Source organism: Vibrio sp. M250220 (assembly GCF_036533795.1).
Classification (GTDB): domain Bacteria; phylum Pseudomonadota; class Gammaproteobacteria; order Enterobacterales; family Vibrionaceae; genus Vibrio.
On sequence record NZ_JATABI010000019.1, the window covers coordinates 1 to 54,189 of the forward strand.

A 54,189-nucleotide genomic window follows, 5' to 3' on the forward strand; every position below is an offset into this window, starting at 1 on the left:
CAGCTTTCCAGATTAAAGAATTTGCTTGGCGACCATAGCGATTTGGACCCACCTGATTTCCATTCCGAACTCAGAAGTGAAACGAATTAGCGCCGATGGTAGTGTGGGGTTTCCCCATGTGAGAGTAGGACATCGCCAGGCTTTAAATTACTAAGAGCCCGTTTGTAAGAACGGGCTTTTTTAGTCCCTCAGGGATATCTTGATGCTGATATAGCTCAGGTGGTAGAGCGCATCCTTGGTAAGGATGAGGTCCCCAGTTCGAGTCTGGGTATCAGCACCAGTTACTGTTTGTTATAAACTTTATACATAGAGTTTAAAGCAAAACGTAAAGAATTTTACTTGGCGACCATAGCGATTTGGACCCACCTGATTCCATTCCGAACTCAGAAGTGAAACGAATTAGCGCCGATGGTAGTGTGGGGTTTCCCCATGTGAGAGTAGGACATCGCCAGGTTCCCTTTCTGTTTTTGGATTTCAGAAAAATCCAAAGGCAAAAAACTTAGACTTAAGAGTCTAACCAGTGCGGAGCGGTAGTTCAGTTGGTTAGAATACCGGCCTGTCACGCCGGGGGTCGCGGGTTCGAGTCCCGTCCGCTCCGCCACTTATTCCAGACCTCAGCAGAAATGCTGGGGTCTTTTTGTTTTATCCGCGTATTGTGTACTTCGACTACAGGTTGCCTGCGACGCCGTCTGTCTAGCACCTTCACCGTTTTAAAAGCCCGCTACCTAGGCTTTTATCTCTTCACATTTAAATCCCAATCATACTCATAGCTCGCTCCTTTAACCGATATGATCGGTTGCTTGCGATACCGATTGATATGACTAACTAGCTGCTGTTGATCGCTAAAATCAGCGATAAACCAATCATAGATAGATGAGAGGCGGATACTGTCACCATTTACTAACACACCCTTATCGCTATTGATAAACTGCTTTGCAGCGAGTTCCAATAACTGTTCTGTGTTCGCGGCGGTGAAGGCTTGGCTCTGTAAGTTAGGGCAACCTAAGCTTGCACAGTTAACTGCGTAGTGTGTTCTAGGATCGTTCCAGATAGGGCGTAAGATACGATGCTCAATGTCATTTAGAGAAAGCGGTTGTCCAGCCACAGTAATCACTTCATCTCCCCATGGCCCAAAGCTAAAAAGGCCACCTAACTTGGTAATCGACTTAATTGGATAGGCATCGACAATGAGTTGAACTGTGATTGCATTGTATAGGTTAACCCAGTAGGCATACTGTTCATCCAGTGAGTATGTTCGAGGATCGATCTTGGCAAGAGTAGAGATGTACAGGTCTAGTTGTTGCTTGTCTTGTTGGGAAACGTCGTCATATTTGACGAGCGTGTAGTTACTGTCTGTAACTAGATAGCTATCAAGGAAAGTTTGCCATGCTTGGTGTGAAATGCTGGCTTGGTTACTCTGATTGGCTTGTTGCCAATAAGGCCAAAGATCTGACTTGGGGGCGGCAAAAACATTGAGAGAGATCAGTGTGACTAGCAGAGCAATAATACGTGTCATAGGCTAAATTCCAGTGGTGATAGGCTTTTATTACTAGACCAAGCTTATTGGGTGTTTGTTTCAGCTACAAACAAAAAAGGCTAGCTTAAGCTAACCTTTGTTATTTATTGGCAGATTGAATTACTTCAAGAAGCTAGGGATGTTGGCTTCGTAACTCGCGATCTTATCTTCGTGTTGTAGAGTAAGACCGATGTTATCTAAACCGTTTAGTAGACAGTGACGGCGGAATTCATCGATTTCAAATGAGTACTCTTTGCCATTTGCTCGTACTTTGTTTGCTTCGAGATCAACTTCGACTTCAGCACCTTCGTTGGCTTCAACAAACTTGAAGATTTCATCAACTTCTTGCTCAGTTAAGCGGACCGGAACCATTTGGTTGTTGATAGAGTTACCGTAGAAAATATCTGCGAAGCTTGGAGCTATCATTGCTCGAATGCCGTAATCGGCAAGCGCCCATGGAGCGTGTTCACGTGATGAACCGCAGCCAAAGTTTTCACGAGCAAGTAGGATAGATGCCCCTTTATAACGCGGCGCATTCATCACAAACTCTGGATTTGGCTGTTTGCCAGCGTCATCAAGAAAACGCCAATCATGGAAAAGGTGCTTACCAAAACCTAAACGAGATACCTTCTGTAGGAATTGTTTAGGGATAATTGCATCGGTGTCGACGTTTGCTGCGTCTAGAGGAACAACTAAGCCTTTATGCTGTTTAAAACCTGACATGTTGTTTCTCCTTAATCCAAGTTACGAATGTCGACAAAATGGCCAGCAATTGCTGCTGCTGCTGCCATTGCTGGGCTGACTAAGTGTGTACGTCCATCACGACCTTGACGGCCTTCGAAGTTACGGTTTGATGTAGATGCACAACGCTCTTGAGGACCCAATCGGTCATTGTTCATTGCTAAGCACATCGAACAACCTGGTAAGCGCCACTCAAACCCAGCTTCTTTGAAGATAACATCCAGACCTTCCGCTTCTGCTTGCACTTTCACTTGCTCTGAACCTGGAACGATCAAAGCCTGAACATGAGCGGCCACTTTACGGCCTTTAGCGACTTGCGCAGCAGCGCGCATATCTTCGATACGAGAGTTAGTACAAGAGCCGACAAACACTTTGTCTACTGAGTATTCTGAAAGTGATTTGCCCGCCTCTAATCCCATGTAAGCAAGTGCTTTTTCCGCTGAAGCTTTTTCTACTGGGTCTGTAAAACTTTCTGGCGCAGGGATAGGTTGGTCAACAGCGATAACTTGACCTGGGTTCGTTCCCCAAGTGACCTGAGGTTTAATATCTGCGGCTTCTAGTGTAACGACAGCGTCGAACTCGGCGTCATCATCGGTTTTTAAGGTCTTCCAGTACTCTACTGCTGCATCGAAATCTGCACCTTGAGGAGAGAACTTACGACCTTTAACGTAGTTGAATGTGGTTTCATCTGGTGCAATTAAGCCAGCTTTAGCACCTAGTTCAATCGCCATGTTGCAGACTGTCATTCGACCTTCCATTGTAAGGTCAGTGATGGCTTCACCACAGAACTCAACAACGTAACCTGTACCGCCAGCGGCGGTAGTTTTACCGATGATTGCCAATACGATATCTTTGGCTGTGATGCCCGGTGCTACTTTGCCTTTAACTTCGATCTTCATGGTTTTAGCGCGAGCTTGTTTTAGAGTCTGAGTTGCTAAAACATGCTCAACTTCTGAAGTGCCGATACCAAACGCTAGTGAACCAAAAGCTCCGTGTGTTGCCGTATGTGAGTCACCACAAACGATAGTCATACCAGGTAGAGTGATACCAAGTTCTGGCCCCATGACATGCACGATACCTTGGTATTTGTGGTTGATATCGTAAAGGGTGACACCAAACTCTTCACAGTTCTTCGATAGCGTTTCCATCTGGATACGTGCCATTTCACCTGACGCATTGATGTCTTTGGTCGTGGTCGATACGTTGTGATCCATCGTAGCGAAGGTTTTACTCACCTGACGTACTTTACGCCCTTTTTCGCGCAGGCCATCAAAGGCTTGAGGTGATGTTACTTCATGAACTAAATGGCGGTCGATGTACAAAATTGGGTTCTCACCCTCTGCGGCTACGGCGACGTGAGCGTCGTAGACTTTTTCATATAGTGTTTTGCCCATTATTACTTTCCTGTGTATAGCAGCAGGTAACGGCTTACCTACTGCTAAGTCATTATTATTAAATTGGTTTACTACGAATTAAGAATGTACTCTGCAATCTTGTCGCCCATCTCAGAGGTGGATAGCGCCGGCTTGTCACCTGAAAGATCTGCGGTTAATTCCCCTGCTGATAGTGCTTTTGATACCGCTGTTTCGATGTCCTGAGCCGCCGCTTCTTCACCTAGGCTGTAACGTAACATCAGAGCTGCTGACAGGATTTGCGCCACTGGGTTAGCGATATTTTTGCCCGCGATGTCTGGTGCGCTTCCGCCCGCTGGTTCGTATAGGCCAAATTTGCTTTCATTAAGAGAGGCTGAAGGCAGCATTCCCATTGAACCTGTGATCATTGCACACTCATCAGAGATGATGTCACCGAAGATGTTCGAACATAGCATGACGTCAAATTGCGATGGGTCTTTGATGAGTTGCATTGTGGCGTTGTCGATGTACATATGCGACAACTCAACATCAGGATAGTCTTTCGCGATCTCTTCAACCACTTCACGCCAAAGGATAGAGCTTTGCAGCACGTTCGCTTTATCAATCGAGCATACTTTGTTGTTACGAAGGCGGGCTGACTCGAACGCAATCTTAGCAATACGTTCGATCTCGTAACGGTGATAAACCTCGGTATCAAATGCTTTCTCATTTGCGCCTTCACCTTCACGTCCCTTTGGCTGGCCAAAGTAGATACCACCAGTTAGCTCACGCACAACAACAATGTCGAATCCGCGCTCTGAGATATCTGCACGAAGAGGAGAGAATGCTTCTAAACCTTTATGGATTTGCGCCGGGCGAAGGTTACAAAATAGCTGGAAGTGTTTACGTAGTGGAAGTAGGGCACCACGTTCTGGTTGATCGTTAGGCGGAAGATGTTCCCACTTAGGGCCACCAACAGAACCAAAAAGTACGGCATCAGATTCTTCACAAGCTTTCACTGTGTTGTCTGGTAGTGGGCAACCGTGGTTATCGATCGCAATGCCACCAACATCGTGTTCTTCACGCACAAATTCGATCGCGTATTTTTTCTCGATAGCGTCTAGCACTTTGTGTGCTTGTGACATTACTTCTGGGCCAATGCCGTCACCGGGTAGTACAGCAATTTTGTATGATTTGTCTGTCATGGTAATCCTTTAATTTTTATTTTCCTCCAAGGCGACTCGCGTCCTTGGAGTCTCACTTATACTGTTGCGATTTTTTTCTGTTTGATTTCTTCGATTTTGTTGGCGCGATGGATGCTGTTAATCACATGCAATAGCGCTTGACCAGAAGCTTCTACGATATCAGTTGAAACACCTGTGCCGTGATATTTGCGACCTTTGTAGTTAGCGATGATGTCAGCTTGACCTAAGCCATCCTCACCTTCGCCTTTCGCGGTTAAATCAAACTTATCTAGAACAATATCATAACCAGTTACACGATAGATACACTGGTAAAGAGCATCAACAGGACCGTTACCGACTGCGGCTTCACAAGTTTCCTCATTACCACACTGTATCTTGATGCTTGTGGTTGCCATTACGCTTCCTGACTGAACGCTTAGATAGTTCAATTTATAAAAGTCATCTTCTTCACGTAGATTAGAGAAATGCATCAAGGCTTCTAAATCATAATCAAACACTTGGCCTTTACGGTCAGCCAACTTTAAGAAGTCTTCATAAAGTGCATCTAGGTTGTACTCATCTTCTTTGTAGCCCATTGCATCCATATGGCTTTTCACTGCTGCACGTCCACTTCGGCTAGTTAGGTTCAACGCTTGATTCTTAAGACCTATCGACTCAGGTGTCATGATCTCGTAGGTATTCTTGTTCTTTAACATGCCATCTTGGTGAATGCCTGATGAGTGGCTAAATGCATTCGCACCTACTATTGCTTTGTTGCTTTGAATCGGCATGTTGCACAATTGACTAACCAATTTACTGGTGCGATGGATTTCATCATGCTTTAAACCAGTGTGAACACCAAGTAGCTCCTGTCTGGTCTTGATGATCATTGCGATTTCTTCAAGTGAGCAGTTGCCAGCACGTTCGCCAATACCATTAATGGTGCCTTCAATCTGACGAGCACCTGCTTGTACAGCGGCAATGGAGTTTGCTACTGACATGCCTAAGTCGTCATGACAGTGTACCGAAATGATCGCTTTGTCGATATTTGGCACTCGGTTGAACAGGGTTTGAATAATGCCACCAAATTCATTTGGCACTGTGTAGCCAACTGTATCTGGGATATTGATCGTGCTTGCACCTGCGTTGATAGCGGCTTCAACCATGCGACATAAGTTATCAATAGGTGTGCGCCCCGCATCTTCACAAGAAAACTCGACATCATCGGTGTAATTACGAGCATGTTTGACTGCTTTTACACCCATTTCGACGACGTCATCGTAACTGCGACGAAGTTTGTCTTGAACGTGAACGGTGGAAGTAGAAATAAAGGTATGGATTCGGAACTGGTCTGCAACTTTTAAAGCTTCGGCTGCGGCATCAATATCTTTCGCAACGGCTCGCGAAAGGGCACAAATTCGACTGTTCTTAATGTTGCGAGCGATGGTTTGTACCGACTCAAAATCACCAGGAGAAGAAACAGGAAAACCCGCTTCAATAACATCAACGCCGAGCCTTTCAAGCGCATAGGCAATCTGCAGTTTTTCTTTAACCGTCAAGCTTGCTGACAACGCTTGTTCGCCATCACGCAAGGTGGTGTCGAAAATAATGACTTGATCATTCATGTTTACTTCCTTAGTGATTATGTGCATCTGCACGAGTTAATCGTTTACTTCCGGTATTTAGATATAAAAAAACCCGCATCTGAGTGCGGGTTTGTTGTAATTCTGTGTGGTTGTTTTTCTTCCACAGCCTACCCGCGCGATTATGTCACGATAAGGAGGAGGCTCAGCAGGATAGAAAAACGGTTCATCATTGTTAACGATTCCTTTAGGGCGTTAAATAATCCACATATTTAAGTTAACAAATTAGTACCGCACTCAACGGACAACGTCAACCCTAAAGTGTGTTTTTTATTCATCTTAGATCAGTTCCAGCGGCAAACTGCCAGTTTAAGAGATGAATCGTCGGTTGGTATTTCAATAATGTGTTCTGGAAGAATAGGTTGAACCAATGACCACTCGTCCATGCTGGTGAGCTTGTCATCGAAACTCAGTCAAAGTTTCACCTGCCTGTCACCAACTCGAATTAAGTTTAAGCAAGATAGGTAATAAAAGGAGCTGGAAATGCGTTCAATGGAGCCCATTGCTAAGTTTGATTTAGCGTTTTCCCTATTCTGTTCACAACATAAATTTTGTTATCCAGTGTCGCGTTTAAGTAAGGTGATTTCTCACACGGGAGATGGCCATCTATACGCTTTGCTCGGACTTTTCGCTTTTGTTTATGGTGGTGTGGAAGGGCGAACATTTCTTGCTGTTGGTTTGTGCGCTTTTGTTATAGAACTGCCGATCTATTGGTTGGCTAAAAACCTATTTAAACGTCGTCGCCCAGAAGAGCTTTCCGATTTAGTCACTTCTTTTATTACACCTTCAGAGGCGCTGATTCTAGGAAAAAACTGTTGCTTAAACCTTTAAGTGGCCAGTTTGATCAGATAAGTAATGTCGCGACATTGGAAGGACTTAGCTTGGCATCGTGTATGGATGATTTAGATGCATCCGCAGTGAGGCGATGGCTTGATGAAGACTCGGCTGAAAGTGTCCAATATCCTGATGTGGCCGCAGCGATCGTGAGCTGGATTAAACAAGGCAATTGGCACGACCAATCTCTATTGACTGAGAGCCTGTGGGAAAAAGTCGATTTCCCGAGTTATGCGATTAACGTATAGATCTTCTTTCTTAGCGTAAAATGGCCTCAAACTATTGATGCCATTTTTACGTTGTTATTGTCATTGATAAGTCCCATCCATAAATCACTTTCTAAAAATAAGTTAGAAATTAATATCAAATAGATCTAATAATCACTATAAAAACGGCCTTGATATTTTTTATGATCTTTTTAAGTAATTGTTTTTGAAGGGAGCAGTGTCGAGTTAAGTAAAAAATACTGATTAATTGTCAATCTTATTGCTAATTGCTGAATTATTCGTTGATAGTAGTGATTCGCCATAAAGCATCTAACAACTAAATATAATGGATGCGGCGAACCTTTGGTTTTCTATTCCCAACTCATTTTGAAGTTAGTAACCATTTACGTTGATGAATTAAAGAGGCTTGCCCAATGATTGACAAAAAAGAGTCTATGAGTGCTATCGCTAGCTACCGCATGGAAAGTACTTTACGTGGAGTAGATTTAAACCTTTTAACTGTGTTCGATGCGGTCATGCAAGAACAAAACATCACTCGCGCTGCGCATAATCTGGGTATGTCACAGCCAGCAGTAAGTAACGCTGTAGCGCGTCTTAAAGTGATGTTTAATGATGAGCTATTTATGCGTCAGGGACGCGGTATTCAACCGACTCAACGAGCTCGTCAGCTGTTTGGTCCTGTTCGTCAGGCTCTGCAACTTATTCGTAATGAATTACCAAGCTCAGTTTTCTCTCCAGAGACATCTACTCGTCTATTCAAACTGGCAATTTGCAGCCCATGTGACATGCGTTTTGCGCCAAAGATAATGTCAACGATTCACGAGCTTGCACCTAATGTACAGCTCCACCTAGATGCTGAATTCGATCGCCAACTTGCAGAGAGAATGCGTTACCAAGAGATCGACTTTGTTATCGATTATGCTCGTTTTGATGAGCAAGGCTTTTCAAGCACAGAAATCTTCCAAGATGAGTTGGTTGTAGTGGCATCTAAAGCACACCCACGTATTCAAGGGTCAGTAAGCCCAGCACAATTGTTTGGTGAACGTCATGCTAAGTTATCTAAAGTTCACGGTCAGCGTAGCTTCTCTGAGCAAGCGTACCGAGATCTGGATGTTCAGGCATACTATGAGGGTACGAGCCTAAGCAACGTTCTCTACGTTGTAGGTCAATCTGAGCTAGTGACAATCGCGCCACGCTGGATGGTCGAAAATGCAGCAAACAAAGAGCAGTTGCAAGTCATCGAGCTCCCGTATGAAAACGGTCAAATCAGTGGCTTCTTAAGCTGGCATGAATCAAGCGAAAAAGACAAGGGTCATATCTGGCTGCGCGATCAACTGATGATGATCTGCGGCGAAGTGGTTGCCCTAAAGTAATTGTCAGTATTCACTGACAGGAAAAGTCTTGGATGGTTCGCGCCATTCAAGGTTTTTTACTATTTTAATTGATAACTTTGATGCTCATCAGTTGCCTTTTCTAACCCGAAATGTACACTTGTGCGCTTAATAAAGCTTACAGGTGTAAGCTAAAGGTAGTAAAGATGGCCAACCTAGATTTTCACATTGTAAAACGAATTCGAGAACAGATTGCGAAAGGCAGCGACCGCATTGCGCTCAAACATAAAGTGGGCAACATGTGGAATGGTATTAGCTGGAAGCAGTTTGGTCAGCAAGTTGATTCTCTTTCACTTGCACTATTGGCTCAGGGAATACGAGTCCAAGACAAGATTGGTATCTTCTCCAACAACATGCCACAGTGGACAGTGGCAGATTTCGCAGCATTACAACTGCGTGCCGTCACAGTACCTATTTATCCAACCAACACTGCCGCTCAGTCAGCTTACATCCTGCAGAATGCGGATGTCCGAGTATTATTTGTCGGTGAGCAAGCTCAATTTGACGCAGCTGTATCCATCTTTGACCAATGCGAACAATTAGAACTGATTGTGGCTATGTCCGATGACGTACAAGTTGGCGAACATAGTTTTGCTATTGGTTGGCAAAAATTCATTGCTCAGTCGAACGAAATGCATCAACCAGAATTGAATGCCCGATTAGAGCAGGTATGCTTCGATGACCTACTAACACTTATCTACACATCGGGTACAACTGGGCAGCCTAAGGGCGTAATGTTGGATTACGCGAATATTGCTGCACAGTTGGAAGGTCACGACCAGAGATTAAGTTTGAGTGAATCTGATGTGTCGCTCTGTTTCTTACCTCTTTCGCATGTATTTGAGCGCGCTTGGACGTTCTACGTGCTGTACAAAGGGGCGACGAACTGTTACCTACAAGACACTATGCAAGTTCGTGAAGCCTTGAGTGAAGTGCGCCCGACAGTGATGTGTGCGGTGCCTCGCTTCTACGAAAAGATCTTTTCAGCGATTCATGAAAAAGTGGCTAAAGCACCATTTATTCGCAAAGTTTTATTTACTTGGGCAGTAAATATGGGTGCCAAAATGGCATTGTGCCATCAAGAAGGGCGCAAACCTTCCGTTGCTCTGAAGAAAGCGCATGTATTGGCAGACAAGCTGGTCTTGTCAAAGCTACGTGCTTTGCTTGGCGGTCAAATCAATTTCATGCCGTGTGGTGGCGCTAAGCTCGATGAAACCATCGGTCGCTTCTTCCATGCGATTGGTATCAACGTAAAGTTGGGTTACGGCATGACAGAGACCACAGCGACCGTATCGTGCTGGGATGATAAATGTTTCAATCCTGACTCTATAGGTATGTCGATGCCGGGCGCTCAGGTCAAGATTGGTGAGAACAACGAGATTCTTGTTCGTGGTCCAATGGTCATGCGTGGTTACTACAAAATGCCGGAAGAGACAGCGAAAACCTTTGACGAACATAGCTTTCTGAAAACAGGTGATGCTGGTCATATCGATGAGAATGGCAATTTGTTCATTACAGACCGAATCAAAGAGCTAATGAAGACGTCGAATGGTAAGTATATCGCTCCACAAATAATTGAAGGCGCAATCGGCAAAGATCACTTTATCGAGCAGATTGCTGTTATTGCGGATACGCGCAAATTTGTCTCTGCTCTGATAGTGCCGTGTTATGACTCGTTAGAAGAATACGCTAAAGAGCTCAACATCAAATATCATGATCGGGTCGAGTTGATTAAGCACCATCAGATAGTCGAAATGCTAGAAAAGCGCGTCAATGACTTACAAAAAGAGTTGGCGAAGTTTGAGCAAGTGAAGAAGTTCAAGTTATTGCCGAAAGCCTTCTCTATGGACGATGGTGAACTGACACCGACACAAAAACTGCGTCGTAAGGTGATTAACGACAAGTATCAAGATGAAATCGAAGAAATGTACAAGGACAAGTCGGATAAAAACTAATATTTCCGATAGTTAATTTTCTGAGTGATTAAAAACCCCCCAACAAGCTAGTTCGCTTGCTGGGGGATTTTTTATTGTGCTTATATGATGGTTTTGATGTTGCTTATTCATGTGGCTTGAAAAAAAAGAACAGAATTTATTACTTAATTTCTAGTTTTTGCAGGTGATTGAATCTGTTTGAAAGGGTTGTTTTAGACTCATCTTGCTATAAATAATTACTTTCCAGTGCAATCTTCAAAGTGGGAGATAAATCGCATTAGACCCGTTGATAATAAAACGTTACATTTGTTGCGTTACTTTGCTTTATGTTACCTATGAGCAAGACATAGCCGAAAAAGTGGAAATATTTCGAATTAGGCTACGAATAAGACCTAGACTATGGAAAACCAGCTCATCAGATTGACCTTATCCGATGACAAACTGGTTTAAGGAGAAAAATATGGCAGCAATGTTGTCCGGAGCAGAGATGGTTGTTCAATCTCTGATCGAAGAAGGCGTAGAACAGATCTTTGGCTACCCAGGCGGTTCTGTTTTAGATATCTACGATGCGCTTCACGCAAAAACTGATCAAATTAAGCATGTACTCGTTCGTCATGAACAAGCAGCAACTCATATGGCTGATGGCTATGCACGAGCCACTGGCAACCCAGGTGTAGTGCTTGTCTGTTCTGGCCCTGGTGCTACCAACACCATTACCGGTATTGCGACGGCGTATATGGACTCTATTCCAATGATCGTAATTTCGGGCAACGTACCGAATAACATGATTGGTAATGACGCATTCCAAGAGTGTGATATCGTGGGTGTATCTCGCCCAGTTGTTAAACACAGTTTCTTAGTAAAGAAAGCTGAAGACATTCCTGAAACGGTTAAGAAAGCCTTCTATATTGCAACCACCGGTCGCCCTGGCCCTGTACTTATTGATTTACCTAAAGATGTAATGAATCCTCAGGTTAAGCTGCCGTATGAGTACCCTCAAGCTATTTCAATGCGCTCTTACAAACCGACAACGACTGGTCACAAAGGTCAAATCAAGAAAGGTCTGAAGACCCTTCTAGAAGCAAAACGACCTGTGCTGTATGTAGGTGGTGGCGCCGTTATTTCTGGTGCAGAAGAGCACCTAACTAAATTGGCTGAAGCGCTAAATCTACCTGTAGTCAGTACTTTGATGGGGCTTGGTGCATTCCCCGGCACTCATAAAAATTCCTTAGGCATGTTGGGTATGCATGGTGTGTATGAAGCCAATATGGCGATGCATAGAGCGGATCTCATTTTTGGTGTCGGCGTTCGCTTTGATGACCGAACCACAAATAATCTAGAGAAGTACTGCCCAGACGCTAAAGTAATGCATATCGATATTGATCCTTCATCAATCTCGAAAAACGTGAAAGCGGATCTGCCTATTGTAGGCTCTGCAGAAAAAGTTCTCGAAAGCATGGTTAAACTGCTTGAAGAGCAGGGTAGCACGAACGATCAAGATGCTTTAAATCGCTGGTGGGATGAGATCCAAGTGTGGCGTGATCGTGAGTGTTTGTCTTATGAGACATCATCTGAGCGTATTAAGCCTCAGCAAGTTATTGAAACCTTGCACAAGCTGACAAATGGCGACGCTTATGTTGCTTCTGATGTAGGTCAGCACCAAATGTTTGCAGCCCTTTACTACCCATTCAATAAACCTCGCCGCTGGATCAACTCTGGTGGTCTTGGCACGATGGGCTTCGGTCTACCAGCAGGTATGGGTGTTAAGTTCGCCAAGCCTGAAGAAGAAGTGGTGGTAGTGACTGGTGACGGCAGTATCCAAATGAATATTCAGGAACTATCGACAGCAATGCAATACGATATCCCTGTTAAAATCATTAACTTGAATAACCGATTCTTAGGCATGGTAAAACAATGGCAAGACATTATTTACCAAGGCCGCCATTCAAACTCATATATGAGTTCTGTTCCTGATTTTGCCGCCATTGCTGAAGCTTATGGCCATGTTGGTATCCGAATTGAGTCTCCAGATCAGTTGGAATCTGGTCTAAAACAAGCACTTGATATGAAAGATCGCTTAGTGTTTGTTGATATCAATGTGGACGAGACTGAGCATGTATACCCAATGCAGATCAAAGGTGAGGGTATGGACAAAATGTGGTTAAGCAAGACGGAGAGAACGTAATTATGAGACACATTATTTCACTACTAATGGAAAACCAACCGGGGGCTTTATCGCGTGTTGTTGGTCTGTTTTCTCAACGTGCTTACAACATCGAATCTCTAACGGTTTCACCGACAGATGATGAAACATTATCGCGTTTAAACATTACAACCATCTCTGATGACATGGAACTGGAGCAGATCCAGAAGCAACTTAACAAACTGATTGATGTCCTTAAAGTGCAGGAAGTGACAGAGCTTGACCATATCGAACGTGAACTTATGATGGTGAAAGTGAAAGCCAGCGGTTTTTCACGTGCGGAAGTTAAACGTACTGCTGATATCTTCCGTGGTCAGATTGTTGATGTCACGGCTTCCCAGTACACGGTACAGATGGCAGGAACCAGCGAGAAACTTGATGCCTTTATTCAGGCCATTTCTGAAGTAACAGAAGTGATCGAAGTTGCGCGCAGTGGTGTAGTTGGAATCGCTCGTGGTGAACGCGCTTTAAAACCTTAAAAGTCGCTGTTTAGCCAATAAAAAAAACCACCGTATAACGGTGGTTTTTTGCATTTATGAATTGATTAGTGAAGGATACGAGCGCGAATAGTACCTTCGATGCTTTTGAGCTTCTTCAGTGCTTCTTCAGAGCGTTCCGTTTCTACATCAATAACCACATAACCGAAGTCTGCTGCTGTCTGTAGGTATTGACCTGCGATGTTAATCCCCTCTTCAGCGAAGATGGTGTTAATTTGAGTCAGAATACCTGGACGGTTTTCGTGAATGTGCAGCAGTCGTGAACAATCGCGATGCTCTGGTAGAGAAACTTCAGGGAAGTTAACGCTTGATAGCGTTGAACCATTGTCTGAGTACTTAGCCAACTTTCCTGCTACTTCTACGCCAATGTTTTCTTGAGCTTCTTGAGTTGAGCCGCCTACGTGAGGAGTTAGGATCACGTTATCGAATTTTTGCAGTGGAGACTCAAATGGATCTGCGTTGGTTTTTGGCTCGGTCGGGAATACGTCAATTGCCGCACCAGCAAGGTGACCTGCTTCCAGACTATGGCAGAGTGCTTCGATATCAACCACGGTACCACGAGCAGCGTTGATAAAGATTGAACCTGGCTTCATGCGAGCGAACTCTTCGGCACCCATCATGTTCTTTGTATCAGCGGTTTCAGGAACGTGAAGTGAGATGACATCACATTTATTCAGAAGCTCACTCATAGTGTGGACTTGAGTCGCGTTACCTAGTGAAAGCTTGTTCTCAATATCGTAGAAGTAGACACGCATACCCAGGTTTTCAGCAATAATACCTAACTGTGTACCAATGTGACCATAACCGATAATACCTAAACGTTTACCGCGTGCTTCGTATGAATTGTCAGCACTCTTCTTCCAAATACCACGGTGAGCTAGCGCGTTCTTTTCTGGAATACCGCGTAGTAGCAATAAGATCTGACCTAGTACCAATTCCGCAACACTACGTGTATTTGAGAAAGGTGCGTTAAATACTGGAATACCGCGAGATGCGGCTGCTTTAAGATCAACTTGGTTGGTACCAATACAGAAACAGCCAATGGCGACTAACTTTTCGGCAGCGTTGATCACTTCTTCTGTCAAATTAGTGCGCGAACGGATACCAATAAAATGGACATCCTTAACGGCTTCTAGAAGCTCATCTTCTGGAAGTGAACCTTTGTGATACTCAATGTTGGTGTAGCCGGCAGCCTGAAGAACTTCTACTGTTGATGGATGTAGACCTTCAAGCAAGAGAATTTTTATTTTGTCTTTTTCCAGTGAAACTTTGGCCATTGTCTTCTTCCTTAAAGTGGGGAAATTGGGCTTAAGTGGCGCACATTAGACTAAAGCAGATAAAGCAAACGTTTTTATCAGCGTTATGTAGCACGCAAACGTTTTCCTTGTGCGTCTTCTGACCATTAACTTAACAAAAAAAATACAGTTTGGGTAAGAAAATTACGGAATAAGGCAGAATATTTATTGATTAAAATGAAAAAAACGGCGCCAAATGGCGCCGCTTGTAATGAAATAACCAAAATTGATGGGTTACTCTTCGATTTTTGCCCCTTCCGGCGTGCCAGTGATGACAACATCAGCACCACGGTGTGCGAATAGACCAACAGTGACGACACCAGCAATAGAGTTGATTTTATCTTCTAGATCTTTTGGATCAGTAATCTTCATGCCATGCACATCAAGAATAACGTTGCCATTGTCAGTGACTACACCTTCACGGTAAGCAGGATCACCACCTAATTTAACCAACTGGCGAGCGACGTAAGAGCGTGCCATTGGGATAACTTCTACTGGTAGTGGGAATTGGCCAAGTACGTCGACTGCTTTAGTATTGTCAACGATACAGACGAACTTCTCAGAAATAGCAGCAACAATTTTCTCACGAGTCAGTGCTGCGCCACCGCCTTTGATCATGTCACGAGATGCGTTGATCTCATCAGCACCATCAACATAGATGTCTAGCATCGCAACATCGTTGCAGTCGAAGACTTCAATGCCGAGACCTTTTAGCTTTTCAGTTGATGCTTCAGAGCTTGAAACAGCACCTTTGATGTCATCTTTCATTGTTGCAAGTGCATCGATGAAGTGATTCACAGTAGAGCCTGTACCAACACCAACAATGCTGCCTTTTTCAACATACTTAAGTGCTGCCCAACCAGCTTCTTTCTTCATTTCATCTTGAGTCATGCTCATCTCCTAGAGGCGGTAGTAAAATCGTTTGCGGCGGCGATTATAGCTGCAAATTGGTTTTATTCCCAATCCCAGATCTGGCTTGGCGTCACTATTTTAGGTAGAGGTACATCCCAAGACTCAATAGGCAGTGAGTCGACTTGCTGGCAGTCATGGGCTAATCCAATCGGTTTAGGCCCGAGGCGTGTGTTGAACCAAGGCTCTAGCGTTCGATCGTAGTAGCCCCCTCCCATTCCTAGGCGATGTCCAGTCGAGTCAAAAGCGACTAAAGGGGTGCAGATGAGATCAAGCTGAGCGACAGGAATAATCTGAGTCTGGTTTAATTTGGGTTCTGCAATTGCATAGCGGTTTAGCACCATAGGTGTCGTGCTTGAGTATCGAAGAAACAGTAGATGACCGTGGGAGAAGGGATGAATTACAGGCAAGTAGACATCCTTTCCCTGATGCCATAGCCATTCAATGAGTGGTTTAGTATCGATCTCGCCATCTGCGGTGATGTACAAAGCGATGTGTTGTGCTGAGGCGCTCTCAGGCAATTGCTTGAATTGTGTCACTAAGTCTAATCCTGCCAGATATTGCGTGTCGCTACTGAGCGCATTGCGTTTCTGTCGAATGACTTTGCGTAAGTCTTGGCGTGAAAGAGTCATGACATTACCCATGGTTGCTGGGTATCGAGATAGGGATACCCCAGAGTGCCGTTGGAGATATGGACCCTTGAACCAGCTGGTTCAAGGCGGATCAGCAGAGATAACCGTAGGCTTCTCGGTACAAGCCGAGCTTGCTCAATAGCTATCAAGTACTAACCCTTGGGTATTGCTTATCGGCTCAGGGACTTAATCTCCTCACGAACACTCCAGGGTAAATTCTTGATGGTGTAAAGGTTACTGCTGTCCTGGCTTAACTTTACTAATTGCATCATCCAAAGACGCAGAGAGCAGTTCCATACGCTCAACCATTGCATCTTGTTCCTGCTTTGAATCGTTGTCGCGGACTTCGAGTTCGTGACAAAAGTTTAAGGCAACAAAGGTCAGCAGCTGTACTTCGTTGGTCATCTTGGTTTTAGCCGCTAACTCTTTAAGGCGATCATCTAAACGTGCTGCTGCATTGATCAAAGACTCTTCTTGTCCTGCTGGACAGTTAACACGAGTTAGTTTGCCTAAGATTTCGACTTCTACCGCTTGATTACTCATACCGACTCTATATCTGTTGTCTAAGGTGATAAAGCAGATAATCACCGAGGGAGAAACTATAGAAAAAGCCTTATTAAGATTCAAGCTTTTCAGTTAGACCTAACCAAAATCAGTGTGTAACAACACAGTAATTGGGCAATTTGTGTAAAAGCTCCCCACAATTGCGCAATCACGCGTTTTCGCCTGCTTTGGTAAGTGATACGATTGAGGATATTTACTTTATTTTAGGTCATAGCAATGAGCGACACCAAATTACCTGATTATCTGACATTTGCCAGTGAGTTACAGTCGGCAGGCTTAGCGGTTAACCCAGCAGAACTTCACGGCTTGCTCACTGGAATGCTTTGTGGCGGTTTTAGCCTAATAGATAAAAGTTGGCAGCCACTTGTTTATGACTATGTGAGTGAAGGTATGGGGTGGCCTACAAAATCTTTGCAGTTAGCCGAAGGCACTTTAGATGCAACTATTCAGGAGCTAACAGGTTCTGGAATGGATCTTGAGCTACTCCTTCCCGATGATGAAGCGAGTGCAACACTGTTTGACGTCGCAGATGGTTTGGCTGAATGGGTTAACCACTTTATTTCTGGTCTTGGTTTAATCAATGCTGCGCTCAATAAGGCATCAAGTGACGTTAAAGAGGCATTGGCTGATTTAGAAGAAATAGCCAAACTGGGTATTGACGAAGAGGATGATCTCGAAGAACAAGCTCAGTTATTAGAGCACGTGATCGAACATGTTAAGGCATGTGTGTTGACCATTCATGCAGAATTTGGCCAAAAACCGGTCGAGAAACAGGCTCCAACGATTCATTAATAGGTAACGCGATGAAGCAGTTTGATGTGGTGATTGCTGGTGGTGCTATGGCAGGAATGACCTTAGCATTAGCGATAAATAAGCTTTCCAAACAACCTTTGTCTATTGCGGTGATAGAACCTTTTCCTGTTGACGATCAGGCTCATCCTGGCTTTGATTCACGTTCGATTGCACTTTCCTATGGTAGCGCGGCGATCCTGAGGAAGTTTGGTTTATGGGAAGAAATTGCAAAAATTGCCACGCCAATTGAACACATTCATGTCTCCGACCGAACCCATGCAGGTCTGACTGATATCGCAACTCAGGAAGTGGGTCTAGAAGCCTTGGGGTATGTTATCGAATTGGCTGATGTTGGTCGTATTTACAATAGTCAGGCTCAGTTAGACGGCAATATTGAACTGATCCAAGCTTCTGTAAGTCAAGTTACTCGTCATGAGAAAAAAGTGCAGATAAGGCTCACCAATGAAACGGTGGTTGAAGGTAAATTGTTGGTTGCGGCAGATGGCGCGATGTCTACCTGTTGCCAGCAGTTGGGGCATGAACTGACTGAGCATAACTTCGATCAAGTTGCAGTGATAGCGAATGTTACCACAGAGCTTGCTCATAAGGGGCAAGCATTTGAGCGTTTCACCGAGTCCGGACCTGTTGCCCTGTTACCTATGTCGGAAGGGCGTATGTCCTTAGTTTGGTGTTTGCGTCCAGAACATGCGACAGAAGTCATGGACTATGATGACAAACAGTTCTTGTCAGAGCTTCAAACGGCATTTGGTTGGCGGTTAGGTAAGTTAAAAAAAGTCGGACAGCGAGCGAGCTACCCGTTACTACTTAGATACCGAAAAGAAAATGTTTCGCACCGCTTTGCTGTTGTCGGGAATGCGGCACAAACGCTTCACCCTATCGCTGGACAGGGATTTAACTTAGGTATCAGAGACGTCGCTACCTTGGCTGAAAGTATTGCAAATTCGACACATGATGTGGGTTGTTATCAGGTTTTAAAACGCTTTAAGCAGTCTCGATGTGATGATCGTGATGCGACAATTGAGATGACCTCTGCGTTAGTACATCTGTTTTCAAATGATTACTTAGCGACGCGGATCGGGCGAAATGTGGGTCTGTTTGCGATGGATAATTTGCCGATACTCAAAACACCACTATTGAGAAGAACATTAGGTTTGGTGTCTCGTTAGAGATATCAGCAAGGACACAAAGATATGATGCAAAGTGTAGATATCGCCATTGTTGGTGGTGGAATGGTTGGCTTAGCGCTCGCCGCTGCGTTCAAAGATACAGAACTACGTATCGCGGTGATCGAAAGTCGTGAACCAGAAAGTGAGCTTGGTGAGCTTCCTGATGTGCGTGTTTCAGCATTAAGTCGTTCTAGTGAGACAATTTTGCGAAACCTAGGGGCATGGCAAGGAATCGTTCAGCGTCGAGCGGCCCCTTATCGTGCAATGGAAGTCTGGGAACAAGACAGTTTTGCTCGAATTGAGTTCGAAGCACAGCAGCTAGCGCAACCGGACCTCGGTCATATTGTTGAGAACCGAGTTATTCAACTTGCGTTACTTGATCAAGTTAAGCAGCAAAGTAATGTCACTCTATTTATGCCGGCGAAATGTGCTTCGATGGCGATTGGAGAGAGTGAAGCATGGATCAACTTAGATAGCGGGCAATCATTGACGGCCAAGCTAGTTGTTGGTGCTGATGGCGCCAACTCTTGGGTACGCAAGCAGCAAGATATTCCTTTGACACATTGGGATTACGGTCACAGCGCGATTGTTGCTAACGTTCGTACTCAAGAATCTCACCAAAGTGTTGCGCGTCAAACCTTTACACCTCAAGGTCCAGTGGCTTTTCTTCCTTTAGGTGAAGATAATTTGAGTTCTATTGTGTGGTCGATGGAACCGAATCGTGCTGAACGTTTACTTGGTATGTCAGCCAATGAGTTTAGTAAAGTGCTTACTGCTGAGTTTGATAATAGACTTGGCTTGTGTGAAGTGCTTGGTGAGCGATTCGCCTTCCCATTAAAAATGCGCTATGCACGCGACTTTGTGACAGAGCGAGTTGCATTAGTTGGAGATGCGGCACATACCATTCACCCACTCGCAGGGCAGGGGGTAAACTTAGGTTTGCTTGATGCGGCGAGTCTTGCCCAACACGTACTAGAAATGTGGCAGCAAGGTGAAGACTTTGGGACTAAACGAAATCTACGGGGTTATGAACGTTGGCGTAAAGCTGAGGCCGCTAAGATGATTGCGGCAATGCAAGGATTTAAAGATCTCTTCGAAGGCAATAATCCAGCGAAAAAACTGCTCCGCGGTATAGGTATGAAGCTAGCAGGCCAACTTCCTGGTGCAAAAGATGAGATTATGAAGCGCGCATTGGGTTTGAAAGGTGATTTGCCGAAACTGGCACAGAACAGAGGAATAAAATCTCAAACCCACTAAAGTGGAAAGGGTTGGCATTGCCAACCCTTTTTAAATTCTGTTATGCGTATGCACAGCGGAGTTTCATGATTTCTTTATTGATCTCTTTTACCGCTTGAAAATGCCTGCGCTCTGCCTTTTCTGGCAGAATAAGCTTACCATTATCAAACTCAAATTTACCTACTCCGTAGATATAAATCCTTCCTTTAAATAGTCGACTAATGTGTTTAGCAATCATACCTGGTGTATAGCGCTTAAACAGTCTCATACATTTGTCCTTATGTTTAGCAAGCACCGCAATTATACTGAGTTCCCACCATTAATAGTGTGATTGTCATGGGGGAATATGCAGTCAAAACTGTGTTATTTGGATATTTGTGTTGCTGTAGGCAAATTCGCGGATAAATATCCAAATTATTGTGATAATTACCTCATTTATGTTCTGAGTTAGAAACTTATAGAAGGTCTTAATCGTGAAGTATTAAGCCTCAACTATGTGACAGTTTTAAGAATAGTTTAACTTTTTAATTAGGTGTTAATTTGGTGTTAAATTTGCAAAAAAAAGCCCGCTTCAAGGCGGGCGAATAGTCACAGATGCATTACACAAAAAGTGGATGTCCTGAAACAATCAGTGGATTCACTTTTTTTGTTGGAGAAGGAGTGCACTCGCATTGCAAGTTATGTACAGACTCTTCAGCTAGTGTCGAACGGGGCACATGACCTTTGTTCGAACTTTAACCAACAAAAACAGAATACTTCAAAAAACACGCCATGACTACTTATGCTTTTAAATTGAATAAAAATTTAACAACCAATACTTAGGCGTGAGACGCTAATCACCAATTGATGCAATCGATTGCAAAAAAATATCTGAATGTTATCCAACTTGGGTAGGTTTCGTTTCAGTCGCGGCAGATATTGGCGACTCTAGGTTGGCAAAGGCGAATCAAATCATCACATTGGAGGGCAATGCCCGCCATATTGGAGCCACTGCTGATGGTGACTTCAGGTTCACTCAGAAGTTGTTGATCGAAGATCACGGTCATTGGCGTTTTTAAAAGAAGGGGAACGACGGTACCAATCTGGTAGCCCGTTAAACTCGCTACCTGCTCCATAGATACGCAGGTCATACGTCGCCACTCTAGTAAAGCTCTGACTTTCTTGGGATCGATAGATTGATCTCCGGGTGCACAAGCGATGGCGTAACGATTGCTCATATCTCTCAGTACAATCGACTTCACCATCTGACTTGGGCGAATACCTCTTTGCATCGCCGCATCTTCAATTGTGACGGCTGGACGTTGATGAGGCAGCAGGCGAAAATTGACCTGCTGCGATTCAAGGTATTGGGTAATATGAGTAGAAAACGGACTAGTCATTGTCTTCAAGTGAGTAAGGAAGGGACGCGAAAGTCCACTGACTTTGAGTCTGGTCTTTAAGGCGTAGCTGAGTGTCCTCTTCCAAGTTGTTTGGTAATACAACAAGAGCCAAGGCATGGTTATCACTATAGCGATAGTGTGCGAGCAGTTGACCCGCGCTACGCCAGTTTTCTCCAACAGCACGCTCTAGTTCTGCGTTAGCAGCAATCTCCTGCTGTGCTTCCCCTTTAATAATGAATAGCGCACGTTTGTTAATCCCGCGATATTTAGCTCGTGCTACCGTTTCCTGTCCGGTGTAACAGCCTTTAGTGAAGCTAATACCCGCTAAAGCTTGAACATTGAGTGCTTGTGGTATGTGCTCATTTTGCTGTTCAGCTGTTAAGATCGGCAAACCCGCTTGGATATCGAGGAGTGTCCAAAGTGTCTCATCAACCTTGTCAGCTTGGCTTGAAGCCACAATGTGCTGTGCCGCCTCTTGTGTTACCAGCAGTAACCAGCGCTGGTGGTCTATTTTAACGGCTGTTCCGCCATCTATTGGGCGCACATCTCCAGATAGAGTAGAGAGAGTATCAACCAGTTCGGTTGCCTTTTCACCCATCACACCCAGAGCGATCTCGTCGGCTTGCTTGATTTCTACCTTTGAAAAAACGGCATATTTTTTAATTTCTGCCAGCTCTTTTTCGATCACTGCTGACGGTTGAAACATGGCATAACCATCATTGTGATGGAAGAGTCGGAATACACTCCAGACTTTACCTTTGGCATCGCAGTGTGCGCCAAATGTGGATAAATGTGGTTCTAGCTTAACCACATCGCAGGTAACTTGGCCTTGTAAGTAAGACTTCTTATCTTCACCAACCATGGTGATTGCAGCCCATGAGTTGAGAGGGGCAATCGCCAGTTGGGGAAGAACATCATTCGACGCGAGTTGTAAGGGTGCAAAGTCGTTGTGCCAATCCATGATAGTTACCTAATAAGTAGTTGATGGCCGTATGTTATCGCCTATTCCTAGTGATAAACAACCTTTTGAATTGTGTGCCATTCATAATCTAGATAGTGAACGAAAATAGTGACCTTAGTCGGGAGTGTGACTGACGTACTAGTTGTAAGCTTATTTGCTTGTTACACTCGGCGCAAACAACCGATAAGGTGAGGAAGTAGAATGTATACCGCAGAACAAAAAGCGCGTATTAAATGGGCGTGTCGCCGTGGAATGTTAGAACTCGACGTAGTGATCATGCCATTTTTTGAAGAATGCTTTGATGGCCTACAAGAAAATGAACAACGTGACTTTGTCTCACTGCTGGAGTGTGATGATCCAGATTTGTTTACCTGGATTATGGGACATGGTCGAAGCGAGAACTTAGGCCATGCAGCAATGGTAGATAAGATTGTCGCGCATAACCTCAGCAAAGTGCGTTAATCTCACTTTAACCCCATCAGCTATTGCGCTAAAGGCCAATACCTTGCTACTGGTTTTGGCCTTCTCAATAATTACCCTCTCTACATTACCGTTAGCCCCAACCTTTTTGCTTTTGTTTGTGCTTTTTAAACACGTCAAGGCAGAACCGTTACTTATTAAGTCATTGCGAGATGAAGTGAGCTTTTTTTCTGCAACGCAATATCAATCAACTCGTGGTCGGCATAAGATCAAAAAAGTGATGTTCACGTTTCTACCGATCGGCTTGGTGATCATTCATCGCAATGAGGAAAGAGTGATGCTGTGGCGAGATAGTGTCACAGAAGCAAAATATCGTGAGTTAGTGGTGATGTTAAAAAGGGAGCCATAGGCTCCCTCAAGTGAGATTATTTTAGCTTCTCTGGTACTAAAATTGTTGGACCACTGTCTTCGGCAAGTTCAGGGTAGTCTAGAGTGTAGTGTAGGCCGCGGCTCTCTTTGCGTTCCATTGCACAACGTACCATAAGCTCAGCAACCTGTAGTAGATTACGCAGTTCAAGTAAGTTGTTAGATACTCTGAAGTTACTGTAGTACTCGTGTGTTTCCTGCTGAAGTAGCTGGATTCGGCGCAATGCACGCTCCAAACGCTTATCGGTTCTAACGATCCCCATGTAGTCCCACATAAAGAGACGTAACTCATGCCAGTTATGCTGAATGACGACCTCTTCATCTGAGCAGCTAACCTGACTTTCATCCCAAGCAGGAAGACTTGGTGGCAACGTTGCTTGATCGAGATTTGTGATGATGTCATTGGCAGCAGCCCACGCGTAGACCACACACTCAAGCAAAGAATTTGATGCCATGCGGTTTGCACCGTGTAGACCGGTATAGCTGACTTCACCGATTGCATAGAGTTGAGAGAGATCCGTTTGGCCTGTCTGCTCAACCATAACGCCACCACAGGTGTAGTGTGCCGCAGGAACCACTGGGATTGGTTCTTTGGTCATATCTATGCCAAGCTCGAGCAGGCGCGTATTGATGGTTGGGAAGTGTTTCTCAATAAAATCTGCTGGCTTATGACTAATGTCTAGGTACATACAGTCTGCACCCAGTCGTTTCATTTCAAAGTCGATAGCACGAGCGACCACATCACGTGGTGCAAGCTCTTCACGTGGATCGAAATCAGGCATAAAGCGAGAGCCGTCAGGACGACGTAAATAGGCGCCTTCACCGCGCAAAGCTTCTGTGAGCAAGAAGTTTCGAGCTTCCGGATGATATAAACAGGTTGGATGGAATTGATTGAACTCTAGGTTTGCCACTCGACAGCCTGCGCGCCAAGCCATCGCGATACCATCACCGGATGAAACGTCAGGGTTAGACGTGTATTGGTATACTTTTGATGCTCCACCTGTCGCAAGAACGACGAACTTTGAACGTACAGTTTCGACGTGCTCCTGATTACGGTTCCAGATGTATGCACCGACAACCTTTTTGCTGTCTCCACCGACTTTGTCTTCGGTAATTAAGTCTAGGGCGTTATGACGCTCTAAAACCGTAATGTTTGGGTGATTATGAACATTGTCTTGCAGAGAGGTTTGCATTGCCATGCCTGTAGCATCGGCGGCATGTAAAATGCGACGATGGCTGTGGCCACCCTCTCTGGTTAAGTGGTAACGAGGGGCCTCATCACTATCGTTTTCTTCACGATCAAATGGAACGCCACCATCGATTAGCCATTGCACACACTCTTTGGCGTTTCGGGCAATAAACTCAACCGTCTCTTTTTCGCAAATGCCTGCACCTGCGATTAGGGTGTCTTGAACGTGTGATTCAATACTGTCTGACTCATCGAAAACTGCGGCGATACCACCTTGCGCGTAATAGGTCGCTCCTTCGCTACGAGCTCCTTTACTCAGCACGATGACTTTGCCGTATTCAGCGACACGCAACGCCAACGATAGACCTGCTGCGCCACTACCCACCACCAACACATCACACTGATGTTCACAGTTTGCGTTCATAAAACTTTATCATTCCCGAGTTAAGTTGTATCTGTGCGCATTCCTTCCCGAAAAAACGCATAGACAACAGAGCGATCCCGCTCTTAAATCTGTCATTGAATTGCATACTTGACTCACAAAACAAAAGAGTCAATCCGCTATAGTACCACTCCAAGAATGGCTTTGCATAAATGCAATTGTTCGTAAATAGCATTGCTTTTCTTTACCTACATCCCCACAATTTGGAACATAGGTAGTTTGGTTCATCATTGCGTAAAAATAGTTTGAAGAATTTTTGAACTTATCTTTATTAGCTAGGTCACAATAGTGCTCAAGTAAGCAGTGGTGTCAAGACTACATTTTGCATAATTAATGTCCATGTCAGAGAAGATAGGGGCGAATAACAATAGGAGTACCCGCTCGAATGAACGAGCAGCTGACCGATCAAGTATTAATTGAGCGAGTTCAGAATGGGGATAAGCAAGCATTCAACTTGTTGGTGACTAAGTACCAGAACAAAGTTTGCAATCTTATTTCTCGCTATGTGAATAATCCTGGTGATGTTCCCGATGTAGCACAAGAAGCATTTATTAAGGCGTACCGAGCGATACCAAGCTTTCGTGGTGAAAGTGCCTTCTATACTTGGTTATATCGGATTGCCGTTAATACTGCAAAAAACCACCTTGTCGCACAGGGCAGAAGACCCCCTGCACAAGATGTGGATACTGAAGATGCTGAATATTACGAAACGGGTAATGCATTAAAAGAAATTTCGAACCCTGAGAACTTAACGTTGTCCAATGAATTGAAACGTGTTGTTTTCAGTGCGATTGATGCACTGCCTGATGATTTAAAAACCGCAATGACGTTGCGCGAGCTCGATGGCTTAAGCTACGAAGAAATAGCAGCGGTTATGGATTGCCCTGTAGGAACGGTACGTTCGCGTATCTTCCGTGCTCGTGAAGCGGTTGAAAAGAAAATTCAACCCCTTTTGCAACGCTAGACCAGTAACATTAATGGTGAAAATAATGGCTGACAAAGAGAAACTTTCAGCACTCATGGATGGAGAGTTGGTTGATAAAGCTCTGATAAGTGAACTAGAGCAAGACCAAGAAAGCCTGCAATCATGGCACAATTATCATTTAATTGGTGACGTGATGCGTGGTGAGGCTCCGGAAAAACCGGAGTGGAACATTGCTGAAAGCGTAGCGCTAGCACTTGAAAGTGAACCAGCGCACTCAACAGTAACTCAGTTAGCGCAGCACCGTCGTGTTGAGTCTCAACCGACGCCGTCACAAGCTCGTCGTCAAATGCCTGCTTGGTTAAGCCAATTTGGTCAGGTCGCTATGGCTGCCTGTGTCTCGTTGGTTGTTATTCTTGGCGTGCAACAATATGGCGGCTCGGATGCTAGCGTTCCAGAAGCGGAAACTTTACCTGTTCTGCAAACCATTCCTTTCTCTGGAAGTGCTGAACCAGTGAGCTTAACCCGCTCTTCGCTTGAACAATCGAATACCAATGAATTAAATGTTCAGGAACAACGTCGTCGCATTAATGCGATGCTACAAGACTACGAATTACAGCTACGCTTGAATAGTGACAACGGCCTTGAGCACAGTGATAATCCTGAAACGGTAGTTGAATGAAAAAAATTCTGATCAGTGTGCTGACACTGCTCAGTTTGAATACAACATTGGCCTTTGCAGATGATGATTCTGCAGAGGCTTTGTTGCATCAAATGAACGAGGCAAGTCAGCATTTAAATTACGAACTGTCTTATATTTTAATTAAGAAAAATAGCATTGAACCACTGCTGTACCGACACGCTCGCGCAGAGGGTAAGCAACTTGCCCATCTACTTTACTTGAGTGGCCCAGTAAGAGAGGTTATTCGACGTGGTGATGAAGTGAGTTACATCGAACCTGGCGTCGAACCTTTTACGATTGAATCCGGTAACTTGGTTGCACCAACCATCCCTATGCTCAATGCCAATGTTGATAAGTTGAAAGGGTTTTACGACTTTATTCCTGTCGGACGCGCGCGCGAAGCGGGTACCGCATGTCAGGTGTTACGTGTTGTGCCTAAAGATGGGCAGCGTTACTCGTATGTGCTGTGGGTAGATGAAAAAAGCAAATTACCTTTACGGGCTGATCTGGTTGATCGAGACGGTGAAGTGTTAGAGCAGTACCGAACCATCTCATTTAGTGTTAACGATCAGATTGGACAGGCGATGAGTGGACTGAATCAGGTCAAATTGCCAGAAGTTCTCTCTTTGCCTAAAGGTCAGGTGAGCAGTTCATATTGGACGGTTGGTTGGATCCCTAATGGTTTCGAGCCGAAAGAGCTCAATCGTTATCGAATGAACAATACCGACCGCATGGTCGAAAGCCAAATGTACAGTGATGGCTTATTTAATTTTTCTATCTATATCTCGGATAGTGATGACTTGTCGCTTAAAGGACAGCTAGTGAGACAAGGTCGCAGAACGCTGCATAGCTTTGTTCGCGGCGAGTACGAAATCTCTGTTATCGGTGATATCCCCCCTGCTACTGCCAAACGTATTGCTCTGTCAGTGACGTTTGTAAAGAGTGAGAGTACCACCCAATGATGACCGCATTGGCAACAGTTTCTGAGGTGACAGAGCTGGCATCGGGATTTGATGTCGAGCTAAGTTGCGAACAGCAGACGAGCTGCAGTAGCTGTTCATCTCAGAAGAGCTGTGGGACGGGCATTGTATCTAAAGCCGTGGGGAAAAAATCGCTCCACTGGCATCTAGTGACAGATAAGCGAGTTGAGAAAGGGCAAGTGGTGGAAATCGGTTTGCCTGAAAAAAGCGTATTGCAGTCCGCAGCGCTGGTTTATCTCTTGCCACTGTTTGCGATGATCATTGGCGCGTTGGTCGCTCAATGGTGGATTGCCCCTGCGTTTTCTCTCGGAGAGGGGGTAGTCATCCTCACTTCGGCTCTTGCAACGGTTGGAGGGATTTATCTAGCAAAAAGATTATCTTTCAGATTAGAGCAGCAATCTTCGCAGCAAGTCATATTATTAAGGGTATTAGGTGAGCCAATTAGCTAGTGCGAAGCGGCTAGAAATTGGGTAGAATCTGCCAACTTGATTGAAATGCCGTCACAAGACGGCTTTCTTGTCCCCATTTATAAGAGTTTAGTCACCCCAAATCATGAAGCACATTCGTAACTTTTCGATTATCGCCCACATCGACCATGGTAAGTCGACCCTATCAGACCGTTTAATCCAAGTATGTGGTGGTTTAAGCGACCGTGAAATGGCCGCACAGGTTCTGGACTCCATGGATCTAGAGCGTGAGCGTGGTATCACCATCAAATCACAGAGTGTGACGCTAAACTACACCGCTAAAGATGGTGAAACGTATCAGTTGAACTTCATCGATACTCCGGGACACGTTGACTTCGCTTACGAAGTATCCCGTTCTTTAGCCGCTTGTGAAGGTGCGCTACTGGTTGTTGATGCGGGTCAGGGTGTAGAAGCTCAAACTCTTGCTAACTGTTATACGGCGATCGAGATGGATCTTGAGGTTGTGCCAATCTTAAACAAGATCGACCTTCCTGCTGCCGATCCTGAGCGTGTTGCTGAAGAGATCGAAGAAATCGTAGGCATTGATGCGATGGAAGCGACGCGTTGTAGTGCAAAAACAGGCCTTGGTGTGGATGATGTGCTTGAAAACATTGTCTCTGCGATTCCTGCTCCAGAAGGTAACCCAGATGGGCCACTTCAAGCTCTAATCATTGACTCTTGGTTTGACAACTACCTTGGTGTTGTTTCTTTGGTTCGTATTAAGAATGGCCAGTTGAAGAAAAACGAAAAAATTAAGGTAATGAGTACAGGCCAAGTGTGGGGGGTTGATCGTCTAGGCATCTTCACACCAAAACAGGTTGATACAAATTCACTAAGTACGGGTGAAGTGGGCTGGGTGGTTTGTGGCATCAAAGATATTCTAGGTGCTCCTGTAGGTGATACGCTCACACTGGCTAAACATGGTTGTGATACACCGCTACCGGGCTTTAAGAAAGTAAAACCTCAGGTTTATGCCGGTCTATTCCCTGTATCATCTGATGATTATGAAAACTTCCGTGATGCACTAGGCAAGTTAAGTCTAAATGACGCCTCTCTGTTCTATGAACCAGAGAACTCTGCTGCTCTTGGCTTTGGTTTCCGTTGTGGCTTCCTCGGCATGCTGCACATGGAGATCATTCAAGAGCGTCTAGAGCGCGAATACGATCTAGACCTTATTACTACAGCACCAACCGTAGTTTATGAAGTAGAACAGACGGATGGGACGATTATATACGTAGATAGCCCTGCAAAATTGCCTGCGGTAAATGATATCGAGGAAATTCGTGAGCCAATCGCACGTTGTAATATTCTTGTTCCAGCAGACTACCTAGGCAACGTGATCACACTATGTGTTGAGAAACGTGGTATTCAGGTTGATATGGTTTACCACGGTAACCAAGTTGCTGTGACTTACGATATCCCGATGGCGGAAGTTGTTCTTGATTTCTTTGACCGTCTGAAGTCTACATCACGTGGCTATGCGTCACTTGATTACAACTTCCAGCGTTTTGAATTGTCTAACATGGTTCGTGTAGACGTACTTCTTAACGGTGATAAGGTGGATGCTTTAGCATTGATCACACATAAAGAGCAGGCGCAGACTCGCGGTCGTCAGCTTGTTGAAAAGATGAAAGAGTTTATCCCTCGTCAGATGTTCGATATTGCGATTCAAGCAGCGATCGGCAACCACATCATCGCCCGTTCAACAGTGAAACAGCTACGTAAGAACGTTATCGCAAAATGTTACGGTGGTGACGTGAGCCGTAAGAAGAAGCTACTGAAGAAGCAGAAAGAAGGTAAGAAGCGTATGAAGCAGATTGGTAACGTAGAGTTGCCTCAAGAAGCTTTCCTAGCGATCTTACACGTAGGTAAAGACTAAGTATCCTTGATATTTTCTGACCCACTGCATGTCATCGGATAATCACTGATTTCCTTATCGCGTAATGTGTAGAGAACTCAGTGATTTATCCAGTGTCATAGATACCGAGTAAAGCATTCTATTGAGTGGAAGAGTTATGCTCTTTCACTTTCGTATTTTTGAGAGAAGGGAAGTTAATGGCGAATACATTTTCACTCATCCTAGTGATCGTTACTTTAGTAACGGGCGTTGTCTGGGTTCTGGAAAAGCTCGTTTTTGCTAAAAAGCGTCAAGAAAAACTGGCTGAAGTTGAAGCTCAAACCAATGGTTTGGATGCAGCCGTTCTAGCAAAAGTGCAGACTCAGCCTTGGTGGGTAGAGAATAGCGTCTCTATTTTCCCAGTTATTGCTGCTGTCCTTGTATTGCGCTCATTTATCTATGAACCTTTTCAAATTCCATCAGGCTCGATGATGCCAACCCTGCTGGTGGGCGATTTTATCCTGGTTGAAAAGTACGCCTATGGTCTGAAAGATCCAGTATGGCGCACTCAGTTAGTCGAAACAGGCAAGCCTGAGCGTGGTGACATTGTGGTATTTAAGTACCCACCTCAGCCAAATATCGATTACATCAAGCGTGTTGTAGGCCTTCCGGGAGATACGGTTCGCTACAACAGCAAGAAAGAAATCTGCATTCAGTCTTCAGGTGAGACCAGTTGTCAGCCAGTCAAACTGTCTAATGTAGAAGAGAGCCAGTTCATTCAAAATGGCATCCCATTGATTCAATTGGATGAAAAGTTGGGTGAAGTGGGTCATCAGATTTTGGTTAACCCACTACGTCGTGACCGAGTTGAATTGTATCAACCTCGCAACGGTGTGAATGAGTGGGTGGTTCCAGAAGGTCAGTACTTTGTAATGGGGGATAACCGTGACAACAGTGCTGATAGCCGCTACTGGGGCTTTGTCCCAGAAGCCAACCTAGTGGGTAAAGCTGTTGCTATTTGGATTAGCTTCGAATTCGAACGCGATGCAGATAGTGTCTTACCCTCTTGGATTCCAACTGGTGTTAGGTTTAACCGCATCGGTGGTATTAACTAAATTATGAATGAGAGAGCATGAATTCTCCTATTGCAAAACTAGAGAAAAAGCTCGGCTATCAATTTAATGATGCCGAGCTAATCAGCTTAGCACTGACACATCGCAGTGCTAATGGAAAACACAATGAGCGTCTTGAGTTTCTGGGCGATTCAATTTTAAGTTTTGTCATTGCTGATGATCTTTACCATCGTTTCCCAAAAGTGAATGAAGGGGACATGAGCCGCATGCGTGCCACCTTAGTGCGTGGCAATACACTCGCGGAGCTAGGTCGTGAATTCGAACTAGGAGATCACTTAAAATTAGGTCCAGGTGAATTAAAGAGCGGCGGCTTTCGTCGTGATTCAATCCTTGCTGACGCTGTAGAAGCGATCATTGGTGGTATCTACTTAGATAGTGATATCGAAGTCGTGCGTGGCATCATATTGAGTTGGTACAAAACTCGCCTTGATGCGATTAAGCCAGGGGTTTCACAAAAAGATCCTAAAACTCGTCTACAAGAGTTTCTTCAGGGTCGAAGAAAACCTCTACCTGCTTACACAGTGACTAATATTAAAGGTGAAGCACATAACCAAGAGTTTACGGTTTCGTGTGATGTAGCAGGTATTGGACAACCTGTTATTGGTAAAGGCACCAGCCGCCGCAAGGCAGAACAAGCGGCTGCTGAATTAGCACTAGAGCAACTGACCAATGACTGATTCAACAGACAACAACGAATTTGATATCGATGCGTTTTTCTCATCGAGCAATGAACAGACAAGTTCGCCAGACAATCAACACTGTGGCTTTGTGGCGATTGTAGGTCGTCCAAACGTGGGTAAATCAACACTTCTTAACCGTATCCTAGGTCAGAAGATTTCGATTACTTCACGTAAACCTCAGACGACTCGTCACCGTATTATGGGCGTTGATACCGAAGGCGACTACCAAGCTATTTATGTCGATACTCCGGGTCTGCATATTGAAGAGAAGCGTGCGATTAACCGTTTGATGAACCGTGCAGCTAACTCTTCACTCAGTGATGTTAACCTAGTCTTTTTCTTGGTTGATGGCACGCACTGGACCAGTGACGATGAAATGGTGTTGACCAAACTGCAAAAGTCTAACTTCCCAGTGGTACTGTGTGTCAACAAAGTTGACAATGTACAAGACCGCAATGACGTAATGCTGCATATGATGGAAATGTCTAAGCGCATGGACTTTGTTGATGTGGTGCCTATCTCGGCGAAGCATGGCAAAAACATTGATGTGTTGCGTAAACATGTTCGTGAGCACTTGCCGAAGGCGACACACCACTTTCCTGAAGAGTATGTCACTGACCGTTCTCAACGCTTTATGGCGTCAGAGATTGTTCGCGAAAAGTTGATGCGTTTTACGGGTGAAGAGCTTCCTTACTCTGTTACCGTTGAAATTGAACGCTTTGACTACAACCCAGAAACAGACGGATTCCACATTAACGCTTTGATTTTGGTTGAACGCAGCGGCCAGAAGAAAATGGTAATTGGTAAAGGCGGCGAAAAGATCAAAACGATCGGCCGTGAAGCGCGTCTGGATATGGAAGAGTTATTTGGTCGCAAGGTTTACCTTGAAACTTGGGTTAAGGTGAAATCGGGCTGGGCGGATGATGAGCGAGCTCTTCGTTCACTCGGCTACATCGATGACCTTTAACGAGTGCGAGGCTTGAGCTTCGCTCCGTAGAATACGAAATAAGGAGCCACTGGCTCCTTCTTTTTTATGTAACACTAATCTGGCAGATTCTATGTCTTCTGATGGCTTACAGCGTTGCTTTGTTTTACACCGTCGCCCTTACAGCGAATCAAGTTTAATCCTTGATGTCTTTAGTGAGGAATATGGCCGTATTACCTTGATGTCTAAAGGTGCACGTAGTAAACGTTCTAACCTGAAAGGGGCTTTGCAGCCATTTACGCCTTTATTGCTCAAGTGGTCAGGCAATGGTTCGATGAAAACGTTACGTCAGGCTGAGCCAATTAGTCTCGGATTACCACTGTCGGGGATCTCCCTTTATTCGGCTATGTATGTCAATGAGCTTGTCGGTCGAATTTTGATGGCGGAAGTTCCAATGCCTGCGCTGTTTCACGATTATTTACATGCCCTGACGGAATTGGCGCAGTGTGAAAATCCAGAGCCGGCCCTGAGACGATTTGAACTCGCTATGTTGTCAGCAATGGGTTATGGCGTCGATTTTATGCACTGCGCGGGTACGGGTGAACCCGTTGAACCGGCAATGACTTACCGTTACCGAGAGCAGAAAGGTTTCATCGCTTCGGTACGCAAAGATAACCTAACGTTTTACGGCAGTGAGCTTATCGCGATTAGTGAGCGTAGATTCACCACAAAAGAACAACTTAAAGCGGCAAAACGCTTTACACGCATAGCCTTAAGGCCGTATCTTGGCGGCAAACCATTAAAAAGCCGGGAACTGTTTTTATCCAGAGCAAAGGTTCCCTATACCAAGAACATTAATTGATAGACGATTGATGGGCTGGGTATTAAGCACGGAGTATTGGAAAATGAGCTCAATCTATCTAGGTGTTAATATCGATCATATTGCGACTTTGCGTAACGCGCGAGGTACAAAGTATCCAGATCCTGTACATGCTGCGGAAGTCGCGGAGCGAGCTGGCGCTGATGGTATTACCATCCACCTACGTGAAGACCGTCGTCATATCAATGATCGTGATGTACGTATCCTACGTGAAACGCTTCAAACGCGTATGAACCTAGAGATGGCTGTGACTGACGAAATGGTAGAGATCGCGCTAAAAACTAAGCCTGAATACGTGTGTCTGGTACCTGAAAAACGTGAAGAATTGACCACTGAAGGCGGTCTAGATGTTGTTGGTCAGCTAGAGAAAGTTAAAAACGCGACACAAAAACTGACTGAAGCGGGTATTAAGGTATCGCTATTTATCGATGCAGACCGTGAACAGATCGATGCAGCAAAAGCATGTGGAGCGCCATTCATTGAGCTTCATACTGGTCACTACGCTGATGCAGAGAGTGAAGAAGATCAGCAAGATGAGCTGAAAAAAATCGCTGCTGGCGCAAGCTACGCGAACGATCTTGGTATTACAGTGAATGCTGGACATGGCCTGACTTACCACAACGTCGCACCGATTGCTGCTATCCCTGAAATTTATGAGCTGAACATTGGCCATTCAATTATTGGTCGTGCGGTGTTTGATGGTCTTCATAAAGCCGTTGCTGATATGAAAGCGCTAATGGTTGCAGCGCGTCGTTAAGTTATGGCAATTGTTGGCTTAGGGACGGATATTGCTGAAATAGAACGAGTAGAGAATGCGCTCACCCGTAGCGGTGAGCCCTTTGCTAAACGCATTCTCACCGCCAATGAACTCGCAAAGTTTACAGGACTGAAGCAGCAAGGACGTTTTTTAGCTAAGCGTTTTGCGGCTAAAGAAGCAGCTTCAAAGGCGTTAGGAACCGGCATCGCGTTGGGGGTTAGCTTTCAAGACTTTGAAATTACCAACGATGCGTTAGGTAAACCAGTGCTGACATTAAGTGGCAAAGCTTTAGAAATGGCACAAAAAAAACAGGTGGAGCATATCCACTTGTCCATCTCCGATGAGCGCCACTATGCCGTGGCGACAGTGATATTAGAAAGCTAGCTGCCTAAGTAGGGCTGAGCACTTGCCACTACTTTTTCCATTTCATCCTGCAATTCAAATAACTCAGGCTCAATGTCCTCGATACTCGAGCCTGAACGAAGCTCCTTCTCAATCGTTGCACAGATATTCTTGAGTCGTGGTACGCCACAATAAGAGCTACTGCCATGCAGTTTGTGCACATGATGAATCAACTGTTTAGTGTCAAAGTGATCATCTTCAAGGGCGCCCTCAACAATCGCACTCACTTCAGGCACATAGTCAACAAGCATCTGTAGCATGTCGCGTGCGAGATCTTCTTTATTCGCAGACTGTTTAAGTGCCGCTTGCCAATCGATGATCATATTGCTGTGCTCTGAATGAGCAGCTTGTTCGACCGCTTCCTCAATCACGGCTGAAGTGCTGATATCGAGTTTTTCGAGCTCTTCTTGGTTGGTATGTGGATTCCAGTGCATTAGAACCTGTTGAAGCACATGTTCTTCGATCGGTTTGGTTAGGTAGTCGTCCATGCCTGCTTTCAATAGTCGATCACGTTCGCCACTCATAGCGTGAGCAGTAACTGCGATCACTGGCGTGTTGGCATTCAACTCTGTTTGTTTAATCTTCTTACACGCGGTCACCCCATCCATATGCGGCATTTGAATGTCCATCAGGATAATATCGAAATGCTGAGCTTCTGCTTGTTTGACGGCATCGATACCATTGGTACAGGTAATGACCTGGTCAACACGCTCTTGCAGAAGGGCACTGATGAGCTTCAAGTTGGCAGGGTTGTCGTCGACAGCCATGACGGTCAGTGGCAGCGTTTTTCTATTCTCTGTAACACTTTCCAGCAACGGCTCGCTTTCTTGATTCGCCGCCAGAGTCTGTAGCAATTTGCGTCTAGAGAGTGGCTTGGTGATACAGTGAATATGATACTTTTGGATCAGGTGATCTGATAGCGCGAGGCTGGTACTAGGTGTACCAACGATGACGTGTGGAGCACAGCGCATCGCTTGTTCCACCCAGCTCTGTACTGTCGCCACTTCGTTATCGCCGCTCGGCGATAGGTTGAGTAGAACGTAGTCATATTTCTCCACTTCCTCTGGTAATGAGGAGCGATAAGTCACGACTAAGCCTTCTTGAACCAGTGTCTGCTGAATGACAGATGCTGCTTGCATGTTTGGCTCAACCAGTAGCAATGAGCGTTGACGTAGTACTTGAGTTTCTAGCAACTCACTGACTGGCATATCGGTTGACGATAGACGTAAAGTAAACCAGAAGGTAGATCCTTGGTGGAGGCGGCTGGTAAGACTGATTTCACCGCCCATCTGGCTAACCAGTTTTTGCGTAATAACCAAGCCTAGACCTGTACCGCCATAACGTCTGGAGATACTGGCATCAGCTTGGCTGAACGCTTGGAATAGTTGCGATTGCTGACGCTCTGAAATACCGATACCAGTATCTCGCACCATAAATTGCAATTCGACAAAGTCATCTTTCTGAGAGCGCATCTCAACACTGATATCGATGTTGCCACGTTCTGTAAACTTGATCGAGTTACCGACTAAGTTAGTCAGAACCTGTTGAATACGCAGAGGATCCCCCACCAACCCAGCTGGAATTTTAGGATCGATCTTTAATGTTAATTCGAGCCCTTTCTCATGGGCGCTGGTGGCCTGTAGATTGACCACTTCTTCCAGCGAGCCTTGGAAATCAAACGGGATGTTCTCCAGTGCCAGTTTACCCGCTTCCAATTTAGAAAAATCTAAAATGTCATTGATGATATTGAGTAAGTTGTTTGCCGACTTTTCTATCGTTTGTAAGTAGTCGGCTTGGCTATTGGTTAGAGTTGTCTTGAGCATTTGTCGAGTAAAGCCGATGACACCATTAAGAGGGGTACGCAGTTCGTGGGACATGTTGGCCAAAAACTCGGATTTGACCCGAGCGGCTTCTTGAGCGCGTTTTTTGGCGATGTCGAGCTCGACGTTTTGAATTTCTAGCTGTTCAAGCGTTTCTCGTAAATCGGAGGTTGCTTGGTCAATGCTGTGTTGCATTTCTACGTGATATTCCGACAGTGACACCGCCATCGAGTTGATACCGTTTTTCAGGGAGTCTAACTCGCCATGCATCTTACCTTCGATACGGACATCAAGATGACCGCGACGAATTCGGTCGACCATGTTTTTCATATGGGAGATAGGGCGTGTCACGTCATACATCAATCGGTAAGCGAAGACGGCGGATAGACCTAACCCGATCAAGAGTACTAAGCAAGCCGAAAATATTTCCTGATACTGCTGCAAACGAAGTGAGGATAAATCGAGTTCAATCGCGACATAACCCAGAGCGGGGTTATTTCCCTGATCTTTCATTGTCGCCATGAGGCCTGATTCAGCGATCACAGGCGCTCTAAGTACCAAGGTGTTGTCTGTTAAATCAGAACTGACTAATAGTGGAATCGGTTCCGTGCGCGGGAAAGTAAGCAGCTCGAAATTGGGGTGAAAGTTTGAGGTAACAAAGAGGTCATGATTGTAATCGAACACTGCAATGCTTCGAACAAACTTAGAATTTTTTCGATGTGCATAACTAATGATTCGGCGGACTGACTCGCGGCTATTATTTTTTAACCCCTCTTCACTCGCGATCGCTAATGGTTCGATAATACTTAAACCTGAATTGATCACTTGCTTTTCAAGATCGTGATAGCGATTGAAAGAGAAAAATGCGCTCAAAAGCAGGCCGATAATCAGCGTAGGTGCTAACGTGAGTGTAATAACGCGGGCGCGCAAGCCATATCTTGTCATTATTATCTAAACATCGTGGTGTGGATATGGGAAAATGACTTCCAAAATTAATCGAAGTCGTCGAGTCCTTAAGCATAATCAACTCAGTCGGCTCAGACAATGATTCAGGCGTAAAAGCTTGGGACGTATACCTAAATAACCGCTAGATGAGGTTTGTCTTACGGGTATTTTAAGCAATTCGAGCACAAGGTCGTTAGACCATAGAAATAGGCACACAGCATGGCGCGTTTTTTCCAACCGAAGAAGAAAACTCAACTCAATACTAAGCATCAATCGCTAACCATTGAAAAACTCGATCATCACGGCGCAGGCATAGCTTATCAAAATAACAAACCTATCTTTATTGAAGGTGCTCTGCCCGGTGAGCAAGTGTTGGCGCAGCTGACAGAAAGTAAGAGTAAGTTTGCACGAGCCAAACTCATCAAAATTCAGCAACCCAGCCAGCAACGTATTGAACCTTTCTGTGCACATTATCATGAGTGTGGGGGCTGTAATATGCAGCACCTATCGAGTGCAGCGCAGCAAGAGTATAAGCAACAGACGTTGAGTCAGTTAATGAGTAAGTTTGCTGGGCAAAGTATTGAATTGGACGCGCCAATTTTAGGGGACTCTCAGAGTTATCGCCGTCGTGCCCGAGTGAGTATCAAGCTAAACAAAAAAACACGTCAGCTTGAATTTGGTTTCAGAAAAAAGAACAGTCAGGATATTGTCAACGTGACCCACTGTCCTGTGCTGGATACAGAACTGGATGCTTTGCTTGCTCCGCTGTATTCACTGCTACGCGGTTTCTCCAATCAAGAGAACATCGGTCATTTAGAATTGGTAAAAGGCGACAACACCAACGTGATTGTGTTGCGCCACTTAAAGCCTCTAAAAGCACAAGATCAGCAGGCGCTTGAAGATTTTGCACAGCAGCAGGGAGCGGCGCTTTACCTCATGCCAGAGAGTGATCAGCTAAATCGAGTTGTTGGTGAGTCGGCACACTATCGAGAAGCGGGAGTGACGATTCCATTTGAGCCGAATAACTTTATTCAGGTAAACCAGAAGGTCAACCAAGCTATGGTGCAGCAAGCTATCACTTGGCTAGAATTGACGGCTCAAGATAGAGTGTTGGATCTGTTCTGCGGTCTGGGCAATTTCAGTTTACCTATCGCTAAGCAGGTGATGAGTGTCGTTGGGGTTGAAGGTGTTGACGTTATGGTTGAAAAAGCCGCATCCAATGCCCAGTTTAACCAAATAGACAATGCGTCATTTTATCAGGCGAATTTGGAACAAGACGTTTCTGGTCAGCTCTGGGCCGCTGAAAAATTTGATAAAATACTGCTCGACCCAGCCAGAGCGGGGGCTAGTGGTATTATTGAGCAAATATCTGCGTTGGGTGCAAGTCGAGTAGTTTATGTTTCTTGCAATCCTGCTACCCTAGCCAGAGATTCGCAAAGCTTGCTAAGTCAGGGCTACAGATTACAAAAATTGGGTATGCTTGACATGTTTCCGCATACCAGCCATTTAGAGTCGATGGCACTCTTTGTAAAGGATTAAACGAACTTCCTCAGCGGCTGGTAGTCTCAATGCTGAGGATATCGAAGATAAAAAATATAACAGGACGAAGATAATGGTTGCGGTAAGAAGCGCACATTTAAATCAAGACGAACAGTTTGAGCTAGATAAGTGGATTGCTAGCTTAGGGCAAGACCCTAAAATTGCTAAGCGCTTAAAAGAAGTTTACCGTCGTGGCGAAGAAATCTTAGAGGGGAACGATCAAGGCCCACTGCTTTTGTGGCGTGGTCGGGAAATGATCGAGATCTTGATTACTTTGTCGATGGACAAAGCGACGTTAGTCGCTGCATTGCTATTTCCGCTGGTGACCAGTGGGGCTTACGATAGACAGCAATTTGAAGAAGATTTTGGTAAAGAGACCATCAAGCTGATTGATGGCGTTGAAGAGATGGCCGCGCTTGGTCAATTGAACGTCACAATGGAAGGCGGTGCTGCCTCAACGCAAGTGGACAATGTTCGTCGCATGTTACTCGCGATGGTCGATGATTTCCGTTGTGTGGTTATCAAGCTTGCAGAGCGAATTGCCAACCTAGTCGAAGTTAAAAAGGCGCCAGAAGAAGTTCGTCAAGCGGCAGCAAAAGAGTGTGCCAATATCTATGCGCCTTTGGCTAACCGCCTTGGCATTGGTCAGTTGAAATGGGAAATGGAAGACTACGCGTTCCGTTATCAGCAACCAGAAACCTACAAACAGATAGCTAAGCAACTTTCTGAACGCCGTATCGTGCGTGAAAAATATATCCAAGACTTTGTCGATGACCTGATGGCAGAGATGAAGGCCTCGTCGATCAATGCAGAGGTCAGTGGTCGTCCTAAGCATATCTACAGTATTTGGCGAAAAATGCAGAAAAAAGGTCTCGCATTTGATGAGCTATTTGACGTGCGAGCGGTACGTATCATTGCTGATAAGCTTCAAGATTGTTATGCCGCGTTAGGTGCTGTCCATACCAAATACAAGCATCTCCCAAGCGAGTTTGACGACTACGTCGCGAACCCGAAACCGAATGGATACCAATCGATCCATACCGTGATACTTGGCCCTGAAGGTAAGACGATAGAAATTCAGATTCGTACTAAAGATATGCACGAAGATTCTGAGTTAGGCGTGGCCGCGCACTGGAAATACAAAGAAGGTGGCGGTGGCCGTAGCGGTTACGACGAGAAGATTACTTGGCTTCGTAAGCTGCTGGATTGGCAAGAAGAAATGTCAGATTCAGGCGAGATGCTTGATGAACTGCGCAGCCAGGTGTTTGATGATCGCGTTTATGCCTTTACACCACGTGGTGATGTCGTCGACTTACCTATGGGCGCGACGCCTTTGGACTTCGCTTACCATATTCACTCAGAAGTCGGACATCGCTGTATCGGTGCGAAAGTCGCGGGACGTATCGTACCGTTCACTCACAAGCTGGCGATGGGTGATCAGGTCGAAATCATCACATCCAAAGAGCCGAATCCATCACGCGACTGGCTAAACCCTTCAATGGGCTTCGTCACTTCAGGTCGTGCTCGCGCTAAGATTAATGCTTGGTTCCGCAAACAGAGCCGTGAGAAGAACCTAGAAGCTGGACGTGAAATTCTCGAAACGGAACTGGCGAAAATCGGCGCGACGCTAAAAAATGCAGAGCACTATGCCATTAAGCGTTTTAACGTCAACAGTGCAGATGAGCTCTATGTTGGTGTCGGTAGTGGTGATTTGCGAATAAACCAAATCATTAACCATATCAACGCCTTGGTGAATAAGCCGACGGCAGAAGAGGAAGATAAGCAAGCCCTCGAAAAACTGCAAGAAGCAGAAAGCCGAGCTCCGGCTCAGAGCCGACCAAAGAAAGATGCCGTTGTCGTTGAAGGGGTTGATAACCTGATGACTCATCTCGCGCGTTGCTGTCAGCCAATCCCTGGGGATGAAATCGCAGGTTACATTACTCAAGGTCGAGGTATTTCTGTTCACCGAGCTGACTGTGAGCAGCTAGAAGAGCTAAGACATCACGCCGCAGAACGTATCATCGATACGGTGTGGGGCAGTGGCTTTGTTGGTTCATACATTTTGACGGTGCGCGTAGAAGCAATGGAGCGTAGTGGCTTGCTAAAAGACATTACCACCTTGTTTGCCAACGAAAAAATCAAAGTCACCAGCATGAAGAGTCGTGTCGACTATCGCAAGCAGTTGTCGATTATGGACTTTGACCTAGAGGTAACGAACGTTGAAGTACTGTCTCGTGTATCAAAGCGCGTAGAACAGATCAAAGATGTGATGTCGGTAAAACGCCTAGGCTAATTTTTACGTCGTATTTGGCTCCCTAACATCGTTAGCTGCACTTATTTAGAAAACTGATCAACATATATAATCAAGGTGAGTGGTTTTGGCTACTCGCCTTTTTGTTTAAAGGAAGAGATTAAAGATGAGTCACCCAATTGAACAGTTAGAACAGATCATGGCAACGCTGCGTGATCCTGAAAAGGGTTGTCCATGGGATCTGAAACAGAGCTTCGACACCATAGTCCCTCACACCATCGAAGAGACATATGAAGTGGTTGATGCGATTCAAAACCGTGATTGGCCAAATCTCAAAGAAGAGTTGGGTGACTTGTTATTTCAGGTTATTTTCTATAGCCAGTTGGCTAAAGAGCAGGGCTTGTTCGACTTTTCGCAGGTCGTTGATACGGTCAATGAGAAGCTCACACGTCGCCATCCACACGTGTTTTCGGATATCGAATTTGAGAATGAAGAGCAAATTAATGCCAACTGGGAGGCTGAAAAAGCCAAAGAGAAAGCGCAAGTAGGCAAAACTGAGCAAAGTATTCTAGACTCAATACCAGTCTCTCTGCCGGCTCTTTCGCGTGCTACAAAAATACAGAAGAAATGCGCGAAATTCGGTTTTGACTGGGATTCAATCGGGCCTGTTGTTGACAAGGTTCATGAAGAAATTGAAGAGGTTATGGACGAAGCACTGCAGGTGACACCTAGCGATGAAAAGATAGAGCTAGAGCTTGGTGACTTGTTGTTTGCGACGGTAAATTTAGCTCGTCATTTAGGAGCTAATCCGGAAGTGGCTTTGAGCAAAGCTAACCTCAAGTTTATGCGCCGCTTTAAAGGTGTAGAAGGTTTGGTCGCAGAACAAGGCAAGCAACTGACTGATTTTACTTTAGAACAGTTGGATGCTTTCTGGGATGAAGTGAAAAGGCAAGAGGTCGGTGTTGATTAAACCGTCACTCGAATTTGATTTGAAGCAAAAAATAAAAAATTGCAGTGTGATAGATTTCACGTTGTAGCGGAAAAGGGCTTCTGGTATATTTATATCCCGTCCAGAAGAAATCCATTTTCCCTCATTCAACCAATTTCAGGTTAAACATGACGACAAATTACATTTTTGTTACTGGCGGGGTTGTATCCTCTCTAGGTAAAGGTATTGCAGCAGCATCTCTTGCGGCTATTTTAGAAGCTCGTGGTCTTAAAGTGACTATGATGAAGCTTGACCCTTACATCAACGTTGATCCAGGCACAATGAGCCCGACTCAGCACGGTGAGGTGTTCGTCACTGAAGATGGCGCTGAAACTGACCTTGACCTTGGTCACTACGAGCGTTTCATCCGTACTAAAATGACCAAGCGCAACAACTTCACAGCAGGTCGTGTTTACGCTGACGTACTACGTAAAGAGCGTCGTGGCGACTACCTAGGTGCAACGATTCAGGTAATCCCTCACATCACTAACGCTATCAAAGACCGCGTAATCGCTGGTTCTGAAGGACATGATGTTGCTATCGTTGAAGTGGGTGGTACGGTTGGTGATATCGAATCACTACCATTTATGGAAGCTATTCGTCAGCTAGCGGTAGAACTAGGCCGTGAGCGCGCAATGTTCATGCACCTAACTCTTGTTCCTTACTTAGCAGCAGCGGGCGAAGTGAAAACTAAACCGACTCAGCACTCTGTAAAAGAGCTACTGTCGATCGGTATCCAGCCAGATATTCTTGTTTGTCGTTCAGATCGTATGATCCCTGCGAACGAACGTAAGAAGATTGCTCTTTTCTGTAACGTTCCAGAGAAAGCAGTTATCTCTATGAAGGACGTAGATTCAATCTACAAGATCCCTCAACTAATCAAGTCTCAAGGTCTAGACGATCTTGTTTGTGCTCGTTTCGGTATTTCTGCACCTGAAGCTGACCTTTCTGAATGGGAACAGGTTATCTATGAAGAAGCGAACCCAACCGCTGAAGTGACTATTGGTATGGTTGGTAAGTACATCGAACTGCCAGATGCATACAAGTCAGTGAACGAAGCACTGAAACACGCAGGTCTTAAGAACCGCCTAAGCGTGAAAATTAAGTACGTTGATTCTCAAGATGTCGAAACTAAAGGTGAAGAAGCTCTGCACGGTCTTGATGCGATTCTTGTTCCTGGTGGTTTCGGCGATCGTGGTATTGAAGGTAAGATTCTTGCTGCAAAATACGCTCGTGAGAACAAAGTACCTTACCTAGGCATTTGTTTGGGTATGCAAGTGGCACTGATCGAATACGCACGTAATGTGGCGGGCATGGCAGGTGCACACTCAACAGAATTTAACAAAGAGACTAAGTACCCAGTTGTTGGTCTAATCACTGAGTGGGTTGACGGCGAAGGTAACGTAGAAGAGCGTACTGAGAAATCAGATCTTGGTGGTACTATGCGTCTAGGCTCACAACTGTGTCACCTAGAGAAAGGGACTAAAGCTTACGAACTTTACGGTAGCGCGACGATCCATGAACGTCACCGTCACCGTTACGAAGTGAACAACAATCTTCGTCCAAAAATTGAAAAGGCAGGCCTGAAAGTATCGGGTCTATCAGCGGACAAGAAACTGGTAGAAGTTATTGAGAACCCAGCTCACCCATGGTTTGTAGCGGCTCAGTTCCACCCAGAGTTCACTTCTACACCTCGCGATGGTCACCCACTATTTGCAGGTTTCGTTAAAGCAGCTGGTGAATTCCAGCGTGGCGAATTAGAGAAGTAAAGGATACAGGCAGTAGCGTTAGTAGTGCTGCTGCCTTTAATTTTGACATTATATATTCAACGAGAAGGAAACATTCAATGTCTAAGATCGTTAAAGTTCTAGGTCGTGAAATCATCGATTCACGTGGTAACCCAACTGTAGAAGCTGAAGTACACCTAGAAGGCGGTTTCGTAGGTATGGCTGCTGCTCCATCTGGCGCATCAACTGGTTCACGCGAAGCTCTTGAGCTACGTGACGGCGACAAAGCTCGTTTCCTAGGTAAAGGTGTTCTTAAAGCTGTTGAAGCTGTAAACGGTGCAATCGCTGAAGCTCTAGTTGGTAAAGATGCTAAAGACCAAGCTGCAATCGACGCTATCATGATCGAGCTAGACGGTACTGAAAACAAATCTAAGTTCGGTGCTAACGCAATTCTAGCTGTATCTCTAGCGAACGCTAAAGCTGCTGCAGCGGCTAAAGGCATGCCTCTATACGAGCACATCGCTGAGCTAAACGGTACTGCTGGTCAGTTCTCTATGCCTCTACCAATGATGAACATCATCAACGGTGGTGAGCATGCAGACAACAACGTTGACATCCAAGAGTTCATGATCCAACCAGTTGGTGCTAAGACTCTTAAAGAAGGTCTACGTATCGGTGCAGAAGTATTCCACAACCTAGCTAAAGTTCTTAAGTCTAAAGGCTACAGCACTGCAGTTGGTGACGAAGGTGGTTTCGCTCCTAACCTTAAGTCTAACGCTGAAGCTCTAGAAGTTATCGCAGAAGCTGTTGCAGCTGCGGGTTACGAACTAGGTAAAGACGTTACTCTAGCTATGGACTGTGCAGCATCTGAGTTCTTCGACAAAGAAGCTGGCATCTACAACATGAAAGGCGAAGGTAAAACGTTCACTTCTGAAGAGTTCAACCACTACCTAGCTGAGCTAGCTAACCAATTCCCAATCGTTTCTATCGAAGATGGTCTAGACGAGTCTGATTGGGCTGGCTTCAAGCACCAAACTGAACTACTAGGTGACAAGCTGCAACTAGTAGGTGACGATCTATTCGTTACTAACACTAAGATCCTTGCTGAAGGTATCGAGAAAGGCGTAGCTAACTCTATCCTTATCAAGTTCAACCAAATCGGTTCTCTAACTGAGACTCTAGCTGCAATCAAGATGGCTAAAGACGCAGGTTACACAGCTGTAATCTCTCACCGTTCTGGCGAAACTGAAGATGCAACTATCGCTGACCTAGCGGTAGGTACTGCTGCAGGTCAAATCAAAACTGGTTCAATGAGCCGTTCTGACCGTGTTGCTAAGTACAACCAACTAATCCGTATCGAGGAAGCTCTAGGTGAGCGCGCTCCTTTCAACGGTCTAAAAGAAGTTAAAGGTCAATAATTCATAGTTTGAATTATTAGCTTAAAGCTCTAATAAATGCCTCACTTTTTAGTGGGGCATTTTGCATTTAAGGCTCTAAGAACAATGAGCCGTTCTGACCGTGTTGCTGCTATACCTAAAAGAAAGCAACCAACTAATCCGTATCGAGGAAGCTCTAGGTGAGCGCGCTCCTTTCAACGGTCTAAAAGAAGTTAAAGGTCAATAATTCATAGTTTGAATTATTAGCTTAAAGCTCTAATAAATGCCTCACTTTTTAGTGAGGCATTTTGCGTTTAAGGCTCTAAGAACAATGAGCCGTTCTGACCGTGTTGCTGTCGAAAGGGTTGGTAAGAGTTATTGCCTAAAAGAGCTCATATTCTAGTTAGCGGCTAGTTCTTTAATTGCCGTAACTCTGCGTTTTTCCATCTCTTCTCGAATATCCGCACCTTTGAAGCCATCCTGAATGATTGATTGGACGTCGACAGATAATGCCGCTTGGTAGGCTTGCTCAAAAACCGCTTTTTGCGGGTAATCAATCTCTTCATGGCCTGTTCTGCCACGGCTATCGGCCATACAGCACAGTAGAATGTCTTGTAGGCGCTCTGGCTTGCGCCATACATCGAACTTATTAAGCACTTTGAGTTTGGTTTCAGGGCGAAGCTCAGCTGCACGATGGATATTTGAGTGCTGTTCACAAACCATCAATGCTAGGTCACGATATTCGTTGGGCACTCTCACTCGTTCGCATAACTGCTTAATTAACTTTAGTCCTGTGTGGCAATGCATTTTATGGCTAGGCCATTCAGAAGGAGGGGTGACACCTTTGCCTAAGTCATGAACTTGCGCTGCAAATCGCACAGGTAACGAGTTGCTGAGCAAGGCTGCTTGCTTAGCGACCATTAACGTGTGAATACCGGTATCTATTTCTGGATGCCATTTTTCTGGCTGAGGTACACCGAATAGGGCATCAAGTTCAGGAAGCAATACGCTAAGAGCACCACATTGCCTTAATACAGATAAAAATACTTGTGGGTTGGGGGTTGAAAGAGACTTTTGCCATTCAAGCCAAACTCGCTCGGGAGTAAGGTTATTCAATTCTCCAGAATGTACGATTTGGCGCATTAGCGTTAAAGTTTCATCAGCAACACTGAACCCCAAATGATCAAGCTTAGCGGCAAAGCGAGCGACGCGTAACACGCGCAACGGATCTTCAGTAAAGGCACTAGAGACATGGCGCAAAATACGATCTCTTAGATCGGCTTGACCATTGAATGGATCGATGATGGTGCCATCAGGATCTTGTGCCATCGCGTTGATAGTAAGATCTCGGCGCAGGAGATCTTCTTCTAAAGTCACATCGGCGGCAAAGTAACACTCAAATCCAGTATATCCCGAACCAATCTTGCGTTCGGTGCGGGCAAGGGCATGTTCCTCCTTCGTTTTAGGATGAAGGAATACAGGGAAATCTTTACCGACAGCGGTATAGCCTTTTTCAAGTAGTTGTTCGGGTGTTGCACCGACCACGACCCAATCTTTGTCATAGATGTCGATCTCGAGTAACTGATCGCGGACTGCACCACCAACAAGGTATCTTTGCACCTAGCTCTCCCTTTTATCTATAATGTCATTGGCTATTTGTGCCAGCAATGGTACTTTCCTTAGCGACAAATTCCCAGAGACGAGAAGTATGTATCAACAATATTTTGCGCTAACAGAGCTACCATTTTCGATTGTGCCTAACTCTCGTTTTGTATTTCAAAGTCGCCGCCATAAAGAAGCCACTTTTCAAATTCAAGCCGGGCTTGGAGAAGGCGGTGGCTTCGCGATGCTTACTGGTGAAGTGGGTACAGGTAAAACGACCATCGCTCGCTCAATACTAAATACTCTAGCAGAGACAACACAGGCAGGGTTAATCCTCAATCCTACCTTTTCTGATATTGAGTTGCTTGAAGCGGTATGTGATGAGTTTGAGCTGGATTATCCGCAGCAAGCGTCACTTAAGCAGCTTAACCAACGTATTCATAAGTTCTTACTGGATAATCACTCTAAGGGGATTCAGACCTTACTGGTGATTGATGAGGCACAACATTTATCTGCGGATGTTCTTGAGCAGCTAAGGTTGCTGACGAATCTTGAAACCGAGAGTCAGAAACTTCTCAAAGTCCTTTTAATCGGACAACCGGAGCTACAACTTAAGCTACAGATGCCACAGCTGAGGCAGCTAGCTCAACGTATTACGGGGCGATACCATTTGCTCCCGTTAAGTAGCGATGAAACTCGAGATTACATTCGATTCCGGCTTACTCTTGCAGGTGGCCCCCCTGACTTATTGCCTGCCAATGCAATTAAGTACATCGCGCGTAACACGCAAGGAATACCGAGATTAATCAACCTCGTCTGTGATGCAAGTTTAAAGCGTGCGTATGCGAATGGAGAAAATCACCCGACGGTAACGACTGTTCAACAGGCTTGCGATGAAGTGATGAGTTTTCAAACCGCGTCTGTTCAAACCTCGGCAGTTATTGGCAGCCATCCACCGCCACGCATCGCTAAGTACATGACGGCGATGAGCGTAGGTGGATTACTCTCTGTGATGGTCTATTTAATGACGCCTAGCCTAGTGAGCTCGACTATCTCTGAGTTATTGCAACAACAGTATCCAAGGGTTGAAAACGTTGAACACATAACGACGGTATTTCCTCAACAGCTTAAAGCACAGTTGGCGCAAGCGAGCGATCAGGAACAGGCGATTTCGGATCTTTATCGAGTATGGGGCTATCGGGCTTCAGTACTGGATCAGTTATGTTTGGATAATGGCAATTCCCAGTTCCGCTGTGAACTGGCGAACGGCACATTAAGTGAGCTTATTGAACTCAATACACCTGTCGTCCTCACTCTGAATATTGATGGACAGGCTCGTTTTGCTGTTCTCTATGCGCTTTCGAACAGCAAAGCAAAGTTATTGGTCAATAATGAGCTGGTGGCGTTTGATACTCAATGGCTAGAAAGCATCTGGCATGGTGAATATCGGCATATCTGGCGCGGTTATTGGGACGAAACGCTCAAGCCAGGTATGCAAGGTGAGAAGGTAGTAATACTTGACCAGTTTATATCTCAAGCTCTCGGGCAGCCAAAATCGGCGACGTTTGTATTTGATCAACAGCTAAAAGAGAAAGTCGAACTATTTCAACGTTGGAAAGGGCTGACAGTGGATGGTATTGCAGGGAAAAAGACCTTGCGTTTACTGGAGATGTTATCTCAGCCAGATAGACCCAAACTAACAGTGGATAAGGAAAATACCGATGTCTAAGGTTATGCGACAACTCAAAAGTTCAGAGCGAAGCCGATGCTCAACTGGCATGCAAGCGCCAATGTTGGCTCCTGTCATGACGACGCAGCCACAGCCTATAGGCAGGTTGCGATACTTCTCGATAGCATTCGTTCCGCCTATGGTGATAGCGGGTCTAGTCGTTATTCATACCTATCAGTCACAAAAACAAGCTTGGCTTGAATCCAATGTTAGTGAGACGGTATCAATTGAAGTTCCGTTCGAATACCAGATTGAAAAAGCGCCAGACTTTGGGCCTCTGGCTGCGACCTATTCTCAGCGTGATGATAAAGTGTCTAACGTTACCGAAGGTGAAATAGACGATGACGCTCTGCCTGATGAGATACTCGGGAAGGCTGGAAACACCGTTCAAAGTGTAGCTTCAGATCAAACCGATCTGCTGACAGGTCTCGATTTGTCAGGTCTATCACCAGAGCTGGCGCAACGGTTTGCAAGCGCCGTTAATACAATCCCTCAAGTTGAGCCAGTGAACTCGGATGACCGAGTGTCAAACCTGTCACAACAGCCTGATAGTTGGTATGGAAAACTGCCAGCAATGAACTTTCAGACGCATGTCTACTCGAGCCGAGCTGATAAGCGTTGGGTTAAGGTAAATGGGGTAGAGTACAGTGAAGGTGACTGGATTAGCGCGGATGTTGAGTTGGTGGCGATCGAGCAGCAAGCCTGTCGGATTCGCTACAAGGGCGAGTTGATAGAAGTGCCTGCCTTATATGATTGGAAAGGTTAACTGATTAAAAAAGGTCACGACATCGTGACCTTGTTAATTTCTGTTCTACTTACCCCCAACCGGATGGAGAACGTTTTCTGCGTGGAATGATATGTGGCAGAATCAAGCCAAGCAGTAGACCGATACCTGCAACGCCACCGCCATACATAAAGTATTTCAGTAGTAAGTCATCTTTCTGTGTATCCAGTTTCGCACGCAGTTTGCGAACTTCTTCCTGAGAAGCGGATAGCTGTTGGCTCATTTCGTTGTAGCCTAGTTCTAACTCACTGATTTGGCGGTTACGAGTTTCTAGAGAATCGACTAATCCCGCTTTTTCTTGATCAGCATTTGAGCGAGCATTCGCCAGCTTCTCTTTAACGTCTTTTAGCTCATCTTCAAGCTTAGGTAGTCGTAAAGCCATGCTTTCTTGATTAGTAACGAATCGGCTTTCAATCCAGCCTCTACGTCCTTTGCTGTCTTGAACTTCTGTATATCCAGAGTCTTTGTTTGTCGACAGTAGTTTTACTTTTTCGCCAGCATCAATACTGCCGATAATGCGGAATTGGTTGCTTGGACCAGAGTGCATATAGGTAAAAAGCTTATCAGAAATATAACGGTCTTGAGCAAATGCCGCTGGCACAGCAAGCATCGAGGCCAAAACGAAGCAAACCAGTTTTTTCACGGTAAATCCTTTAACAGTCTAAGAGGGGCTGCAAACCCATTATCTATATAATTCTAGAGCCAAATAGTAAGTAGTTTCTGAGATGACTGCAACAAAGAAGGGAGGCTTAGCCTCCCTTTATGCGGTTTTGAGTCAATAATGACAGTGAGTTAACACATCACTGACGTCATTGATTAAACAAACATCGCTTGAATCGCGTAGAAGAATACGACTGCCAATAGCGCACCTGCTGGCAGTGTAACGATCCAAGATGCAACGATGTTACGCACAACACCAAGGTTAAGTGCTGCGATACCACGAGCAAAACCAACACCTAAAACAGCACCAACGAGTGTTTGAGTGGTAGAGATTGGCAGACCTGTACCTGACGCTAGTACTACAGTACATGCAGTAGCAAGCTGAGCGGCGAAGCCACGGCTAGGTGTTAGTTCTGTAATACCAGTACCAACCGTTGCCATTACTTTGTGACCAAGAGTCGCAAGACCAACAACAATTCCAAAGCCACCGAGTGGTAGAATCCACCAAGCGATCGTACTCTTGGTTGTAATCTCACCCATGTGCTCCACTGTCGATACAACCGCAGATAGAGGGCCAATGGCGTTAGCGACGTCGTTTGAGCCGTGAGCAAATGCCATCGCACAAGCTGTGATAACCATCAGAACGCTAAAGATGCCTTCTACACCAGCAAAGCCATGATCATCTTCGCGGCTAGCAAATTTCTTCTGAATGTAGAAGTAACCACCAGCCATTACGATTGCAGATACAATGGCTGCCCACATCCAAGCTTCACCGTTGGATAGGTGCAGACCAACGTGCTTAAGGCCTTTCTTAATCGTAACCAGAGCAATTACCATAGTGGTAATAAACATGTAAACAGGTACGAAGCGTTTAGCGTTAAACAGAGGTTTTTCAGTATCGAATATCAGTCGTTGTGCACTGACAAAGATTACGTAAGCAAAGAAACCAGAGATAACAGGAGTAATAATCCAGCTACCTACAATGCCTTGAACACTGCTCCAGTCAACCGCTTCTGTACCTACTGAAACACACGCAAAACCGATGATTGCACCGATGATTGAGTGAGTCGTTGAAACTGGCCAACCCATGTAAGAAGCGAGTAGTAGCCATGTACCAGCAGCTAAAAGCGCTGACATCATACCGAAGACAAGTACGTCAGGTTGGTGAGCAAATAGGGACGTTTCAATTACGCCTTTACGGATAGTGTCGGTTACTTCACCACCTGCTAAATATGCACCAGCAAACTCAAAGATCATCGCAATGATGATTGCTTGTTTGACGGTTAGCGCTTTTGACCCCACAGATGTGCCCATCGCATTGGCTACGTCATTTGCGCCAATACCGATAGCCATCATAAAGCCAAAGACTGCTGCAATAATAATCAGGACAGTGCCGTAGTTCGCAAGGATATCCATCGTAATACCTAGTTGTTGATAACAAGCGGAGCAAAAATTAAGAACGACGAAACCCCTTCAGCGCGTCAGTATTTATCGCCTATAAGGGGTGTGAACTAGTTAGATGCTCTTCGTTATTTGGTTAACTTATATTTATGAGCGAGACAACATTACTTCCAGACGCGCACCAACACGTTGCGCCTGATCAGCAATACCGCCTACCCACTCTAGAATTTTGTAAAGGAATATCACATCAACAGGATTTAGATCCGATTCGATCGCCATTAGTTGTTGGCGAAGTTGGATCTGCATCGCGTCTGTGTCGTCCTCAATCACATCCAGTTGGTGGATCATTTCAGCCACAAGCGTTACTTCGCGGCCTTTAAATCCAGTTTCCAATAACTCATCAAGCTCATTGATAACTTTTTGCGCTTGTTCAGCTGCGTCTAGGCAACGTCTTACGTACGCAATAAAATTCTCTTGAAGAGGTGCAGGGATAGTCAATTGACGGCCATAAACTCGGCCAGCAATGTCTTTTGCAAGGTTTGCGAGTTTGTCCTGTTGTGTCAGTAGTTCAAGCATGTCGCTGCGATCCACTGGCATAAACAAACCACGAGGAAGTTTTAGACGAATTTCGCGCTTAAGTACGTCGGCTTCCTTCTCAAGATGAGAAATCTGTGCACGAATTTCAGATGCTTTCTCCCAATCCCCTTTTGAACTTACTTCGAAAAAGTTGATTAGGTGTGAGCAACATTCATTTACACACACAACGTGGCGCTGCAAAGGTTTAATAGGGGACTTTGCAAATAGCCCCATAATTGTATTTACTGGCATGGTCATTCAACCCAATTAATATAACCTAAAAACTAACATACACCATTTCATGGCGAAATGTTGAACGATGGCTATAAAGGCGCGCATGTTAACTCATTAAATCCATCATTAAAACTGTTTTAGATCATCATTAAGTCGATATTTCTTTCTTGCCGAGTAAGAAAATTGGCAATATCCTGTCTCTATCTGCTTTGAAAGGTATAACTATGGAAACCGAGATAGAACTGAAGTTTTTTGTATCTCCCGATTTTTCAGACACTTTACGAGACAAGATTTCTGAAACAAAAGTACTTCAGCACAGCTGTCGAGAGTTAGGTAACACTTACTTTGATACGCCGGATAACTGGCTTCGTCAGCACGATATTGGTCTAAGGATTCGCCGTTTTGATGACGTCTATGTTCAGACGGTGAAAACATCAGGTCGTGTGGTTGCAGGATTGCACCAGAGACCGGAGTACAATGCTGAACATGACAGCAATGACCCGCAATTAGCCCTTCACCCGGGCGATATTTGGCCGGCAGGAAAAGATATCGCCACGCTACAGTCTGAGCTTCAGCCACTTTTCTCTACTAATTTCATCCGAGAGCAATGGTTGATTGGTATGCCTGATGGTAGCCAAGTTGAGGTTGCGTTTGACCAAGGCATGGTCGAAGCCAATGGTAAGCAAGATCCGATTTGCGAAGTTGAGCTCGAGCTAAAGTCCGGACAGACCGATGCGTTATTTACACTGGCTCGTAGCTTCTCTGAAGATGGCGGTATGCGCTTAGGCAACTTGAGCAAAGCAGCCAAAGGCTACCGTTTAGCGATGGGCTACACGGGGGACGAAGTAAAACCGTTAACCTTAGTTGCAACGAATAAGAATGACACCGTTGAGTCGTGCTTTATCAACTCTTTAGAACATGCTCTTTCTCATTGGCATTACCATGAACAGATCTATTCAGAGCGTGATTCGATCGAAGCGGTGCATGAGATAAAAAATTCGCTCAGCTTCATTCGACAGATTTTAACGGTTTACGGTGGTGTGGTTCCTCGTCGTGCAAGTGCTATTTTGCGCCAAGAGCTTAAATGGCTTGAGCAAGAACTTGAGTGGTTACATGATTACGACTACCTCGAAGATCTGCTTGATGACAAAGGCCATGCGCTACGTAAACTCGATGCGCGTAAGTTTCTTGTCAGTGAACTGAAACTGCTTCAAGAACAGCTACCGAGTCGTGAACAAGTTTTGGAGTTACTGAATTCAGCACGTTATACTGGCTTGTTGTTAGATTTAAGTCGCTGGATCCTGACTCGCGGTTGGCAGCCTTTCCTTGATGATAAGTCTCGCGAAAAAATGACACTTAATATTGAGCATTTCTCAATACAGCAACTTGATCGCACATGGGCTGAGTTGATGGAAGCTTTCCCACCAGAACGCAACCTAACTAGCCAAGACTACATTGAGCAGCAATACCGTTTGATGCGTAATCTATATACCGGTGTTAGCTTTGCTAGCCTGTTTGATGTTGATGAGCGCAACGGTTTCCGTTTGCCTTGGAGTGATCTATTGCATGGTACGGATGACCTGCAAAAGCTAAAAACGTTAGAGCAATTAGTGGACAAGCTAGAAGGCGAAGAGCGTGAACAACTCGAGCGTTGGTTGGCACGACAAGAAAGCTCGATACTTCATGCTATGGAGCAGACTCGAGTCATTTGTATTGAAGCTCAGCCATATTGGCAAAGCTAATCAGTAAATAACGTAAAAGCAACGGGAGCCTTATGGCTCCCGTTTTGATTTTCAGCCCTAAACCACCTACTTCAGTAGGTGGTTATCATCCGTTTCGGCTTTGCCTGTAAAACTACTCATGCTAAATGCGTCTTTGATTTTTCCAGAAGTCAAAGAGGACAAATAACATGAGTAGATACAATCAAGCTTCCCACGT

46 protein-coding genes, 2 tRNA genes, 2 rRNA genes, 1 other RNA gene and 2 pseudogenes are annotated in these 54,189 nt (G+C 45.1%); 34 read left to right on the forward strand and 19 right to left on the reverse strand.

Going from position 1 to position 54,189, the window contains the following annotated elements; genetic code table 11:
* Positions 1 to 24: 24 nt before the first annotated feature.
* The 4 genes from rrf (QTN94_RS08880) to QTN94_RS08895 all read left to right on the forward strand — a co-directional run bounded on the left by rrf (QTN94_RS08880) (position 25) and on the right by QTN94_RS08895 (position 601).
* Positions 25 to 141, forward strand: a 5S ribosomal RNA gene (gene rrf, locus QTN94_RS08880).
* Positions 142 to 204: 63 nt separating this feature from the next.
* Positions 205 to 280, forward strand: a tRNA-Thr gene (locus tag QTN94_RS08885).
* A 58-nt stretch (positions 281 to 338) separates the two neighbouring features.
* Positions 339 to 454, forward strand: a 5S ribosomal RNA gene (gene rrf, locus QTN94_RS08890).
* Between the two features lie 70 nt (positions 455 to 524).
* Positions 525 to 601 (forward strand) — tRNA-Asp (locus tag QTN94_RS08895).
* Between the two features lie 132 nt (positions 602 to 733).
* Here QTN94_RS08895 and QTN94_RS08900 read toward each other — a convergent pair.
* The 5 genes from QTN94_RS08900 to leuA all read right to left on the reverse strand — a co-directional run bounded on the left by QTN94_RS08900 (position 734) and on the right by leuA (position 6,418).
* Complete coding sequence (locus QTN94_RS08900) at positions 734 to 1,516, reverse strand: DUF547 domain-containing protein (RefSeq protein ID WP_331427457.1); 783 nt, start codon at positions 1,514 to 1,516, stop codon at positions 734 to 736.
* A 120-nt stretch (positions 1,517 to 1,636) separates the two neighbouring features.
* Entirely contained in the window at positions 1,637 to 2,239 is a 603-nt protein-coding gene (leuD, locus tag QTN94_RS08905) for a 3-isopropylmalate dehydratase small subunit (RefSeq protein WP_138971876.1), read from the reverse strand.
* An 11-nt stretch (positions 2,240 to 2,250) separates the two neighbouring features.
* Positions 2,251 to 3,651 carry a 3-isopropylmalate dehydratase large subunit gene (gene leuC / locus QTN94_RS08910; RefSeq protein WP_331427458.1) on the reverse strand — a complete coding sequence of 467 codons (1,401 nt, stop codon included), beginning with the start codon at positions 3,649 to 3,651 and terminating at the stop codon, positions 2,251 to 2,253.
* Between the two features lie 71 nt (positions 3,652 to 3,722).
* Positions 3,723 to 4,814 (reverse strand): 3-isopropylmalate dehydrogenase, encoded by a 1,092-nt coding sequence (gene leuB, locus QTN94_RS08915; protein WP_331427459.1) that lies wholly within the window; start codon positions 4,812 to 4,814, stop codon positions 3,723 to 3,725.
* 56 nt (positions 4,815 to 4,870) lie between these two features.
* Complete coding sequence (gene leuA, locus QTN94_RS08920) at positions 4,871 to 6,418, reverse strand: 2-isopropylmalate synthase (RefSeq protein WP_331427460.1); 1,548 nt, start codon at positions 6,416 to 6,418, stop codon at positions 4,871 to 4,873.
* 501 nt (positions 6,419 to 6,919) lie between these two features.
* Here leuA and QTN94_RS08925 point away from each other — a divergent pair.
* The 6 genes and pseudogenes from QTN94_RS08925 to ilvN all read left to right on the forward strand — a co-directional run.
* Positions 6,920 to 7,228: pseudogene (locus QTN94_RS08925) on the forward strand (phosphatase PAP2 family protein); the annotation flags it as partial.
* Positions 7,211 to 7,518 (forward strand): annotated as a pseudogene (locus QTN94_RS08930) (MJ1255/VC2487 family glycosyltransferase); the annotation flags it as partial. The pseudogenes QTN94_RS08925 and QTN94_RS08930, both read left to right, overlap by 18 nt.
* Before the next feature lie 392 nt (positions 7,519 to 7,910).
* Positions 7,911 to 8,870: a transcriptional regulator LeuO gene (gene leuO / locus QTN94_RS08935; protein WP_331427461.1), complete on the forward strand. Its 960-nt coding sequence runs from the start codon at positions 7,911 to 7,913 to the stop codon at positions 8,868 to 8,870.
* 164 nt (positions 8,871 to 9,034) lie between these two features.
* Positions 9,035 to 10,843: an AMP-dependent synthetase/ligase gene (locus QTN94_RS08940; protein WP_331427462.1), complete on the forward strand. Its 1,809-nt coding sequence runs from the start codon at positions 9,035 to 9,037 to the stop codon at positions 10,841 to 10,843.
* 439 nt (positions 10,844 to 11,282) lie between these two features.
* The gene (locus QTN94_RS08945; RefSeq protein WP_331427463.1) at positions 11,283 to 13,007 is read left to right on the forward strand and encodes an acetolactate synthase 3 large subunit; all 1,725 of its coding nucleotides are present in this window, start codon (positions 11,283 to 11,285) and stop codon (positions 13,005 to 13,007) included.
* A 2-nt stretch (positions 13,008 to 13,009) separates the two neighbouring features.
* Positions 13,010 to 13,504, forward strand: coding sequence for an acetolactate synthase small subunit (ilvN, locus tag QTN94_RS08950; RefSeq protein WP_138971867.1), 495 nt, complete (start codon positions 13,010 to 13,012; stop codon positions 13,502 to 13,504).
* Positions 13,505 to 13,569: 65 nt separating this feature from the next.
* Here the strand turns inward: ilvN and serA are convergent, their stop codons facing one another.
* The 5 genes from serA to QTN94_RS08975 form a co-directional block, all read right to left on the reverse strand.
* Positions 13,570 to 14,799 (reverse strand): phosphoglycerate dehydrogenase, encoded by a 1,230-nt coding sequence (gene serA / locus QTN94_RS08955; protein WP_138971866.1) that lies wholly within the window; start codon positions 14,797 to 14,799, stop codon positions 13,570 to 13,572.
* 252 nt (positions 14,800 to 15,051) lie between these two features.
* On the reverse strand, positions 15,052 to 15,708 hold the full coding sequence (gene rpiA / locus QTN94_RS08960; RefSeq protein WP_331416157.1) for a ribose-5-phosphate isomerase RpiA: 657 nt from the start codon (positions 15,706 to 15,708) through the stop codon (positions 15,052 to 15,054).
* Positions 15,709 to 15,770: 62 nt separating this feature from the next.
* Complete coding sequence (locus QTN94_RS08965; RefSeq protein ID WP_331416158.1) at positions 15,771 to 16,358, reverse strand: 5-formyltetrahydrofolate cyclo-ligase; 588 nt, start codon at positions 16,356 to 16,358, stop codon at positions 15,771 to 15,773.
* Positions 16,359 to 16,391: 33 nt separating this feature from the next.
* Positions 16,392 to 16,574, reverse strand: a non-coding RNA gene (gene ssrS / locus QTN94_RS08970) — 6S RNA.
* A gap of 18 nt (positions 16,575 to 16,592) precedes the next feature.
* Positions 16,593 to 16,901, reverse strand: coding sequence for a cell division protein ZapA (locus QTN94_RS08975; protein WP_138971863.1), 309 nt, complete (start codon positions 16,899 to 16,901; stop codon positions 16,593 to 16,595).
* Between the two features lie 237 nt (positions 16,902 to 17,138).
* Here QTN94_RS08975 and QTN94_RS08980 point away from each other — a divergent pair, with 237 nt between their 5' ends.
* Genes QTN94_RS08980 through QTN94_RS08990 form a run of 3 tightly spaced genes read left to right on the forward strand, consistent with a single transcriptional unit; the run spans position 17,139 to position 20,158 of the window.
* Complete coding sequence (locus QTN94_RS08980) at positions 17,139 to 17,714, forward strand: YecA/YgfB family protein (RefSeq protein WP_331427464.1); 576 nt, start codon at positions 17,139 to 17,141, stop codon at positions 17,712 to 17,714.
* 11 nt (positions 17,715 to 17,725) lie between these two features.
* Positions 17,726 to 18,901, forward strand: coding sequence for a 2-octaprenyl-6-methoxyphenyl hydroxylase (ubiH, locus tag QTN94_RS08985; RefSeq protein WP_331427465.1), 1,176 nt, complete (start codon positions 17,726 to 17,728; stop codon positions 18,899 to 18,901).
* Between the two features lie 24 nt (positions 18,902 to 18,925).
* Entirely contained in the window at positions 18,926 to 20,158 is a 1,233-nt protein-coding gene (locus QTN94_RS08990; protein WP_331427466.1) for an FAD-dependent 2-octaprenylphenol hydroxylase, read from the forward strand.
* Between the two features lie 40 nt (positions 20,159 to 20,198).
* On the opposite strand, the gene QTN94_RS08995 is transcribed toward QTN94_RS08990, so the two are convergent.
* The 3 genes from QTN94_RS08995 to ygfZ form a co-directional block, all read right to left on the reverse strand.
* Positions 20,199 to 20,405, reverse strand: coding sequence for a DUF1107 domain-containing protein (locus QTN94_RS08995; RefSeq protein WP_138971859.1), 207 nt, complete (start codon positions 20,403 to 20,405; stop codon positions 20,199 to 20,201).
* A 634-nt stretch (positions 20,406 to 21,039) separates the two neighbouring features.
* The gene (locus QTN94_RS09000; protein ID WP_331427467.1) at positions 21,040 to 21,516 is read right to left on the reverse strand and encodes an aminoacyl-tRNA deacylase; all 477 of its coding nucleotides are present in this window, start codon (positions 21,514 to 21,516) and stop codon (positions 21,040 to 21,042) included.
* Positions 21,509 to 22,477, reverse strand: a complete 969-nt coding sequence (ygfZ, locus tag QTN94_RS09005) for a tRNA-modifying protein YgfZ (protein ID WP_331427468.1) — start codon at positions 22,475 to 22,477, stop codon at positions 21,509 to 21,511. Before ygfZ ends, QTN94_RS09000 begins: the two co-directional genes overlap by 8 nt.
* Positions 22,478 to 22,678: 201 nt before the next feature.
* Between ygfZ and QTN94_RS09010 the strand changes: the two genes are divergently transcribed.
* Positions 22,679 to 22,939, forward strand: a complete 261-nt coding sequence (locus tag QTN94_RS09010) for an FAD assembly factor SdhE (RefSeq protein ID WP_269376511.1) — start codon at positions 22,679 to 22,681, stop codon at positions 22,937 to 22,939.
* 55 nt (positions 22,940 to 22,994) lie between these two features.
* Positions 22,995 to 23,306 carry a hypothetical protein gene (locus QTN94_RS09015; RefSeq protein ID WP_331416244.1) on the forward strand — a complete coding sequence of 104 codons (312 nt, stop codon included), beginning with the start codon at positions 22,995 to 22,997 and terminating at the stop codon, positions 23,304 to 23,306.
* Between the two features lie 16 nt (positions 23,307 to 23,322).
* On the opposite strand, the gene nadB is transcribed toward QTN94_RS09015, so the two are convergent.
* Positions 23,323 to 24,936, reverse strand: a complete 1,614-nt coding sequence (gene nadB / locus QTN94_RS09020) for an L-aspartate oxidase (RefSeq protein ID WP_331416162.1) — start codon at positions 24,934 to 24,936, stop codon at positions 23,323 to 23,325.
* 403 nt (positions 24,937 to 25,339) lie between these two features.
* Here nadB and rpoE point away from each other — a divergent pair, with 403 nt between their 5' ends.
* From rpoE to acpS, 11 genes are all read left to right on the forward strand, one after another.
* A complete protein-coding gene (rpoE, locus tag QTN94_RS09025) occupies positions 25,340 to 25,918 on the forward strand; it encodes an RNA polymerase sigma factor RpoE (protein WP_331416163.1) in 579 nt (192 codons plus the stop codon).
* A gap of 25 nt (positions 25,919 to 25,943) precedes the next feature.
* Positions 25,944 to 26,558 carry an RseA family anti-sigma factor gene (locus QTN94_RS09030; protein ID WP_331416164.1) on the forward strand — a complete coding sequence of 205 codons (615 nt, stop codon included), beginning with the start codon at positions 25,944 to 25,946 and terminating at the stop codon, positions 26,556 to 26,558.
* Positions 26,555 to 27,520: a sigma-E factor regulatory protein RseB gene (rseB, locus tag QTN94_RS09035; RefSeq protein ID WP_138971851.1), complete on the forward strand. Its 966-nt coding sequence runs from the start codon at positions 26,555 to 26,557 to the stop codon at positions 27,518 to 27,520. The genes QTN94_RS09030 and rseB overlap by 4 nt, the downstream gene beginning before the upstream one ends.
* Entirely contained in the window at positions 27,517 to 27,987 is a 471-nt protein-coding gene (locus QTN94_RS09040; RefSeq protein WP_138971850.1) for a SoxR reducing system RseC family protein, read from the forward strand. The genes rseB and QTN94_RS09040 overlap by 4 nt, the downstream gene beginning before the upstream one ends.
* 103 nt (positions 27,988 to 28,090) lie before the next feature.
* Positions 28,091 to 29,884: a translation elongation factor 4 gene (gene lepA / locus QTN94_RS09045; RefSeq protein ID WP_331427469.1), complete on the forward strand. Its 1,794-nt coding sequence runs from the start codon at positions 28,091 to 28,093 to the stop codon at positions 29,882 to 29,884.
* Between the two features lie 176 nt (positions 29,885 to 30,060).
* Positions 30,061 to 30,957, forward strand: coding sequence for a signal peptidase I (gene lepB / locus QTN94_RS09050; RefSeq protein ID WP_331416167.1), 897 nt, complete (start codon positions 30,061 to 30,063; stop codon positions 30,955 to 30,957).
* A gap of 17 nt (positions 30,958 to 30,974) precedes the next feature.
* Positions 30,975 to 31,652 (forward strand): ribonuclease III, encoded by a 678-nt coding sequence (gene rnc, locus QTN94_RS09055; RefSeq protein WP_138971847.1) that lies wholly within the window; start codon positions 30,975 to 30,977, stop codon positions 31,650 to 31,652.
* Positions 31,645 to 32,622: a GTPase Era gene (gene era / locus QTN94_RS09060; RefSeq protein ID WP_138971846.1), complete on the forward strand. Its 978-nt coding sequence runs from the start codon at positions 31,645 to 31,647 to the stop codon at positions 32,620 to 32,622. The genes rnc and era overlap by 8 nt, the downstream gene beginning before the upstream one ends.
* 91 nt (positions 32,623 to 32,713) lie before the next feature.
* Positions 32,714 to 33,442: a DNA repair protein RecO gene (gene recO, locus QTN94_RS09065; RefSeq protein WP_331427470.1), complete on the forward strand. Its 729-nt coding sequence runs from the start codon at positions 32,714 to 32,716 to the stop codon at positions 33,440 to 33,442.
* A gap of 43 nt (positions 33,443 to 33,485) precedes the next feature.
* Positions 33,486 to 34,217, forward strand: a complete 732-nt coding sequence (gene pdxJ, locus QTN94_RS09070; protein WP_331416169.1) for a pyridoxine 5'-phosphate synthase — start codon at positions 33,486 to 33,488, stop codon at positions 34,215 to 34,217.
* Positions 34,218 to 34,220: 3 nt separating this feature from the next.
* Complete coding sequence (gene acpS, locus QTN94_RS09075; protein ID WP_331416170.1) at positions 34,221 to 34,601, forward strand: holo-ACP synthase; 381 nt, start codon at positions 34,221 to 34,223, stop codon at positions 34,599 to 34,601.
* Here the strand turns inward: acpS and barA are convergent.
* Positions 34,598 to 37,384, reverse strand: a complete 2,787-nt coding sequence (gene barA / locus QTN94_RS09080) for a two-component sensor histidine kinase BarA (protein WP_331427471.1) — start codon at positions 37,382 to 37,384, stop codon at positions 34,598 to 34,600. The genes acpS and barA overlap by 4 nt on opposite strands.
* A gap of 219 nt (positions 37,385 to 37,603) precedes the next feature.
* On the opposite strand from barA, the gene rlmD reads away from it, so the two are divergent.
* The 5 genes from rlmD to eno all read left to right on the forward strand — a co-directional run bounded on the left by rlmD (position 37,604) and on the right by eno (position 45,307).
* A complete protein-coding gene (gene rlmD / locus QTN94_RS09085; RefSeq protein ID WP_331427472.1) occupies positions 37,604 to 38,923 on the forward strand; it encodes a 23S rRNA (uracil(1939)-C(5))-methyltransferase RlmD in 1,320 nt (439 codons plus the stop codon).
* A 73-nt stretch (positions 38,924 to 38,996) separates the two neighbouring features.
* Complete coding sequence (gene relA, locus QTN94_RS09090; protein WP_331416173.1) at positions 38,997 to 41,216, forward strand: GTP diphosphokinase; 2,220 nt, start codon at positions 38,997 to 38,999, stop codon at positions 41,214 to 41,216.
* Positions 41,217 to 41,340: 124 nt separating this feature from the next.
* Positions 41,341 to 42,144 (forward strand): nucleoside triphosphate pyrophosphohydrolase, encoded by an 804-nt coding sequence (gene mazG / locus QTN94_RS09095; protein WP_331416174.1) that lies wholly within the window; start codon positions 41,341 to 41,343, stop codon positions 42,142 to 42,144.
* A gap of 146 nt (positions 42,145 to 42,290) precedes the next feature.
* Positions 42,291 to 43,931, forward strand: coding sequence for a CTP synthase (locus QTN94_RS09100; RefSeq protein ID WP_331416175.1), 1,641 nt, complete (start codon positions 42,291 to 42,293; stop codon positions 43,929 to 43,931).
* A gap of 77 nt (positions 43,932 to 44,008) precedes the next feature.
* On the forward strand, positions 44,009 to 45,307 hold the full coding sequence (eno, locus tag QTN94_RS09105) for a phosphopyruvate hydratase (RefSeq protein ID WP_331416176.1): 1,299 nt from the start codon (positions 44,009 to 44,011) through the stop codon (positions 45,305 to 45,307).
* Positions 45,308 to 45,664: 357 nt separating this feature from the next.
* Here the strand turns inward: eno and QTN94_RS09110 are convergent, their stop codons facing one another.
* The gene (locus QTN94_RS09110) at positions 45,665 to 46,885 is read right to left on the reverse strand and encodes a multifunctional CCA addition/repair protein (protein WP_331416177.1); all 1,221 of its coding nucleotides are present in this window, start codon (positions 46,883 to 46,885) and stop codon (positions 45,665 to 45,667) included.
* 88 nt (positions 46,886 to 46,973) lie between these two features.
* Here QTN94_RS09110 and QTN94_RS09115 point away from each other — a divergent pair, with 88 nt between their 5' ends.
* The gene (locus QTN94_RS09115) at positions 46,974 to 48,596 is read left to right on the forward strand and encodes an ExeA family protein (RefSeq protein WP_331427473.1); all 1,623 of its coding nucleotides are present in this window, start codon (positions 46,974 to 46,976) and stop codon (positions 48,594 to 48,596) included.
* Positions 48,589 to 49,362, forward strand: a complete 774-nt coding sequence (locus QTN94_RS09120; RefSeq protein ID WP_331427474.1) for a general secretion pathway protein GspB — start codon at positions 48,589 to 48,591, stop codon at positions 49,360 to 49,362. The genes QTN94_RS09115 and QTN94_RS09120 overlap by 8 nt, the downstream gene beginning before the upstream one ends.
* Positions 49,363 to 49,411: 49 nt before the next feature.
* On the opposite strand, the gene QTN94_RS09125 is transcribed toward QTN94_RS09120, so the two are convergent.
* The 3 genes from QTN94_RS09125 to QTN94_RS09135 form a co-directional block, all read right to left on the reverse strand.
* Complete coding sequence (locus tag QTN94_RS09125) at positions 49,412 to 50,023, reverse strand: TIGR04211 family SH3 domain-containing protein (protein WP_331427475.1); 612 nt, start codon at positions 50,021 to 50,023, stop codon at positions 49,412 to 49,414.
* A 173-nt stretch (positions 50,024 to 50,196) separates the two neighbouring features.
* On the reverse strand, positions 50,197 to 51,456 hold the full coding sequence (locus tag QTN94_RS09130; RefSeq protein WP_138971832.1) for an inorganic phosphate transporter: 1,260 nt from the start codon (positions 51,454 to 51,456) through the stop codon (positions 50,197 to 50,199).
* Positions 51,457 to 51,588: 132 nt separating this feature from the next.
* The gene (locus QTN94_RS09135; RefSeq protein WP_331427476.1) at positions 51,589 to 52,269 is read right to left on the reverse strand and encodes a TIGR00153 family protein; all 681 of its coding nucleotides are present in this window, start codon (positions 52,267 to 52,269) and stop codon (positions 51,589 to 51,591) included.
* 206 nt (positions 52,270 to 52,475) lie between these two features.
* On the opposite strand from QTN94_RS09135, the gene QTN94_RS09140 reads away from it, so the two are divergent.
* Entirely contained in the window at positions 52,476 to 53,993 is a 1,518-nt protein-coding gene (locus QTN94_RS09140) for a CYTH and CHAD domain-containing protein (protein ID WP_331427477.1), read from the forward strand.
* Positions 53,994 to 54,189 lie beyond the last annotated feature (196 nt).

Excerpts from the sequence above, each read along its gene's own strand:
- QTN94_RS08900 (WP_331427457.1), bottom strand. The coding sequence starts at position 1,516 with ATGACACGTATTATTGCTCTGCTAGTCACACTGATCTCTCTCAATGTT.
- leuD (WP_138971876.1), bottom strand. The coding sequence starts at position 2,239 with ATGTCAGGTTTTAAACAGCATAAAGGCTTAGTTGTTCCTCTAGACGCA.
- leuC (WP_331427458.1), bottom strand. The coding sequence starts at position 3,651 with ATGGGCAAAACACTATATGAAAAAGTCTACGACGCTCACGTCGCCGTA.
- leuB (WP_331427459.1), bottom strand. The coding sequence starts at position 4,814 with ATGACAGACAAATCATACAAAATTGCTGTACTACCCGGTGACGGCATT.
- leuA (WP_331427460.1), bottom strand. The coding sequence starts at position 6,418 with ATGAATGATCAAGTCATTATTTTCGACACCACCTTGCGTGATGGCGAA.
- leuO (WP_331427461.1), top strand. The coding sequence starts at position 7,911 with ATGATTGACAAAAAAGAGTCTATGAGTGCTATCGCTAGCTACCGCATG.
- QTN94_RS08940 (WP_331427462.1), top strand. The coding sequence starts at position 9,035 with ATGGCCAACCTAGATTTTCACATTGTAAAACGAATTCGAGAACAGATT.
- QTN94_RS08945 (WP_331427463.1), top strand. The coding sequence starts at position 11,283 with ATGGCAGCAATGTTGTCCGGAGCAGAGATGGTTGTTCAATCTCTGATC.
- ilvN (WP_138971867.1), top strand. The coding sequence starts at position 13,010 with ATGAGACACATTATTTCACTACTAATGGAAAACCAACCGGGGGCTTTA.
- serA (WP_138971866.1), bottom strand. The coding sequence starts at position 14,799 with ATGGCCAAAGTTTCACTGGAAAAAGACAAAATAAAAATTCTCTTGCTT.
- rpiA (WP_331416157.1), bottom strand. The coding sequence starts at position 15,708 with ATGACTCAAGATGAAATGAAGAAAGAAGCTGGTTGGGCAGCACTTAAG.
- QTN94_RS08965 (WP_331416158.1), bottom strand. The coding sequence starts at position 16,358 with ATGACTCTTTCACGCCAAGACTTACGCAAAGTCATTCGACAGAAACGC.
- QTN94_RS08975 (WP_138971863.1), bottom strand. The coding sequence starts at position 16,901 with ATGAGTAATCAAGCGGTAGAAGTCGAAATCTTAGGCAAACTAACTCGT.
- QTN94_RS08980 (WP_331427464.1), top strand. The coding sequence starts at position 17,139 with ATGAGCGACACCAAATTACCTGATTATCTGACATTTGCCAGTGAGTTA.
- ubiH (WP_331427465.1), top strand. The coding sequence starts at position 17,726 with ATGAAGCAGTTTGATGTGGTGATTGCTGGTGGTGCTATGGCAGGAATG.
- QTN94_RS08990 (WP_331427466.1), top strand. The coding sequence starts at position 18,926 with ATGATGCAAAGTGTAGATATCGCCATTGTTGGTGGTGGAATGGTTGGC.
- QTN94_RS08995 (WP_138971859.1), bottom strand. The coding sequence starts at position 20,405 with ATGAGACTGTTTAAGCGCTATACACCAGGTATGATTGCTAAACACATT.
- QTN94_RS09000 (WP_331427467.1), bottom strand. The coding sequence starts at position 21,516 with ATGACTAGTCCGTTTTCTACTCATATTACCCAATACCTTGAATCGCAG.
- ygfZ (WP_331427468.1), bottom strand. The coding sequence starts at position 22,477 with ATGGATTGGCACAACGACTTTGCACCCTTACAACTCGCGTCGAATGAT.
- QTN94_RS09010 (WP_269376511.1), top strand. The coding sequence starts at position 22,679 with ATGTATACCGCAGAACAAAAAGCGCGTATTAAATGGGCGTGTCGCCGT.
- nadB (WP_331416162.1), bottom strand. The coding sequence starts at position 24,936 with ATGAACGCAAACTGTGAACATCAGTGTGATGTGTTGGTGGTGGGTAGT.
- rpoE (WP_331416163.1), top strand. The coding sequence starts at position 25,340 with ATGAACGAGCAGCTGACCGATCAAGTATTAATTGAGCGAGTTCAGAAT.
- QTN94_RS09030 (WP_331416164.1), top strand. The coding sequence starts at position 25,944 with ATGGCTGACAAAGAGAAACTTTCAGCACTCATGGATGGAGAGTTGGTT.
- rseB (WP_138971851.1), top strand. The coding sequence starts at position 26,555 with ATGAAAAAAATTCTGATCAGTGTGCTGACACTGCTCAGTTTGAATACA.
- QTN94_RS09040 (WP_138971850.1), top strand. The coding sequence starts at position 27,517 with ATGATGACCGCATTGGCAACAGTTTCTGAGGTGACAGAGCTGGCATCG.
- lepA (WP_331427469.1), top strand. The coding sequence starts at position 28,091 with ATGAAGCACATTCGTAACTTTTCGATTATCGCCCACATCGACCATGGT.
- lepB (WP_331416167.1), top strand. The coding sequence starts at position 30,061 with ATGGCGAATACATTTTCACTCATCCTAGTGATCGTTACTTTAGTAACG.
- rnc (WP_138971847.1), top strand. The coding sequence starts at position 30,975 with ATGAATTCTCCTATTGCAAAACTAGAGAAAAAGCTCGGCTATCAATTT.
- era (WP_138971846.1), top strand. The coding sequence starts at position 31,645 with ATGACTGATTCAACAGACAACAACGAATTTGATATCGATGCGTTTTTC.
- recO (WP_331427470.1), top strand. The coding sequence starts at position 32,714 with ATGTCTTCTGATGGCTTACAGCGTTGCTTTGTTTTACACCGTCGCCCT.
- pdxJ (WP_331416169.1), top strand. The coding sequence starts at position 33,486 with ATGAGCTCAATCTATCTAGGTGTTAATATCGATCATATTGCGACTTTG.
- acpS (WP_331416170.1), top strand. The coding sequence starts at position 34,221 with ATGGCAATTGTTGGCTTAGGGACGGATATTGCTGAAATAGAACGAGTA.
- barA (WP_331427471.1), bottom strand. The coding sequence starts at position 37,384 with ATGACAAGATATGGCTTGCGCGCCCGCGTTATTACACTCACGTTAGCA.
- rlmD (WP_331427472.1), top strand. The coding sequence starts at position 37,604 with ATGGCGCGTTTTTTCCAACCGAAGAAGAAAACTCAACTCAATACTAAG.
- relA (WP_331416173.1), top strand. The coding sequence starts at position 38,997 with ATGGTTGCGGTAAGAAGCGCACATTTAAATCAAGACGAACAGTTTGAG.
- mazG (WP_331416174.1), top strand. The coding sequence starts at position 41,341 with ATGAGTCACCCAATTGAACAGTTAGAACAGATCATGGCAACGCTGCGT.
- QTN94_RS09100 (WP_331416175.1), top strand. The coding sequence starts at position 42,291 with ATGACGACAAATTACATTTTTGTTACTGGCGGGGTTGTATCCTCTCTA.
- eno (WP_331416176.1), top strand. The coding sequence starts at position 44,009 with ATGTCTAAGATCGTTAAAGTTCTAGGTCGTGAAATCATCGATTCACGT.
- QTN94_RS09115 (WP_331427473.1), top strand. The coding sequence starts at position 46,974 with ATGTATCAACAATATTTTGCGCTAACAGAGCTACCATTTTCGATTGTG.
- QTN94_RS09120 (WP_331427474.1), top strand. The coding sequence starts at position 48,589 with ATGTCTAAGGTTATGCGACAACTCAAAAGTTCAGAGCGAAGCCGATGC.
- QTN94_RS09130 (WP_138971832.1), bottom strand. The coding sequence starts at position 51,456 with ATGGATATCCTTGCGAACTACGGCACTGTCCTGATTATTATTGCAGCA.
- QTN94_RS09135 (WP_331427476.1), bottom strand. The coding sequence starts at position 52,269 with ATGCCAGTAAATACAATTATGGGGCTATTTGCAAAGTCCCCTATTAAA.
- QTN94_RS09140 (WP_331427477.1), top strand. The coding sequence starts at position 52,476 with ATGGAAACCGAGATAGAACTGAAGTTTTTTGTATCTCCCGATTTTTCA.